At 59.7% G+C, this 57,671-nt stretch carries 42 protein-coding genes, 1 tRNA gene and 2 riboswitches (2 of these 45 only partly in view); of the genes, 18 read left to right on the forward strand and 25 right to left on the reverse strand.

Annotation, left to right across the window (positions count from 1 at the left end):
- The 6 genes from coaD to KP004_RS11240 form a co-directional block, all read left to right on the forward strand.
- On the forward strand, window positions 1-266 hold the 3' portion of the coding sequence (gene coaD, locus KP004_RS11215; RefSeq protein WP_216798633.1) for a pantetheine-phosphate adenylyltransferase. Its footprint begins 226 nt before the window's first position; only the last 266 of its 492 coding nucleotides appear in the window; the start codon falls outside the window, past its left edge; it ends in the stop codon at window positions 264-266.
- Between the two features lie 100 nt (window positions 267-366).
- A complete protein-coding gene (locus KP004_RS11220) occupies window positions 367-558 on the forward strand; it encodes a DUF1858 domain-containing protein (RefSeq protein ID WP_216798634.1) in 192 nt (63 codons plus the stop codon).
- Window positions 559-1,147: 589 nt separating this feature from the next.
- Window positions 1,148-1,711: a helix-turn-helix domain-containing protein gene (locus KP004_RS11225; RefSeq protein ID WP_216798635.1), complete on the forward strand. Its 564-nt coding sequence runs from the start codon at window positions 1,148-1,150 to the stop codon at window positions 1,709-1,711.
- 64 nt (window positions 1,712-1,775) lie between these two features.
- Window positions 1,776-4,025, forward strand: coding sequence for an NADP-dependent malic enzyme (locus KP004_RS11230; protein WP_216798636.1), 2,250 nt, complete (start codon window positions 1,776-1,778; stop codon window positions 4,023-4,025).
- 112 nt (window positions 4,026-4,137) lie between these two features.
- Window positions 4,138-4,680 (forward strand): beta-class carbonic anhydrase, encoded by a 543-nt coding sequence (locus tag KP004_RS11235; RefSeq protein WP_216798637.1) that lies wholly within the window; start codon window positions 4,138-4,140, stop codon window positions 4,678-4,680.
- 239 nt (window positions 4,681-4,919) lie between these two features.
- The gene (locus tag KP004_RS11240; RefSeq protein WP_216798638.1) at window positions 4,920-5,303 is read left to right on the forward strand and encodes a hypothetical protein; all 384 of its coding nucleotides are present in this window, start codon (window positions 4,920-4,922) and stop codon (window positions 5,301-5,303) included.
- Window positions 5,304-5,389: 86 nt separating this feature from the next.
- Here the strand turns inward: KP004_RS11240 and rocF are convergent, their stop codons facing one another.
- Together rocF and KP004_RS11250 are read right to left on the reverse strand one after the other, a co-directional pair.
- The gene (gene rocF / locus KP004_RS11245; protein WP_216798639.1) at window positions 5,390-6,280 is read right to left on the reverse strand and encodes an arginase; all 891 of its coding nucleotides are present in this window, start codon (window positions 6,278-6,280) and stop codon (window positions 5,390-5,392) included.
- A gap of 16 nt (window positions 6,281-6,296) precedes the next feature.
- Entirely contained in the window at window positions 6,297-7,406 is a 1,110-nt protein-coding gene (locus tag KP004_RS11250) for a putative NPN-dependent ornithine cyclodeaminase (RefSeq protein WP_216798640.1), read from the reverse strand.
- A gap of 212 nt (window positions 7,407-7,618) precedes the next feature.
- Here KP004_RS11250 and KP004_RS11255 point away from each other — a divergent pair, with 212 nt between their 5' ends.
- Window positions 7,619-9,262, forward strand: a complete 1,644-nt coding sequence (locus KP004_RS11255; RefSeq protein ID WP_216798641.1) for a methyl-accepting chemotaxis protein — start codon at window positions 7,619-7,621, stop codon at window positions 9,260-9,262.
- 160 nt (window positions 9,263-9,422) lie between these two features.
- Here KP004_RS11255 and KP004_RS11260 read toward each other — a convergent pair whose 3' ends face one another.
- Window positions 9,423-10,715, reverse strand: a complete 1,293-nt coding sequence (locus KP004_RS11260) for an L-cysteine desulfidase family protein (RefSeq protein ID WP_216798642.1) — start codon at window positions 10,713-10,715, stop codon at window positions 9,423-9,425.
- Between the two features lie 243 nt (window positions 10,716-10,958).
- On the opposite strand from KP004_RS11260, the gene lepA reads away from it, so the two are divergent.
- The gene (lepA, locus tag KP004_RS11265) at window positions 10,959-12,758 is read left to right on the forward strand and encodes a translation elongation factor 4 (RefSeq protein WP_216798643.1); all 1,800 of its coding nucleotides are present in this window, start codon (window positions 10,959-10,961) and stop codon (window positions 12,756-12,758) included.
- Window positions 12,759-12,813: 55 nt separating this feature from the next.
- Window positions 12,814-13,485, forward strand: a complete 672-nt coding sequence (gene lepB, locus KP004_RS11270; protein WP_216798644.1) for a signal peptidase I — start codon at window positions 12,814-12,816, stop codon at window positions 13,483-13,485.
- 338 nt (window positions 13,486-13,823) lie between these two features.
- Here the strand turns inward: lepB and KP004_RS11275 are convergent, their stop codons facing one another.
- The 7 genes from KP004_RS11275 to nadB form a co-directional block, all read right to left on the reverse strand.
- Complete coding sequence (locus KP004_RS11275) at window positions 13,824-15,128, reverse strand: aminotransferase class I/II-fold pyridoxal phosphate-dependent enzyme (RefSeq protein ID WP_216798645.1); 1,305 nt, start codon at window positions 15,126-15,128, stop codon at window positions 13,824-13,826.
- A 271-nt stretch (window positions 15,129-15,399) separates the two neighbouring features.
- Window positions 15,400-16,599 (reverse strand): cofactor-independent phosphoglycerate mutase, encoded by a 1,200-nt coding sequence (locus KP004_RS11280; RefSeq protein WP_216798646.1) that lies wholly within the window; start codon window positions 16,597-16,599, stop codon window positions 15,400-15,402.
- Between the two features lie 349 nt (window positions 16,600-16,948).
- A complete protein-coding gene (gene xerD / locus KP004_RS11285; RefSeq protein WP_216798647.1) occupies window positions 16,949-17,827 on the reverse strand; it encodes a site-specific tyrosine recombinase XerD in 879 nt (292 codons plus the stop codon).
- On the reverse strand, window positions 17,827-20,511 hold the full coding sequence (gene glnD, locus KP004_RS11290) for a [protein-PII] uridylyltransferase (RefSeq protein ID WP_216798648.1): 2,685 nt from the start codon (window positions 20,509-20,511) through the stop codon (window positions 17,827-17,829). The genes xerD and glnD overlap by 1 nt, the downstream gene beginning before the upstream one ends.
- The gene (locus KP004_RS11295) at window positions 20,511-20,720 is read right to left on the reverse strand and encodes a hypothetical protein (RefSeq protein ID WP_183346446.1); all 210 of its coding nucleotides are present in this window, start codon (window positions 20,718-20,720) and stop codon (window positions 20,511-20,513) included. Before KP004_RS11295 ends, glnD begins: the two co-directional genes overlap by 1 nt.
- A gap of 14 nt (window positions 20,721-20,734) precedes the next feature.
- On the reverse strand, window positions 20,735-21,010 hold the full coding sequence (locus KP004_RS11300) for a chorismate mutase (RefSeq protein ID WP_216798649.1): 276 nt from the start codon (window positions 21,008-21,010) through the stop codon (window positions 20,735-20,737).
- Between the two features lie 10 nt (window positions 21,011-21,020).
- Complete coding sequence (gene nadB / locus KP004_RS11305; protein WP_216798650.1) at window positions 21,021-22,616, reverse strand: L-aspartate oxidase; 1,596 nt, start codon at window positions 22,614-22,616, stop codon at window positions 21,021-21,023.
- A gap of 343 nt (window positions 22,617-22,959) precedes the next feature.
- On the opposite strand from nadB, the gene KP004_RS11310 reads away from it, so the two are divergent.
- The 3 genes from KP004_RS11310 to KP004_RS11320 all read left to right on the forward strand — a co-directional run bounded on the left by KP004_RS11310 (window position 22,960) and on the right by KP004_RS11320 (window position 24,315).
- Entirely contained in the window at window positions 22,960-23,574 is a 615-nt protein-coding gene (locus tag KP004_RS11310; protein WP_216798651.1) for a lytic transglycosylase domain-containing protein, read from the forward strand.
- Window positions 23,575-23,589: 15 nt separating this feature from the next.
- Entirely contained in the window at window positions 23,590-24,180 is a 591-nt protein-coding gene (gene pgsA / locus KP004_RS11315) for a CDP-diacylglycerol--glycerol-3-phosphate 3-phosphatidyltransferase (protein ID WP_216798652.1), read from the forward strand.
- Window positions 24,181-24,240: 60 nt separating this feature from the next.
- Window positions 24,241-24,315: transfer RNA gene (locus KP004_RS11320), tRNA-Cys, on the forward strand.
- Between the two features lie 104 nt (window positions 24,316-24,419).
- On the opposite strand, the gene KP004_RS11325 is transcribed toward KP004_RS11320, so the two are convergent.
- Window positions 24,420-26,678: a zinc-ribbon domain-containing protein gene (locus KP004_RS11325; RefSeq protein ID WP_216798653.1), complete on the reverse strand. Its 2,259-nt coding sequence runs from the start codon at window positions 26,676-26,678 to the stop codon at window positions 24,420-24,422.
- Window positions 26,679-27,228: 550 nt separating this feature from the next.
- Here KP004_RS11325 and KP004_RS11330 point away from each other — a divergent pair.
- A complete protein-coding gene (locus tag KP004_RS11330) occupies window positions 27,229-29,649 on the forward strand; it encodes a site-2 protease family protein (RefSeq protein ID WP_216798654.1) in 2,421 nt (806 codons plus the stop codon).
- Window positions 29,650-30,191: 542 nt separating this feature from the next.
- On the opposite strand, the gene KP004_RS11335 is transcribed toward KP004_RS11330, so the two are convergent.
- Window positions 30,192-32,879: a sigma factor-like helix-turn-helix DNA-binding protein gene (locus KP004_RS11335; protein ID WP_216798655.1), complete on the reverse strand. Its 2,688-nt coding sequence runs from the start codon at window positions 32,877-32,879 to the stop codon at window positions 30,192-30,194.
- A 584-nt stretch (window positions 32,880-33,463) separates the two neighbouring features.
- Between KP004_RS11335 and KP004_RS11340 the strand changes: the two genes are divergently transcribed.
- Together KP004_RS11340 and KP004_RS11345 are read left to right on the forward strand one after the other, a co-directional pair.
- Window positions 33,464-34,090, forward strand: coding sequence for a fibronectin type III domain-containing protein (locus KP004_RS11340; protein WP_216798656.1), 627 nt, complete (start codon window positions 33,464-33,466; stop codon window positions 34,088-34,090).
- 1,146 nt (window positions 34,091-35,236) lie between these two features.
- Window positions 35,237-37,489, forward strand: coding sequence for a methyl-accepting chemotaxis protein (locus KP004_RS11345; protein WP_437178152.1), 2,253 nt, complete (start codon window positions 35,237-35,239; stop codon window positions 37,487-37,489).
- A gap of 460 nt (window positions 37,490-37,949) precedes the next feature.
- On the opposite strand, the gene prsR is transcribed toward KP004_RS11345, so the two are convergent.
- Entirely contained in the window at window positions 37,950-39,308 is a 1,359-nt protein-coding gene (gene prsR / locus KP004_RS11350; protein ID WP_216798658.1) for a PEP-CTERM-box response regulator transcription factor, read from the reverse strand.
- Between the two features lie 11 nt (window positions 39,309-39,319).
- Entirely contained in the window at window positions 39,320-41,392 is a 2,073-nt protein-coding gene (prsK, locus tag KP004_RS11355; RefSeq protein ID WP_216798659.1) for an XrtA/PEP-CTERM system histidine kinase PrsK, read from the reverse strand.
- A gap of 266 nt (window positions 41,393-41,658) precedes the next feature.
- On the opposite strand from prsK, the gene KP004_RS11360 reads away from it, so the two are divergent.
- A complete protein-coding gene (locus tag KP004_RS11360) occupies window positions 41,659-42,387 on the forward strand; it encodes a Crp/Fnr family transcriptional regulator (protein ID WP_216798660.1) in 729 nt (242 codons plus the stop codon).
- 210 nt (window positions 42,388-42,597) lie between these two features.
- On the opposite strand, the gene KP004_RS11365 is transcribed toward KP004_RS11360, so the two are convergent.
- The 6 genes from KP004_RS11365 to KP004_RS11390 form a co-directional block, all read right to left on the reverse strand.
- Complete coding sequence (locus KP004_RS11365; RefSeq protein ID WP_216798661.1) at window positions 42,598-43,302, reverse strand: Ig-like domain-containing protein; 705 nt, start codon at window positions 43,300-43,302, stop codon at window positions 42,598-42,600.
- Between the two features lie 66 nt (window positions 43,303-43,368).
- Window positions 43,369-44,472, reverse strand: a complete 1,104-nt coding sequence (locus KP004_RS11370) for an Ig-like domain-containing protein (RefSeq protein ID WP_216798662.1) — start codon at window positions 44,470-44,472, stop codon at window positions 43,369-43,371.
- A 141-nt stretch (window positions 44,473-44,613) separates the two neighbouring features.
- Window positions 44,614-44,690, reverse strand: a riboswitch (cyclic di-GMP riboswitch).
- 151 nt (window positions 44,691-44,841) lie between these two features.
- On the reverse strand, window positions 44,842-45,978 hold the full coding sequence (locus KP004_RS11375; protein WP_216798663.1) for an Ig-like domain-containing protein: 1,137 nt from the start codon (window positions 45,976-45,978) through the stop codon (window positions 44,842-44,844).
- A gap of 74 nt (window positions 45,979-46,052) precedes the next feature.
- Window positions 46,053-46,129, reverse strand: a riboswitch (cyclic di-GMP riboswitch).
- A 127-nt stretch (window positions 46,130-46,256) separates the two neighbouring features.
- Window positions 46,257-46,868, reverse strand: coding sequence for a YdcF family protein (locus KP004_RS11380; RefSeq protein ID WP_216798664.1), 612 nt, complete (start codon window positions 46,866-46,868; stop codon window positions 46,257-46,259).
- Entirely contained in the window at window positions 46,865-47,995 is a 1,131-nt protein-coding gene (locus tag KP004_RS11385; protein WP_216798665.1) for a glycosyltransferase family 2 protein, read from the reverse strand. The genes KP004_RS11380 and KP004_RS11385 overlap by 4 nt, the downstream gene beginning before the upstream one ends.
- Before the next feature lie 14 nt (window positions 47,996-48,009).
- The gene (locus KP004_RS11390; RefSeq protein ID WP_216798666.1) at window positions 48,010-49,107 is read right to left on the reverse strand and encodes a glycosyltransferase family 4 protein; all 1,098 of its coding nucleotides are present in this window, start codon (window positions 49,105-49,107) and stop codon (window positions 48,010-48,012) included.
- 317 nt (window positions 49,108-49,424) lie between these two features.
- On the opposite strand from KP004_RS11390, the gene KP004_RS11395 reads away from it, so the two are divergent.
- Together KP004_RS11395 and KP004_RS11400 are read left to right on the forward strand one after the other, a co-directional pair.
- Window positions 49,425-51,497, forward strand: coding sequence for an Ig-like domain-containing protein (locus tag KP004_RS11395; RefSeq protein ID WP_216798667.1), 2,073 nt, complete (start codon window positions 49,425-49,427; stop codon window positions 51,495-51,497).
- A gap of 115 nt (window positions 51,498-51,612) precedes the next feature.
- A complete protein-coding gene (locus tag KP004_RS11400) occupies window positions 51,613-52,473 on the forward strand; it encodes a heparin lyase I family protein (protein WP_216798668.1) in 861 nt (286 codons plus the stop codon).
- 96 nt (window positions 52,474-52,569) lie between these two features.
- On the opposite strand, the gene KP004_RS11405 is transcribed toward KP004_RS11400, so the two are convergent.
- The 5 genes in view from KP004_RS11405 to KP004_RS11425 are tightly spaced (at most 16 nt apart) and all read right to left on the reverse strand, a layout consistent with a single transcriptional unit that may run on beyond the window.
- Window positions 52,570-53,988, reverse strand: a complete 1,419-nt coding sequence (locus tag KP004_RS11405) for a phenylacetate--CoA ligase family protein (protein WP_216798669.1) — start codon at window positions 53,986-53,988, stop codon at window positions 52,570-52,572.
- A 4-nt stretch (window positions 53,989-53,992) separates the two neighbouring features.
- Window positions 53,993-54,925 (reverse strand): glycosyltransferase family 2 protein, encoded by a 933-nt coding sequence (locus KP004_RS11410; protein WP_216798670.1) that lies wholly within the window; start codon window positions 54,923-54,925, stop codon window positions 53,993-53,995.
- Between the two features lie 16 nt (window positions 54,926-54,941).
- Window positions 54,942-55,973: a polysaccharide deacetylase family protein gene (locus KP004_RS11415; protein ID WP_216798671.1), complete on the reverse strand. Its 1,032-nt coding sequence runs from the start codon at window positions 55,971-55,973 to the stop codon at window positions 54,942-54,944.
- A complete protein-coding gene (locus KP004_RS11420) occupies window positions 55,970-57,088 on the reverse strand; it encodes a glycosyltransferase family 4 protein (RefSeq protein WP_216798672.1) in 1,119 nt (372 codons plus the stop codon). The genes KP004_RS11415 and KP004_RS11420 overlap by 4 nt, the downstream gene beginning before the upstream one ends.
- Window positions 57,085-57,671 carry the end of an O-antigen ligase family protein gene (locus KP004_RS11425; protein WP_216798673.1) on the reverse strand. Its footprint extends 694 nt past the window's final position, so the window shows 587 of its 1,281 coding nt (coding positions 695-1,281); its start codon lies off the right edge, out of view — the gene reads right to left on this strand; its stop codon occupies window positions 57,085-57,087. Before KP004_RS11425 ends, KP004_RS11420 begins: the two co-directional genes overlap by 4 nt.

The raw sequence follows: 57,671 nt of genomic DNA on the forward strand, positions 1-57,671 counted from the left end.
TCGACTATGTGCGCCGCGCCGGCGCCACCGTGGTCATCCGCGGTCTGCGGGCGGTTTCCGACTTCGAGTTCGAGTTCCAGCTGGCGCAGATGAACCGCAACATCACCCGCGAGGTGGAGACGCTGTTCATGATGACCTCGGTCCCCTACAGCTACCTCTCCTCCTCCATCGTGAAAGAGGTGAGTCACCTGAACGGTCCGGTGGACAAGCTGGTGCCGCCGCTGGTGCAGGGCGCCCTGGACGCGAAGTTCAGGCCGGGGCGCTGACATGCCCGGCTGCCAGGTAGATCACGTTCAATAACAGAAAAGGCGCTTGCGGACAGCAGCGCCTTTTTTTTATTCCCGCAGGACTGTCACAGGAGGCCGTATGATCAGCAAGGATATGACCATCAGCGAAATCCTCAGGCGCTACCCGCAAACCCTCCCCGTCTTCGAGCGTTACGGCCTGGACTGCTACGACTGCCAGATCGCCGACTTCGAGCAACTGGAGCACGGCGCCACCGTGCACAAGGCCGACCTCAAGGCCCTGCTCGAGGAGTTGAACAAAAGCATCTCCTGAGCTCACCCGCCTAACCTTCTTTCTCAACATTTTAGCGACCACCCTTGCCCGTCCCCTCTCCCTGCGGGAGAGGGTGCCCGAAGGGCGGTGAGGGCTCTGCCGTTCCCTTCCCCCTTGTGGTTCTCCTGGTTCCCAAGCTCCAGCGTGGGAACTCATATGGCGCAAAGCTCCAGCTTTGCATCCGAGGGAGGTTGGAGCTTCGGAGATGCTTTGCGTTCCCAAGGCGGACCTTGGGAACGAGATCAAAAGCAAATCCCCCCCTGCCCCCCCTTCGCAAAGGGGGGCACCCTGGTGCACGTTCGGCGCTTCGCAGGTGTCACTATCCATGCTCCCGGAACTCTCCGAAGAACCTTTACAGACGCGTCGGTTCGATAACAGTAAACGCGATTTTAAAACAGGGTAAAACGATTGACCCTACCCCCAAAGCACCCTTGCCTGAAGGCCGCCGGACGTGCTACCCTCAGTCACCTCGCGGCGTTATCGATAGGATTAATTTTTTCTTGTTTTCACTATTTAAATTGACTTTTTACCAAAACTGAATAATTTTAGCCGAAGTAAAACGGTGGATTATTCGCCACAGGAGCAGCGCATGTCAGAGTACAACATCGGGTCGAGACTGAAGAAACTGCGACAGGCCCGGAAACTTACCCTGCAGGCGGTGGCCAACGAGACCGGTTTCTCCCCGGCCCTGATCTCGCAGATCGAGAACGACAACGTTTCCCCCCCGATAGCCACCCTCTCGAAGATCGCCAAGTTCTTCGACATCAAGCTGGCCCAACTGTTCAGCGAGGACGAGGATGACCGCAAGTGGGAGGTGGTGCGCGCGCACGAACGGCGCATCGTGCCCCGGGTGATCTCCAAGGAGGGGACCAAGCAGGGGTACTTCTACGAATCCCTCTCCTTCTACAAGCAGAACAAGAAGATGGACGCCTTCATGGTCACCCTGACCGAGAAGGCGCCGGAGGCCAACACATACAGCCATGACGGCGAGGAGTTCATCTACGTCATGAAAGGCAACGCCGATTTTCTCCTGGACGACAAGAAGATCACCCTGCACGAAGGGGATTCCCTCTATTTCGAATCGAGCATCGGGCACCGGCTTCTGAGCCACGACGGCAAAGAGGTGAGGGTTCTGGTGGTCGTGACGAAATAAATCACAAGCAGAACAGATTCAATGGCGGGCAGCCGCTCATCCTGTGGATCAAAGGAGGACGTACATGAGCAAGAAACTGGGAGCACTCGACTACCACTCCAATGGTAGAAAAGGGAAGATAGAAGTTATTGCCACCAAACCGTGCCAGACCGCGGCAGACCTGTCGCTTGCCTACTCGCCGGGTGTCGCCGAGCCCTGCCTCGCCATCCAGGAGAACCCCGACGACGCCTACAAGTACACCGCGAAGGGGAACCTGGTCGCGGTCGTCTCCAACGGCACCGCGGTGCTGGGCCTGGGCAACCTGGGGGCGCTGGCCGGCAAACCGGTCATGGAGGGGAAAGGCGTCCTCTTCAAGCGCTTCGCCGATATCGACGTTTTCGACATCGAGCTGAACACCGAGAACCCGGACGAGATCATCAAGGCGTGCCAGCTCCTGGAGCCGACCTTCGGCGGCATCAACCTGGAGGACATCAAGGCGCCCGAGTGCTTCTACATCGAGGAAGAGCTGAAAAAGACCATGAACATCCCGGTCTTCCACGACGACCAGCACGGCACCGCCATCATCTCCTCGGCCGCCCTTCTGAACGCGCTGCAGCTTACCGGCAAGAAGATCGAGGACATCCGCATCGTGGTGAACGGCGCCGGCGCCTCGGCCAACTCCTGCGCCAAGCTCGCCATCGCCCTGGGCGTCAAACCCAACAACATGATCATGTGCGACACCAAGGGGGTCATCTACAAGGGACGCGTGGAGGGGATGAACAAGTACAAGGAACTCTTCGCCGCCGACACCACGTTCCGCACCTTGGAGGAGGCTGCCAAAGGCGCCGATGTTCTCTTCGGCCTTTCCGCCAAAGGGGCCTTCACCCCTGAGATGATCCGCAGCATGGCGCCCAACCCGATCATCTTCGCCATGGCCAACCCCGACCCGGAAATCACCCCGGAGGAAGCGCACGCGGTGCGCGGCGACGTGATCATGGCCACCGGCCGAAGCGACTATCCCAACCAGGTCAACAATGTGCTCGGCTTCCCCTTCATCTTCCGCGGTGCGCTCGACGTCCGCGCCACGGCCATCAACGAGGAGATGAAGCTGGCCGCGGTGCACGCGCTGGCGAAGCTCGCCCAGGAGGAGGTCCCCGACTCCGTCTCCAAGGCCTACGGCAACGAGAAGTTCTCCTTCGGCGTGAACTATATCATCCCGAAGCCCTTCGACCCGCGCGTCCTCCTGCACGTGGCGCCGGCCATCGCCCAGGCGGCCATGGACACCGGCGTGGCGCGCCAGCCCATTGAGGACATGTCGAAATACATCGAGCAGCTGGAGTCGACCCAGGGGCGCTCCAAGGAGATCATGCGCACCATCATCAACAAGGCGAAGAGCGACCCCAAAAAGGTGGTCTTCCCCGAGGGTGACAACGAGAAGATCCTGCGCGCCGCCCAGATCCTGGTGGAAGAAGGGATCGCCCAGCCGGTCCTGGTGGGGGACAAGAAGAAGATCCAGCAGAAGATGGACGACCTGAATCTCGATCTCGACGTCCCCATCGTCGACCCGACCGAGAGCGAGCACACCGACGAGTACGCCCAGGAACTCTATCGCCGGCGCCAGAGAAAGGGACTCACCCTCTCGGAATGCCAGCGCATCATGCGCCGCAAGTCGCGCGTGCAGTTCTCCACCATGATGGTTGCCCAAGGGCACGCCGACACCCTCCTGGGCGGCATCGACACCCACTATCCCGAGACCATCCGTCCGGCGCTCCAGGTGCTCGGCAAGCAGGCCGGCCTTTCCAGCGTGCACGGCCTCTACATGATGGTGTTCAAAAAGGAGGTCTACTTCCTCGCCGACACTACGGTGACCATCGACCCCACCGCCGAGGAACTGGCCGAAACCGCCATCCTCGCCGCCGAGAAGGTCGCCATGCTGGGGGTCGAGCCGCGCATCGCCATGCTCTCCTTCTCCAACTTCGGCTCTGTGGACCACCCGCAGACCAGGAAGGTGAAGCGCGCCGTGGAACTGGTCAAGGAGCGCGCACCCAACCTGATCGTCGAAGGGGAAATGCAGGCCGACACCGCCGTGGTCCCCGAGCTTCTGGACGGCTTCACCTTCTCCAAACTGAAGACCCCGGCCAACGTGCTCATCTTCCCGGACCTCAACTCCGGCAACATCTGCTATAAGCTTTTGCGCCGCCTGGGTGGCGCCGAGGCCATCGGCCCCATCCTCATGGGGATGAACAAGCCGGTGCACGTGCTGCAGCGCGGCGATGACGTCAACGACGTCGTCAACATGGCCGCCATCGCGGTCGTGGACGTGCAGAACGCCTAGCCAGAGCGGCCTCCGCACGTATACCGGGCGGAGGCCGCTTTTCCTTGACTTGAGCGGAGTTTCGGCTTAAAAAACCGTTTTGCACATCTAACTACCAAGGAAACGGAGAACAATGACTCTTCTCGATAAAGTCCTGACCCACAATAAAAGATTCGTCCGTCCCGGAGCCTTTCCTCCCCTTCCCAAAGATCCCAAGAAGCAGCTTGCCATCTTCACCTGCATGGACACCCGGCTGGTCGACTTCCTCGAGCCCGCCATGGGGATCAAGCGCGGCGACGCCAAGGTGATCAAGAACGCGGGCAACACGCTGGTCGATCCCAACGGCGGCGTGATCCGCAGCCTCGTGGCCGCGGTGTTCCTGCTCGGCGTCGAGGAGATCTTCGTGATCGGCCACAAGGATTGCGGCATGGGGTCCGTGGACGTGCAGCAGCTCAAGGAAAAGATGGTGGAGCGCGGTGTCGATCCGGCCGCCATCGAGGCCCTGGACCCCGATCTCGGCCAGTGGGTGGGCGCCTTCAGCTGCCCGGAGGAGAACGTGGAGCGTGTCACCGGGATCATCCGCAACAGCCCGCTGATCCCCAAGGACGTGCCGGTGCATGGCCTCATCTTCTGCCCCAACGACGGTCACCTCGAAGTGGTGGTGCCCGGGTACTAAAGCCGTGAGGCCGTGCCCTGGGCCGGATTCATAAAGCCCGTGTCTCTCAGAGGAGAACGCGGGCTTTATTTTTGCCCGCGGCGATGGGCACACAGTCACAGCAACTGAACCAGCGGTTTTACCGATTGAATCAGGCTTTTCATCTTGACAAAAATCACTAAAACTTCTTAAAGTAACCGACGTAAAACAGCGACGGGAGCCTGCCTCGCAGCACAGGCACAAAATCCAGGAGAAAGAGCGTGAATAAGGCAGTAATCATTGCGGTAGCCCTCGTCCTCGGCGTGGCACTGGCCCTGACAGTGAGCAAGGTGGGACAGGTAAAAACCGTCACCGTTGGCGAGATCGGCAACAATCCCCAGATCTTCACCGAAACCATCACGCTTGCCGGTGTCATGGCCGGCTTCTCGCAGTACGACAAAGCGGTGATCGGCGTCATGGATCTCAAAGAGGCGCTGTGCAAAAACGGATGCGAGAAAGTCTACATCCCGGTGAAGTACCCGGCGCAGCCGCCGAAAGTCGGTGACGAGATCAGGGCGACCGGAAGGTTCACCAAGTACGAAAAAGGTTACATGTTCATCGCGGACAAACTGTCGGTGGTAAAGCACCATAACCTCGGCAGCTGAAGCCGCCGCCATGGCGGCATACCTCTATATAAGAAAAGCCTGCCCCGACCGGGGCAGGCTTTTTTGTTTTCCAGCCGTATGCGCCGCTACAGGATGGAGGCCCCGAAGGCGGATGCGGCCAGCTCGACTGCGATCTTGGCGGTCCGGTTGCTGTGATCGAGGATGGGGTTGATCTCCACGATGTCCATCGAACGTAGCAGCCCGGAGTCGGCGATGATCTCCATCAACAGCTGCGCTTCCCGGTAGGTGATCCCCCCCGGCGCGGTGGTACCCACCCCCGGCACCTCGAGCGGGTCCAGCCCGTCCAGGTCGAGGCTTACGTGCAGGCGGGTGCGGTGGGCCAGGCGGCCCAGCGCTTCGTGCGCGATGGCGGCCATCCCCCGCTCGTCGATGTCGCGCATGGTGTAGGCCTTGATGCCCGAGCCGCGCAGACGCAGCTTCTCCTGGGGATCGAGCTCACGCAGCCCGATCAGGATGATGTCCGAGGCGTGCAGCTTCGCCCCGACCCGCCCCACGTTGACCAGCTCCGGGAACCCCTCTCCCAGAAGGGCCGCCAGCGCCATGCCGTGGATATTGCCGGTCAGGGTGCTCTCGGGGGTGTTGTAATCGCCATGGGCGTCCACCCAGATCACCGCCGACGGCTCCTCGTCGGTCACCCCGCCGATGGAACCGATCGCCATGGAGTGGTCCCCCCCCATGAAGATGGGCATAACCCCCTGTGTCACGGCGCTGCGCCCGGCCTGGTACACCGTATCGCAGACCTGCCGGATGGATGGGAGGTAGCGCAGCTCCCGTTCCGCACCCAGCACGTCCCGCACCGGCACGGGCAGGTTGCCGATGTCCTCCACGATGTAACCCAATTCCGACAGCCGCGCCGAAAGCCCCGCATAGCGCAGCGCGCCCGGCCCCAGATCCACGCCGCGCTGCTCCTGCCCCAGATCGACCGGTACCCCTATCATCCTGATGCCGTTTTCCATGACGTGTGCCTTTCTCTTATCCGAGCTTCTTCAAGTGGTTCCAAAGGTTCACCACGAAGTCCTGCGCGTTGGTCAAAAGCCCCACCGCCTGCGCCGATCCCCTGTTGGCGAGCTTGTCCACCGAGAACTCCGCCATATCCACCACGTAGAAATAAACCGGCCTTACCCGCCCGTCGCCCTCGACCCGGTAGCTCGGCACCATGTTGCCGAAGGCGATGGAGTGCAGTTGGGTCGCGATGGCGAGGACCGTGGTCGCCTTCCTGGCGTGCACCCGCATCGCGTCCTGGGCCTGGTAGGCATCGGGGATCACCTCCGGCAGCGGTCCGTCGTCGCGGATGGAGCCGGCCAGTACGAAGGGGATCTTCTTTTTGGTGCAGGCGTACATGATGCCGTCATCGAGCCCCAGCTTCTCGATGGTCTGCGGGATGCCGCCGGCCTGGCGCGCCTGGTTGATGATGTCCAGGTGGTTGTAGTGCCCCATGGGCATGATGGCCTGGGTGTAGATGTTCTGCCCCAGTCCGGTGCGAAAGCGCGCCGCCTCGAGGTCGTGGGTGGCCAGGGCATTGCCCGCCAGGAGCGCGTGACAGTAGCCCGCCTCGATCAGCCCCTGCATGGCGTTCCGGCAATCCATGTCGAAGGCCACCGCCGGTCCCAAGACCCAGACGATGTAGCCGTGGTCGCGATCGTGGCGCAGCACCTGGTACAGCTCGTCATAGGAGCGGGAAAACGGGGTCTCCCTGGTGCCGCGGCTTCGGAAGGAGAACTTGTCGGCAAAGGGCTCCGCGAGATTCAAAAAGCCGCCGATATGGAGATAGATCCCCTCCTCGCCGTTCTCGGTCCGCCCGATCACCACCTGGTCGCCCCGGCGCACCCGGCGCGGCTCCACCACGTCGATCTCCCTGTCACGCAGGACCATGACGCAGTCCATCCGGCTCTGCGGCGCGAGCAGCCACTCCCCTCCCCCGAGATGCACGTACTCCGGGTGGTTCGACGTGGCATGGTAGTTCTCCGGGAGCACGCCGTCGGCGGGTGCGGGCGCGGTCTTGGCCGCCGGCGCAGCCGCCAGCTTGGGGCGGCGGAAGTCTGGAGGGTTGTACGAAGGGATCACGTCGCTATGAAGAGACATACGCTGCTCCTTTTGTGTCAAGTGTGGAAAACTCGCCTTTCGTGACGACTGCAAACTTTAGCACGGGTGCATCCGCTGACAACATCGATTCCATTGTTTTCCTCTTGTATAGAAGTTTACCAATTCGTTCTCAAGTTCGCTCACAGATGAACCGATATCATTATCTATCTTTGCAGAAAGCCTGATTTGGGCAAACCAAGAAGGAGCTTGCTATGAATTATTGGATGAACCTGAAAGTAAAAACCAAGTCTCTTTGCCTCGTAGCCATCGCGGTAGTCACGCTGGTCCTCATAGCGGGAGCAAGCCTGCAGAAGATGGGGGCCCTCTCTGCGGATCAAGAGGACATGAACACATCCGTTATCCATGTTGCCATGCTCAATGATATGAAGAACGATCTTCTGGCGATCAGGCTGGACCTGGTTTACATGATGCTGCTCGAGGATCCGACCCTGATCAAGGCAAGGGCTGACGACTTAGAAGTACGAAAGCAGCGTATCGAGGAAACGCGAGCGAGGTTTCTGAAATACAATCTGGATGCCAACGAGAAGCGCCTGATCGCCGTGTTCAAACAGGGATACGACGAATACCTGGTGCAAGGAACCAAGCTGCAGCAGATGACCCAGCAAAGCGTGGGTAATGTCGAAGCACGCAAGGAAACCGTAGCCTTCGCAACCGGCTCCGTTGCGCCGCTCTACAAGAAACCGGCGGATGCGATCAGCGAACTGGTGGCGGGCAACGAGAAGGACGCCAAGGACCTGTATGAGCGCGATCTGGCGGCCTATCACTCCTCGCAGATCTTCATGGTGGTCCTTACCGCAGTTGCCGCACTGTTCATGGGACTGGTGGGTCTGCTCATTGCCAACTCCATCAGCAAGCCGCTCCAGATGGTCTTCGACACCCTGGCCCAGGTGGCGGGCGGCGACCTCACCGCCCGCTCCAGCATCACGACCCGCGATGAGATGGGGATGCTGGCAGCGGAAGTGAACGAGATGGCGCAGAAATTAAACGAGACCATGAACCAGGTGGTGGCCAACAGCCTCCAGGTCGCCTCCGCGGCCAACGACCTGCACAGCACCTCGGAGCAGATCGCCACCGGGGCCGAGGAGGTCGCGTCCCAGACCAGCACCGTGGCCACCGCCAGCGAGGAGATGGCGGCCACCTCCGCGGACATCGCGCAGAGCTGCCACCGGGCGGCCGAGGGCGGCGAGCAGGCAACCGGTCGTGCCCAGGCAGGAAGGGCCGTCGTCGAGCAGACCGTGCAGGTAATGAGCAGGATCGCGGATCAGGTGAAGACGTCGGCGGCGACCGTGGCAGGGCTGGGCGAGCGCAGCGACCAGATCGGCGCCATCATAGGGACCATCGAAGATATCGCGGACCAGACCAACCTCCTGGCGCTGAACGCCGCCATCGAGGCGGCGCGGGCCGGCGAGCAGGGACGCGGCTTTGCCGTGGTGGCGGACGAGGTGCGGGCACTGGCCGAGCGCACCACCCGCGCCACCCGCGAAATCGGCGAGATGATCAAGTCGATCCAGAGTGAAACCCGCGATGCCGTGGGAGCCATGGAGGAAGGCGTGCGCGAGGTGGAAAACGGCACCCGCGAGGCGGCCAAATCGGGTGAGTCGCTGCAGGAGATCTTGAGGCAGATCAGCGAGGTTACCGAGCAGGTGAACCAGATCGCCACGGCGGCCGAGGAGCAGACGGCGACCACGGGCGAGATCACCAACAACATCATGCAGATCACCGATGTGGTGCAGGAGACCTCTCGAGGAGCGCATACCTGCGCCAACGCCGCCAGCAACCTCGCTTCTCTCTCGCAGGACCTGCAGCGCTTGGTCGGTCAATTCAGGCTGGCCTGATTACATTACACGCTGACACGAAAGACGGCGGCCTGATGGGGAGTCAATCCTCATTCGGCCGCCGTTTTCGTTTCAAGGTTGGGAAGGCACTACCGTTGCCGGCGACCTTGGTGATGCACCTCGGACTGCGCCGATGGAGCACCAGGGGAACAGGGATGTGCTACGTGGACGAGCCACCCTGCTTTTCCAGCATGATGTGCAGCATGGTCTGGTCGGCAAGGGCCATGCCGTGGTCGGTGATCCGGCTCAGGTTGCGGATGGTCTCCTCCGCGCTCCTCCCCACGAAACCCTCTTCCTCAGTGATGCCATGGCCGGAAAGCGCCATGTAGGCGGCGCGGATGGAAGCATCGGTAGAGCTGACGACCTTCAGCGCGCACCCCCCCTTGGCGCCGTCGCAAAGCATCCCCCCGATGTCGGAGATGATGGTGTTCACGGCCAGGTTCATCTTGGCGAGGTCCTTGCCCGCCTGCTGGTACACGATAGCGACCGCGGCGCCGACCCCGGCCGCGATGGCGCAGCCGCAGATGGGTGCCAGGTCGCCGGTGTGGCACTTGATGTAGGCGTTCACCAGGTGCGAAAGCGCGATGCTCTTCAAGATGGTCTCCTCCGGGATGCGGAAGAAGAGCCCCACGTTATAGGGGACCAGGATGGCCACGATGCCCTGGTTGCCGCTGCCGCCGCTGGACATGACCGGGTAGGAGAGCCCCGCCATGCGTGCATCCGAGGCGGAGGCGGTGAGGATCTTGCTGGAAGAGACCACGTCGGAGAGGAGAAAGCCTTTGCGCACCAGTTCCTCGACGTAGTAGCCCACCTTGGTGAGCGCCTTCCCTGCCTCGGCGACCCGCAGGTTCATCTCCACGCCCCGCTTCAGGTAGGCCAGGTCCTCCTGGTCCACGTCCTCCAGCAGGTCCACCAACTGGGCCAGCGTCATCTCCTTCAGTGCTGCGCGGTACTGGTGACTGTCCTCGCCCCCCTGTTCCTGTTCGCTGCTCAAAAGAACGGTGCCGTCGCGCTCCAACCGCACCAGGTTGGTGTGACCGCCGGCCAGCACGGCCCGCGCCACTCTGCCCCCCTTCTCCACGGTGACGTCGATGTAGAAGCCTCGCTGCGCCTCGGCCAGGGATACCGAGGCCTGCCCACCGGACACCAGCAGCTTCGCCTGTTGCAACAACTCCGGCCGCGTCCCAGAGAGGATCTCCATCTTCAGCTCCGGGCGGGCGATCAGCGCCCCCAGCGCGGCCGCGATCACGTTGCCCTTCACCCCGCCGGTCTCCGGGACGGTAACGGCGAAGCCGTTCTTGAAAACGCCGGCATCGGCGCTCACCGTCACCCGCTCCAGTTCCCCGTCCAGTTGCGCCGCAGCGAGGCTCGCGGCATAGGCAACGGCGATCGGCTCGGTGCACCCCAGCGCCGGGAAAACTTCATGCTTGATCACTTCTCGATACAGCCCCATATCCTCTCCTAACGCACTGCGGGTTCAAACCGACCGCTTCAGCGAGCACAGACGTGGCTCTTTGCGGCTCCCTTTATACCTGCAAGGCGCGGGCAAAAGCAACGCATTTCCACCCAAACAAGGTGGAAATACCGCCCTCGCGACGACAGCCGGCGCTGCGGCTCAAAGCCCCAGAAATAACTTTACAATCAGAGGTCGAATCTATATATTTCATGAGTTAATCTCCGCCCGATAAAGGACAATATGGTACTCGAGCATATCCGCAATTTTTCCATCATCGCCCACATCGATCACGGCAAATCCACCCTCGCCGACCGTCTTCTCGAATTCACCGGCACCCTCTCCGCACGCGAGAAGCAGGACCAGTTCCTCGACAAGATGGACCTGGAACGGGAACGCGGCATCACCATCAAGGCCCAGACCGTCCGTCTCAACTACCGGGCCGAAGACGGCAAGGATTACGTCCTCAACCTGATCGACACCCCGGGACACGTCGACTTCACCTACGAGGTCTCCCGCTCGCTGACCGCCTGCGAAGGCGGCCTGCTGGTGGTGGACGCCTCCCAAGGGGTCGAGGCGCAGACCCTGGCCAACGTGTACCTGGCCCTGGACGCGAACCTCGAGGTCTTCGTGGTGCTGAACAAGATCGACCTCCCCGCCGCCGAACCGGAGCGGGTCAAGGCGGAGATCGAAGAGATCATCGGCCTCGACACCCATGACGCCGTGCTCGCCAGCGCGAAAGAAGGGATCGGCACCAAGGAGATCCTGGAAGAGATCGTCAAGAAGATCCCGCCGCCGCAGGGTGACCCCAACAAGCCGCTCAAGGCGCTGTTGTTCGACTCGTGGTACGACCAGTACCAGGGGGTCATCATTCTGGTGCGCATCGTGGACGGCACCGTGAAAAAGGGCGACAAGATCCAGCTCATGTCGAACCGGAAGAACTACGAGGTGCTGAAGGCCGGCGTCTTCTCTCCCGACATGCGCGAAGTGGCGGCGCTTACCGCCGGCGAGGTAGGTTTCATCATCGCCGGGATCAGGGAAGTGGCCGACGCCAAGGTAGGCGACACCGTCACCCTGGTGCACAACCCGTGCGACGCTGCGCTCCCCGGCTACAAGGAAGTGAAGCCGATGGTGTTCTCCGGGCTCTACCCGATCGACACCTCGCAGTACGAGAGCCTGCGCGACGCGCTGGCGAAACTCAAGCTGAACGACTCCTCCTTCTCCTACGACCCCGAAACCTCGCTCGCGCTCGGCTTCGGCTTCCGCTGCGGCTTTTTGGGTCTGTTGCACATGGAGATCATCCAGGAGCGCCTGGAGCGCGAGTTCAACCTCGAACTGATCACCACCGCCCCCACCGTCGTCTACCGCGTGCACGGCACCGACGGCAACATGGTCCATATCCAGAGCGCGAACCAGCTCCCGCCCACCCAGGAGATCGCCTACGTCGAGGAGCCGTTCATCCTGGCCTCGATCCACGTCCCGAACGAATTCGTGGGGGGCATCCTCGCCCTGTGCGAGGAGAAGCGCGGCGTGCAGCGCGAGATCAAGTACCTGACCCCGACCCGCGTCATGGTGGTCTACGAGCTGCCGCTCAACGAGGTGGTCCTCGACTTCTACGACCGCCTGAAATCGATCACCAAAGGGTACGCGTCGCTCGACTACGAACTGCTGGACTACCGCCAGAGTGAGCTGGTACGCCTCAACATCATGATCAACGGCGAGGTGGTCGACGCCCTGTCGCTGATCATCCACAAGGACAAGGCCTACTACAGAGGCCGTGAACTGGTCTCCAAGATGAAGGAGCTGATCCCGCGCCAGATGTTCGAGATCGCCATCCAGGCGGCGGTAGGCACCAAGGTCATCGCCCGCGAGACCGTGAAGGCGATGCGAAAGGACGTCCTCGCCAAGTGCTACGGCGGCGACATCACCAGAAAGCGCAAACTCCTGGAGAAGCAGAAGGAAGGGAAGAAGCGCATGAAGAACGTGGGCAACGTGGAACTGCCGCAAGAGGCGTTTTTGGCCATCCTTAAAGTTGAAGGTTAATCGTAATCAAGGAAGGCTTACCCCCTCCCATCCACCTAAAAGGACGCAACCGAGAATGGAAGATTACAAGAACGTTGTCGAAGATAAACCCGCCGAACCGGCCAAAGAAGTGAAGCCCGCCCAGGGCAAACATATTGTCCGCGAGTACATCGAATCGATCATAATCGCGGTGCTGCTCGCCATGGTCATTCGCACTTTCGTGGTGCAGGCATTCAAGATCCCGTCCGGCTCCATGGAAGACACCCTGGCCATCGGAGACCACCTGCTGGTCAACAAGTTCATCTACGGCACCAAGATTCCCGGCCTCGACGGTCGCATCCTCAAGATCCGCGACCCCAAACAGGGCGATGTCATCGTCTTCGAGTATCCCGAAGATCCGACCAAGGACTTCATCAAGCGCGTCATCGGCGTTCCCGGCGATGTAGTCGAGGTGAAGAACAAACGCGTCTACGTGAACGGGAAGCTCTATGCGAACCCGCACGAAGTGCACAAGGAGCCGGATACCGTTCCCAAAGAGTACAACCCGAGGGACTTCAAGGATCCCGTCACCGTTCCTCCCAACTCCTACTTCGTGATGGGCGACAACCGCGACCGTTCCTACGACAGCCGCTTCTGGGGGTTCGTGAAGAACGACAAGATCAAGGGTCTGGCCTTCATCAAATACTGGTCCTGGGACAAGGACAAGATGCGCCCCCGCTTCGGCGCCATCGGCAAGCTCATCGACTAACGGCCGTTCAACGTTCGACGTTAGACCTCTCCTCAAAAGGGGCTCCTCTGCAGCAAGAGGGGCCCTTTTCATTTTGTGCCCCATCCTATTTAAGGGGATGAAGGGGATGAAGGGGATAAAGGGGATAACGACCAAAGAACATGGCACGGGCTCCAACGGCCTGTCCTCTTTGTCTTTCTGTTTATCCCTTTCATCCCCTTTTCCCTGTTTACAGAGCCTTTCTTTGCGCTTTGCGTGAGGCAACTAACAGAAAAAGCCCCTGTCGCGCATGCGGTCAGGGGCCTTTGTTTTTCAGGGTTTTAACCTTCTAACGTTGAACGTTGAACAGGTTCTGCCGTTTACGCCAGGTCCTGCACACCCTTGTAGATGAGGTCGAACAGCTCCGGGATGTCCTGCTCGGCGATGCAGGAGAAGGCGATACGGAGGTCGGTCTTGGTGGTGGAGATGGCACCGACGCCGTACTTGTCCAAGAGATGCAGGCGCAGCTTCTCGGCATCGACGGTCTTCAGCTTGAGGCACATGAAGTAGCCGGAGTTGAACGGGTAGTAATCCCAGGCCGCGTCATACTTGCCGCTGTTGAGGACCTCCTTGGTCTTCAGCGCGCGCCCCTTCATGATCTGGAACTTCTCCTCCTTCTGCTTCAGGAACTCGGGGGAACGCAGCGCCTCGATGACGAAGGTCTGGGACGGATGCGGGCAGTTGGAGATACGGGCGCGGATGATGCCCATGGCCTTCTTCTCGAGCGCGTTCATCACCGGCGCGTTCTCGTAATCGTGGCCGTCGGCGAAGGTGACGAAGCCGGTGCGGAAGCCCCAGACGAACTCTTCCTTGGTGGCGCCGTCCAGTTTGACCGCAAGGATGCGCGGGTGGAGGTTGGCCAGCTTGCCGAAGAGGGACTCCTTCAGGCTGTCCTCGTAGAAGAGGCCGAAGTAGGCGTCATCGGTGATGGCGACCACGTTGCAGCCACCCTCGGCGACTTCCTTGATGGCGGCGACGAGCGCGTCGCCCTCGGCGACGGTCGGGGTATAGCCGCTCGGGTTGTTCGGGAAGTTCAGGAGCACGATGACCTTGCCCTTCTCCTCGGCGGAGTTCTGCAGGGTGGCCTTGAAAGCGTCCACGTCGAAGCCGCCGTTGGCGGTGAAGGTCGGGTACTTCTTCACGATGGCGCCGCTGCAGGTGCCGAAGGTGAGGTTGTAGTTGCCCCAGAGCATGTCCGGAAGGATCAGGTGGTCGCCCTTGTCGACGAACATGTCGGCAACGATGGAGAGGCCGTGGGTGAGCGCGTTGGTGACGATGGGGCTGCTGAAGTGCTTACCGACCTGGCTCGGGTTCTCGCGCAGCATCTTCTCGCGCCACAGGGCGCGCAGTTCCGGCTTGCCTGCCGGCGGTGCATACGGGTAGATATCCTTCGGATCGAAGGAGGAGAGCTTGTCCTGGATGCAGGAGAGGTACATCGGGCCGCCGTTCTCAGTGGCGATGCCGATGGTGGCGTTGTACTTGTGGGCTTTTTCCTTGGCTTCAGCCGACTGGGTAAGGATTCCCTTGGGGAAGAAGAGGTTCTTGCCGAGATCAGACAGCATCTCCAGGACATGGGGGCTGTGCTGGGCCAGAGACTCGTTTAACTCCGCGGCTAATGGATTCATCAAATTCCTCCTGAAGCTTAATGTGATATGCCCGAGGGCAGGACCGATGAGAATAGGAAGTAACAGACTGACCATTAAAACCCGAGGCCAACCAGTTGTCAACGCTTAATGTGAAGGGGAGCCGGGGTGGCGCTGATTTTGTTGAGCACCAGTTCCCTCCCCCGGAGGGGGAGGGTTAGGGAGGGGGAAACGGATGTCGAATGCAAGCTCCCCCCTCCCGACCTCCCCCCTCCGGGGGGAGGGGATGAGATCGGAGTGAGGAAAGAACTCCTTAGCGGTTCAGCAGCATCTCCATCAGCTTGTATCCTGGTTCCACCTTCAGCCCGGTCGCAGCTGCAGAAGCCTCGTCGTACCCGGCAACGCCCACCTTCTCCTTCTCCTCGCCGGCGTAGATAACGAAGGGAACCGGATCCGAGCTGTGGGTCATCAGGGCGATCGGGGTGGGATGGTCGGGCGCGCACAGGATGCGATAGTCGCCGAACTGTTTCACCCCCTGCAGCACCGCCCCCACCACCTTCTCGTCGAAGAGCTCGATGGCCTTGATCTTGTCGGCGAGCTTACCGGAGTGGGATGCCTCGTCCGGGGCCTCGACATGTACGAATACGAAATCGTGCGTCTTGAGCGCATCGATGGCGGCCTGGGCCTTGCCGTCGAAGTTGGTATCGAGGTAGCCGGTGGCGCCGGGGACGTTGATGATGTCGAGGCCGGCGTAGACGCCGATCCCCTTGATCAGGTCGACCGCCGAGATGACGGCACCGGTGAGGCCGAAGCGCGTGCCGAAGGTGTCCATGGCCGGGGCCTTGCCGTGTCCCCACAGCCAGATGGAGTTGGCCGGCACCTCGCCTGCGGCGGCGCGGCGCTTGTACTGCGGGTGGTTGTGGAAGATCATCTGCGAGGCGTTCATCAGGTAGATGAGCTTGTCGGCGCCCTCGCCGGAGGGCATGAATTCAGTGACGGACTGCCCGGAGATATCGTGGGGCGGGGTCATCTTGATCTGCGTTCTGCCGCCGTGCCAGACCATGAGGTGGCGGTAGCTGACGCCGGGGTGGAAGGAGAACTCGTCGTTACCCAGCTGGCGCTGCAGTTCCTCGACCAGTTCGCGGCCGTCCGCGCTGGAGATGTGGCCGGCGGAGTAATCCTCCATGATCAGTTTGCCGCCGCGGGCCTCCAGGTGCACCAGGTTGAGGCGGAAGGCCACGTCGTCGGGACCCAGCGACACGCCCATGCTGGCAGCCTCCAGCGGCGAGCGGCCGGTGTAGCAGTCGACCGGGTTGTAGCCGAACATGGAGAGATTGGCGACGTCCGAGCCCGGAGCGTAGCCTTGCGGCACCGTATGGGCGAGGCCCAGCGTGCCGCGCTTGGCCATGAAATCCATGTTAGGCGTCTTAGCCGCCTGCAGCGGTGTTTTCCCTTCCAAAGCCCCGACCGGCTGGTCCGACATCCCGTCACCGAGCAACACAACGTACTTCATAGCAGTATCCTTTTCCAGTTGATAGAGTTCACAAACTTCAAAAGCGAGTCAAAGTCAAAAGCAGTTACGCAAAGAACGCGAAGGGAAGCCACGCAAAGACACGAAGTAGGCTTTTGGGGTTAAACCAAATCAAGCCTTCCTAGCGTGCTTCGCGGATACTTACCGTTCTTCGCGTAACTGCTTTTGTTCCTGTTTTTAACTTCAAAAGTCAAAAGCAGTTACGCAAAGAACGCGAAGGGAAGCCACGCAAAGACACGAAGTAGGCTTTTGGTGTAAAACCAAACCAAGCCTTCCTTGCGCGCTTCGCGGATACTTTCCGTTCTTCGCGTAACTGCTTTTGTTTTTAGTTTTATCCTCTCGGATGCACCTTCTCGTGCAGCCGCTTCAGCCGCTCCCGGGTCACGTGGGTGTAGATCTGGGTCGTGGAGAGGTCGGCATGCCCGAGCATGATCTGCACGCTCCGCAAATCCGCGCCGTTCTCCAACAGGTGCGTCGCAAACGAGTGCCGTAGCGTGTGCGGCGAAATGCCGCTCCTGACTCCCGCCTGCAGCGCCCTCTTCTTGATGATGTTCCAAAAGGCCTGCCGGGTCATCCCCGCCCCCAGTCGGCTCAGGAAGAGCAGCGACGAACTCTTCTGCTTCAAAAGCTCCTGGCGCGCCTGCTCCAGGTACTCCCCCACCGCCTGGCAGGCGCTCTCCCCCATCGGAATCAGCCGTTCCTTGTCCCCCTTGCCGATGGTCATCAGGTAGCCGGCGTCGATGTTGACGTCGCCTATCTTCAGCCCCACCAGTTCGGAAACCCTGAGCCCCGTGGCATAAAGCAATTCCAGCATCGCCTTGTCGCGCAGTTCGATGGCGCCGGTATCAAGTGGCGACGCCAAAAGTGCCTCCACCTCGCGCGAACTGAGCACGTTCGGGAGTTTCTGGAGCCCCTTGGGTGCCTCCACAATCGACGTCGGGTTCACCTCGCAGTACCCCTCCCGGACCAGGAAGCGGTGCAGCATCCTGAGCGCCGAAAGGGCTCGCGCGCGGCTCCTGGGTGAGATCCCGTTCCCTTTGAGATCCCCCATGTATCCTGTCACGTCGCTGGGCCGGACCTGGTTCGGCTCCCGATCCCCCAGGTACGCGAGGTAACGGGTCAGATCCCGGCTGTAGGCGGCCACCGTGTTGGCGGCGGCCCCCTTCTCGACCACCAGGTAATTCAGAAACAGGTCGAGGTAGCGGTCCACTAGCCGTCCACTGCAGCGAGCAGTTCGGTGCGGATCTCCTCGAGCTTGGCAGGCTCGGAGATCTTCTGCCCGAAGATGTTCTTCACGTAGAACACGTCGGCGACCTGGTCCACCTTGGTGGAGATCTTGGACACGCCGATGTAGAGCCCGAGCCTGGTGAGCGTGCTCGTGATTGAGTACAAAAGCCCCACCTTGTCGTGGGCGTAGATGTCGATGACGGTGTAGTCGGAGGAGACCTCGTTGTCGATCTCCACCCGCGCCGGCACGGTCGGCTTCGCCTTCTCGGTGAGGATGCTGGGACGGTTGCGCTTGGCCACCAGTTGCCCCACCCGGACCTTGCCTTCCAGCACCTGCCTCAGGTCGGTCTCAAAACGCTTCCAACGGCTTTCCTCGGTGATCACGAAGCCCTGGGGTGAGTTCACCTGCAGGATGTCCAGCACCTTCTCGTTGGTGTTGGTGTGGATCTGCGCGCCCAGGATGTTCATGCCGTTGGCCGCCATCACACCGGTGATCATGGAGAACAGTCCCGGTATGTCATAGGTGCAGATGGTGCAATTGGTATAGCCCCGGTCCACTTCGTGGGACAACTGCAGCACCAAAAGCTTCTTCGGCATCTCGAGCAGCGTGCGCACGTGCCCGGAGAGGACCTCCGGCGTATAGGAGAGCAGGTGTCTCGTGGTGAGGGCCTGCAACTCGTCCTTGATGAGCTGCCCCGGGTAGTCGTCCACCAAGAGATCGAAGACGGTCCGCTTGACCCGGCGCACCCGGTCCCCGGACGCCTCCAGTTTGAAGTCGCCGCGCTCCAGCACGGTGAAGGCTTTGTCGTAGAGCTCCTGGAGCAGGAGCGCCTTCCACTCGGTCCACACCTCCGGCCCCACCGCCTTGATGTCGGCGTAGGTTAGGAGATAGAGCATCTTCAGGTTCTCGCTCTTCTCCATCTGACGCGCGAACTGGATGATCATCCGCTCGTCGTGCAGGTCGCGGCGCTGTGCTATGTGGGCCAATAGCAGGTGCTGGCGCACCAGGAACTGCAGCCGTTCCGAATCTTCCTTGATGAGCCCCATGCGCCGGGCGATGGTCTTGGTCAGCTCGGCGCCCACCTCGGCGTGTCCGCCCCCTCCTCCCTTGCCGATATCGTGGAACAGGACGGCGAGGAGCAGCAGCCAGCGCTTGTCGATCTCCATGGCGAGCTGGGTCAGAAGCGGCAGGGTGTCCTTGTGCTCGCCGCGCCACAGCTTGGCGATCTCCTCGACCGCGAACAGGGTGTGGGTGTCGACCGTGTAGATGTGGTAGACGTCGTGCTGCACCTTGCAGTAGATGCGCTCGAACTCCGGGATGAAGCGGATCAGAAAGCCCAGGTGGTGCATCTGCTGCAGGGTGTCGTAGACCTTCTTCTCGGACTGCAGGATGTTGATGAAGGAGGCGTTGGCCTCCTTGGAGCGGCGGAACTTGTCGTTGACCAGGTCCAGGCTGTTGCGGATCAGGGTCTTGGTGCCCAGGGCGAGTGCCACCCCCTGCTTCTGGGCGTGCTCGAAGATCTTGATGAGCCGCACCGGATCCTTGGCGATCACGCTCTCGTCCGGGACCACCAGCTCACCCTTCATGACGTAGAAACCGTCTCCCACCGGGCGGCGGGTGAAGTAGCCCAGGATCTTGCGGGTGGAGTCCTCGCGCTGGCTGCACTTGGTGATAAGGAGAGAACTGAAGTGCTCGACGCGGTTGGCGTGCAGGTAGAAGTCCTGCATGAACTGCTCGACGGCAAGGGTCTTCCCCTTGTCCTCGTAGCCGAAGAAGCGGGCGATGGAAGTCTGCGCCTCGAAGGTGAGCTGGTCGTTCTTCCTGCCGGCCAGATAGTGCAGCTCGTTGCGGATGCGCCAGAGATAGGAGAGCGAGCTGTAGTACATGCCGAGCTCCTCCTCGGAGAGGACCCCCTTCATGACCAGTTCGCGCGGCTCGTCCACCTTGTACTTGATCTTGGCGACCCACATCGCGGTGTGCAGGTCCCTCAGACACCCCTCACCTTCCTTGATGTTGGGTTCCAGGATATAGACGCTGGAGCCGTATTTCTCGCGCCGTTTCCTGAGTTCCTCGAGCTTTTCGTTGATGAAGGCATCGCTTCTCTTGGCGAGCACCTGGGTCACCATCACCTTCTTCAGCTCCCCGAAGAGGTGGTCGCTGCCGATGAGCAGGCGCGCGTCCAAAAGCGCCGTCTTGACGGTGATGTCGTTGGCCGCCATGTCAACGCAGTCGGCGATGGTGCGTACCGAATAGCCGACGTCCAGGCGCAGGTCCCACAGGAAATACAGAAGACGGTTTGCCGCCTCCTCCACCACCTTGGAGTCCTTGCCGCTGTACAGGAACAACAGGTCCAGGTCGGAATACGGGTTCAGTTCGCGCCGCCCGTAGCCGCCGACGGCGATCAGGGCGAGCTGGCCGCTCTTGTGCATCTGCAGGTCGTCCGAGAGCGCGGTGAAAAGCCTCGTCACCAGGGCGTCGGTCATGGCCGTGATGGACTGCACCACGGAGATGCCGTCCTCCCCTTCCCGGTGCGAACGCTTGGACTCCTCGCGGAAGTGCTCCAGGAATTCGCGCGCGGCGGCGAGGTAGGCGCCGCGCTTCTCCTCGAAGCTCTTGCCGTCCCCCTTCATCGCCTCGGAAAGGTATGCGTTTATGTTGAGGCGCATCACTCTTCCTTGGCGATACGCACTACCTGCAGGACGCCCGGGAAGGCCTTGATGTCGGCCTCGGGGAGGCTTTCGGTGTCGCCGATGACGCCGATGATGACCCGGTTTGCGCCGGTGGACTGGTGGATGTCGAAGCCACGCTCGATGAGGAACGACTTGATCTCTTCCTGGGCCTTTTCGTCGGCCGTCTTACGCATAACGATCAGCACCTGCAAACCTCCCTTTAGTGTTCGCCGCGGGTCATGATGCGCTCCAGGCGGCGCGATTCGTCGATCACCCTCTCGAAGAGACGCACGATGGCCTGGTCGTCCAGGGGGCCCTGGTTCTCCGACGTCATCCGGGCGAAGATCCGCTTCTCGCGGGCCGGGTCGTAGACCGGCAGGTCGAGCCCCTTCTTGATCTCCCCGATCTTCAGGGCAAGGGAGGCGCGCTCGTTGAAGATGCGCAGCAGTTCGCTGTCCAGCCGGTCGATCTCGTTCCTGATGTCGTCAATGCCCATGGCGGCGTCCTCAGAATTTCTTCTTGATGTGGGTGTCGCGTTTCCAGTTCTGGTCGTCGACGCCCGGGTAATCGATGTTGTAGTTGAGCCCGCGCGATTCCTTGCGCATCTGCGCGCAGGCGACGATCAACTGGGCCACCGTGGCGATGTTCCTGAGCTCGATGAGGTCGGAGGTGACGATGAAGTTCCAGTAGTACTCCTCGATCTCGTCCTGGATCAGCTCGATGCGGCGCATGGCGCGCGCGAGACGCTTGTCGCTTCTCACGATGCCGACGTAGTTCCACATGAAGCGACGGATCTCGTCCCAGTTCTGGGACACCACCACCATCTCGTCGGAGTTGGTCGCGGTGCCGGCATCCCACTCGGGGATCACCGGGAACGAGAACTGCCCGTCTTTGAGGACCTGCACCGCATGCTCGTAGGCGCGCCCGGCGTAGACCGCGGCCTCCAGCAGCGAGTTGCTGGCCAGACGGTTGCCGCCGTGCAGGCCGGTGAAGGCGACCTCGCCGATGGCGTAAAGGTGCTTGATGTCGGTCTCGGCGTTGAAGTCGACCTGGACCCCGCCGCACAGGTAGTGCGCGGCCGGCACCACCGGGAGCATCTCCTTGGTCATGTCGATGCCGTAGTCGAGACAGGTCTGGTAGATGTTGGGGAAACGGGAGGTGATGTACTCGGCGCCGCGGTGCCTGATGTCCAAAAAGACGCAGTCGTCGCCGTAGGTTTTCATCTCGTTGTCGATGGCGCGGGCCACGATGTCGCGCGGAGCCAGGTCCTTCAGGTGGTGATACTTCTCCATGAAGGCCGTGCCGTCGCGCCGCTTGAGAACGGCACCCTCGCCGCGCACCGCCTCGGAGATCAGGAAGGAACGTGCGTTTGGGTGGTACAGCGTGGTCGGATGGAACTGCATGAATTCCATGTTGGCGATGGTCGCCCCGGCGCGGTAGGCCATGGCGACGCCGTCGCCGGTGGCGACGTCCGGGTTGCAGGTGTAGAGATACACCTTGCCGGCGCCGCCGGAGGCGAGGAGCGTGATGCGCGCGGCGAAGGTCTTCACCACGCCCGACTCGTTGTCGAGCACGTGGGCGCCGAGGCAGCGGTTGTGCTCCAGCTTCTGCTTCAACACCTTCGACTCGGTCACCAGGTCGATGGCGATGTGGTTCTCGTAGATGGTGATGTTCTCGTGTTTCTTCGCCGCCTCGACCAGGGCGCGCTCGATCTCGCGGCCGGTGATGTCCTCGGCGTGCAGGATGCGCCGCGCGCTGTGCCCCCCCTCGCGGGTCAGGTCGTAGTCGTCACCGCTCTTGGTGAACTGCACACCCCAGTCGATCAGGTTGCGGATCACCTTGGGGCCTTCCTCAACCACCATGCGCACCACGTCCTCGTGGCAGATACCGGCGCCGGCGACCAGGGTGTCCTGCACGTGCGCGTCGAAGGTGTCCTCTTCCGAGGAGACCGTCGCGATCCCCCCCTGCGCGTAGTTCGTGGCCGACTCCGAAATATCCTGCTTGGTGACCACTGCGACCTTGCCGTGGGCCGCAGCCTGCAGCGCGAAGGAAAGCCCCGCGATACCGCTGCCGATCACCAGAAAATCAGTTTTCTCCTTCATCAAACTACCCCCCGATAAGCTGGATTAGGCGTTTCTTGAGACCGAAAGTATGGACGAAGCCGTGCGGCAGGCGCGCGTACTTCAGGAAAGGCTTAGGGGGTCATGGCGGCAACGTTGGGCCTGTGCCCTCAAAGGAGATTTCTTGGCGTGCGTCGCGGATACCTTGCGTTCTTCGCGTAACCGGCTCGGGAAAACCCGCAAATTATTGATCCCAGCGAGATTTTTGTCAAGACTTTTGACGGGTTAGAGCCCGCCAAGGTCACATTAGACCTTGAAATATCATGCTTATTGGTCTATATAATTCGAGGGCAAATTTTCTTTCCCATTAAAAAAAAGGAAGCTCATGCGCTTTTGGTCACACCGAGTTTATCTGGCAGCCATCCTGACAGTTGCCGCGGTGTCGTGGTGCCTCCCGGCACCGGCTCGCGCCGACATATATAAATACGAGGATCCCGACGGGACTGTTCACTTCACCGATGCTCCCACCGACAACCGTTTCAAGATCTTCATGCGGGACATCAAGAAGGACAAGAGGCTGAGGACCGCCTTCAAACTTTCCGGCTATGCCCGCAACCCGGCCGAGTTCGAACCCATCATCAGTTCCTGTTCGCGCGAGTTCGGCGTCGACAGTTCCCTGGTGAAGGCGGTGATCCACGCCGAGAGCGGCTACAACCCCAGCGCGGTATCTCCCAAGGGAGCCCAGGGGTTGATGCAGCTCATGCCCAAGACCGCCCAGGGGCTCAAGGTGAACGATTCCTTCAACCCGTCGGACAACATCCGGGGCGGCGTGCGCTACCTGAGGTTCCTCCTCGATACGTTCAAGGGGAACGAATCCCTGGCGGTAGCCGCCTACAACTGCGGGCTCAACGCCGTCGCCAAGTACGGCGGCATCCCCCCCTACCCCGAAACCCAGACCTACGTGTCTAAGGTACTCAGTTACCGGAACAGCTACAGATAGCATAAAAGGCCAAGCATGCCCTCCACCCAAGCCCAGATCATGAATCTCCCGAACATCCTGACCATGCTGCGCATAGCGGCCATCCCGCTTTTGTGCGTCCTTTTGCTGTCGCCCGATCGCGAGCCCGGCTTCTGGGCCGCCGCCCTGTTTGCCGCCGCCTCGGTGACCGACTGGCTGGACGGGTACCTCGCCAGGAAGATGGGCATCGTCACCGTGTTCGGCAAGTTCCTGGACCCGATCGCCGACAAACTGATCGTCATGGCCGCGCTGATCATGATCCTCCCCTTCGACCGGGTCCCGGCCTGGATGGTGCTGGTGATCCTCGGGCGCGAGATGATCATCACCGGTCTGCGCGGCATCGCCTCCACCGAAGGGATCGTCATCGCCGCCAGCAACCTGGGCAAGTTCAAGACCATCTTCCAGTTGGTCGCCATCATCGGGCTTTTGCTGCACTATGACTACCACTGGTTCTTCGGCATCGACCATCCGCTTCTGATAGTCAACATGCACAACGTCGGCATGTTCTATCTCTGGATCGCGACCGTCATAACCATCTGGAGCGGCGTCGATTACCTGAACAAATTCGTGAGAGTGATAGCCAAATAAAAAATTCGTATTGACACAGGCGCGGGAATCAGGTTATAAACGGGCTCCTTCGATGCACAAGGCGGCATGGCCAAGTGGTAAGGCAAAGGACTGCAAATCCTTCATTCATCGGTTCAAATCCGATTGCCGCCTCCAAATAGAAAAGGGCTTACAGTGACACACTGTAAGCCCTTTTTTCATTCGACCTCTGCCGCTCTTGCGTCAACAATTCCTGCCTTCGACGGTTCCCTGCACCCCCTTCATCTTCTAAGCCTGAAAAACTCCCTTGAAAAGAGCCGTCGCCCCTGCCGCCCGACGAGGTCGGCATCGGCGATGGCAATAAGGTAGAGCGAGACCGTGGTCAATACGCTGCTAAGCAATAGCGGCACGCTGTCCGGAGTGGTTTCGGCAGTACGGTCCATGATCTGGATAACAGGAATGGTCAGGCTGAGGGCGCCACAGGTGAAAAATAAGCAAAGAACGGTACCCTTCAGGATCTCGCGGTTGTAGAACTGCCCCAGCCCCGGGTATACAAGCGAGAGCAAGAGAGGTTTGTAGTTGCCTTTTCGCTCAGTGCGACAATTGGGGCAGCCGCCCGAATCGAGCGCAGTGTAGCAGGTGGCGCAGAGCTTGCTGTATCCGAGGCGGCCGCCGGGCAAACGCTGCTTGATGGCAGCGGCTACTTGCCCGACAACCGTGGCCTCATTGCTGTGCAACAGGAGTTCCTTTATGCCGGCACGCGGCTGGAGTGTCAGGAGGACACGGTGAGAATCAATCTTCACCATGCGGTTGAGTCTTGCCATCGGTGACTTCACCTGCCCCGCGTTGACGATGGAGATGTCGCCGTAGCCGAGTTGCCAATACCCCGCGGGACGAAGTGCAGCGAAATCAACAAGCAGGATGCGTTGGTCGGTGAGCAATAAAAGTGTGGGCTGGTTGAGGTAGAAGCTTCTACGCAAGCCGGTGCAGAGCATGACCCGTTCACCATTGACGAGTAACTGTGCCAGGTTAGGGGCAGCGGATCGAACCATCTTCAACACTAGCTCGCGCCGGGACGGATGCACCCTTCCGCTTTCGACAAGCAGGCGGATCATGGCAAGTGTCAAAAGGGTATTGAGCAGCATTACAGACAGCATCGCGATGCGATTATGCCCGAATCTCGGCATACCGTAGAGCATGAGCAGCAACGACAGAACGAAAACTGCTGCGGCAAGGACAAGTTTGCGGCCGTCGGTGCCGGTAACCACCAGTGCATCCGCCGGCACGACGATCCCGGCATCGACGGAGCGGATCCGCTTTTCCTCACGTCGGCGGGTCTGGTAGTAGAGGTAGAACGCTGGCAGGCAGCATACCAGGAGGGCCGTGAGCGCAAAGCTGGAGATGGCGGCATAGCGGTCTTCCAACCGACCGGTATCGCGGGCAAGATGCGAGATTGCGGTACTGAACGCGCCCTTGTACTGGAGGGTGGCAGCATCGAAGCGGTAGACCTCCCGGTGCCCCATGTCACTCACCAGTACGGTGGAACCGAAGGCCGCAACATCTCCCGCCTCCTCCAACGGGACCGGAAGCGGGAGTTTCCCCACAGCGCTGCCGTCTGCACCGTAAACCAACACCAATGCCTGGCGCAGATCGACTGTTTGCAGGAAAGCGTAGCGGTCATCCGCGCGGCACAGCAGGGTCGGAAACCGGTAGGCTCCTTCCGCCTTGGCGGTAGCAATGGTTTTCAGGAAGCGGCCATCACGGGCGAAGAGGTCGATTCGAAAACAGTTGGTGTTAGCCACCACCAGGTTGCCGTCCCGGTCCAGGAGGATGGTATTGGGGAATTTGAACTGTCCCGGCTCCTTTCCTTCCTGTCCAAAGCTCCGCAGATAGCTGCCGTCGGTCCGAAACTGGTGGATCTTGTGGTTTGCTGAGTCGGTGACGAAAATATCACCTCCGTCCACCACGAATTTATAGGCGGCACGGAAACGGTTGCCGCCGTTGACCACCGTTTCCCATCTGTTGTTACGGAGCCGGCGGATGGCGTTGCCTGTATGATCGGCGAGCCAGAGTTCATTGCCTACGTAGCTCAGCTGGGTCGGAACCGCTCCAGGAGGAAGCGGCTGACGGCCTGTCTGCGCGCCGTTCCGATCAAACAGCAGCACCTCCTCCCCCCAAGTGACCGCCACACCCGTGTCAGATGTTGCGATGAAGTTAGGAAACGGAAGTTCCCGTATCTTCCCTTCAGCCCAAATGCGGACGCCCACAAACAACAGAACCAAAAGCACGAAGAATAACAACAGCGCGCGAGCTCGTTGCCCCCCCTGTTTGACACTTTGATCTGTCAGCGCAGGTGCCGGCAGGACCGGGGCGGTTTCTGGAGCAACCTGATCGATTCCCCGATCATGACAGACGGAGTGGAGGGGAAACATACTTTTACACCGGGGGCAAGATACCTGAACTGTCCCGGCGGGAATCTTCTCGTGGGGGATGGCACGGCTGTAGCCGCAAGAGGGGCAAGTAATTGTCAGTTCGCTCACCGTGTTCTCCGGGAACTTCAGGTTGGATGGCTCTGCCGCCGTAGCAGCCAAAACTGCACTGGAATCGCAAAAAAGATGGTGAAATAAAAGGATACGACGCAGCCGCAAAACGTAGCGAGCCACTCTCACCTGCCCCCGGCGAGTGTCGGGAGCGCCGTCGTTTAATTTTTCAGTATAGAAACCTTGCGAAAGTTAGCTTAAGATTGGTTCACGTGCAAGAGTTTTATCATTATGAGACGTTAGCGCCTCAAGGAATTAGGGGGACTTATTTACGCTCCCACCAGATCCGGATTAGTAGTAATCTGCATACCAACCGTAATTCCCAGCCCCCCACATCCCCTCGCGCTTGGCCCATGCATTCTGACTTCTACATACAATTAGCTTGATACAAAGGACATCTTAATTTAAGCTGTCTCAGCTGTTTCTGCAGCACAGTCAGAACCAGGCGACGGACTGACAAGGAGAAGAAGACGAAGAAAGCAGAGATTACTTCTCCAAGTTCTGCGCTACGTCCCCGTTAACAGTAATCTTTGCCCCCTGGAGACAACTGATGTCTGAAAGTATCAAAATAACCTGTCCATCTTGCTCGTTCAGCCGCTTGGTACCTCTTGAAAAGGTGCCGCCAAGAGCGGTGACGGTCACGTGTCCCAAGTGCAATACCTCATTCCTCTTCGACGCCCACGTTGTGGCACCGCTTCCGCAGCTTGACGCCCAGGCAATAGGGGCACGACAACAATTGCCTGAAGTTGCCACGCCACCAGTCTCTAAGAAGCCCGTGATGCCTTCTCCACCTGCAAAAAGACGACTTGTTGATAACCCCTTTGCTCCCCAGGGTGTTCCTATTGCAACCGGTATTGCTCTCTATGCCATCGGAACTCCATGGTATATATGTGTCATCGTCCTGCTGATGGCACAGTACTGGTTCGGCCCAATCCTCATCTATTTCAAGAACCGAATGCCGACATCTTCGCCCTTGTCAGCCGTCCCATCCGAAAGCAATCTCCACGCAGAACTTCGCCTTTTCCTGAGCAAGACAAGACCTGTGCTGGAGGCTGCCGGCTTTGTATCCAAGGGTTGCTTTACCAACGCACCGGGTGCCGCTCCCATATCAGCCATCGTGGCGTTACTGCAGCATGAAGGTACTTCGGATGTTGCCCACCTGGTGGCAGTCGTAAAAGACGGCACGGTGGGTACAACAATAGGATTCTCCCGTCCACGTGACGACCGCAGTAAGATCAGGACATCGTGCACAAGCTTGCCATCTCCCTTTGCCCATAATCCACACGACAACGTTCTCAGGATCGCAGGAGAATTTGCCCTTGAGAGTCTTTGGCGCGTGCATCAGGCTCGTACTGCTGCCGATAGGACTGCCATCCGCGAGGAACCCATCCAGGATGGTTTGCAGTATCAGATGAATGAGGAACGACTGGGGGCGGCATTAAAGGTTGCTTCCGGACAGTGGCAACCCGCCAAAGAGCAAGGATTTATCCGTCCCACTTTGACAGGCTCCTATTCGATGTGTCTACGTATGCTGTTTCCGTGGAAACAACTGAATCGGATGTCGGCAGAAAGAAAGGTGCGCCGTCTTTTGAGTGAGTTGGGTGAAGAACCGCTGCGCGAAATAAAAACGGCAGAAGCAACCATGGATTCGACCGGCACCGAGCCGGATTTGGAACTTGAGAGCCTGGCCACCGAACTGCAGGTGATAAGTTCCGGGGAAAGTAAAACAGGATCCCTGGTGCCGCTCATCATCACGGTGATGTTCTTTTTCAGCGCCCAAATCGTTTCAACAACGTGGCAGGAGGTTCTTATCCTCGTAGGTGTCCTGTTCTTCCACGAACTGGGCCACATGGCGGCGATGAAGGTATTCAAGTACACCGACTTGAAGATGTTCTTCATCCCATTTTTCGGTGCTGCAGTTTCCGGCAAGAACAGCAATCCGACAGCGGTGAAAAGCTGCATCGTGTCGCTAATGGGGCCGCTTCCGGGAATATTTCTCAGCGTGGTGCTGTACATCCTGTTCTTTCTGACCAAAAACTACTACCTGTTCAAAACCGCACAGATAATGATGATGCTGAACGTCTTCAATCTGCTGCCGATCATGCCGTTGGACGGCGGCAGGTTTGTGGATGTGCTGTTCGTCAATCGGAGATATTTCCGCTTTATCTTTGCCTTTCTGGGGGGAGCAGCATTTCTGATCCTGGCCAGATCGGCAGGTGACTTTGTGCTAGGTTTCTTTGGCGTACTTACCATCTACGTCGCCCTGTGCAATTTGAAGCTCCACGGTATCTGCAGTGAGCTGAAAGCTGAGGGGCTAACGGCCGATTCGGTAGCGGAGCTGATAGGCAACCAGAATGCACTCAAACGGGTTGTCGATAAAATGAGGGTTCCCTTTCCGAAGCTTTTCAGTCCCAACATGAATTACAAGGGCATCTTTGACAAACTCACAGTCGTTGTCGACACCTTGAAGTTCAGGTCCGCCAATTTTTTGCCAAAAACATTATTATTGGGCACCTATATTACCTGTATATTGGCGTCCGTCGCCGGATTGTTCATGTTCTTGGGACTGAATTACAAGGAATTGTCCCGGACCGTTGAGATCGATGGAAAGAAGTATACCTATGCGGAGCATCATGGCTTTGGGAAGAAGAGAAGCGAATGCCAGATCAACAGTCAACTCTACTATGATGGCAAGGGAACTGCCTACGCAGACGACGGTTCTGTGTCGGATATCTACTACTATAAAGACGGGTATCGGACTGGCGAGTGGCTCGCCCTTGAAAAGGCAGGCAATGTGGTAGAAAAGAGGAAATACGACCATGGAAGACTGGTAACGGTTGCCACTTTGGAAAACGGTGCGTGGAAAACAACGACGGCTGAAGACAGGCCAGTGCTAAAACGGTGGTCTGAGGAAATAGAGCGGATGTCTCAACCGTTTAAGTCAAACCACGAACACTTCTATGGGAACTAGGGAGCAGGAAGAGCCACGAAATTAAGCACCATCCTTCTTTCCTTGACACGGGGACGTAGGTAGCTAATGTAGCTTAGTGAGCACTGCGGAGGGGGCATAAGGTACATAAGCTGCCAGCGTCCCCTCCACCTCCTGAGCTAGGAAGATGAGAAGTTGTTGAGGATGTGGGTTGGTAACTGAAGTTGGCACGGGGACCATGGGAGGCAAACGTCCCGTTCTTCAAAAAACGTTGTGGTTAAAAGACAGCAGCACCGTTAATTTTTGTTTACATTAGAAAAATCTTGTGTTACACAAAAGCCTCCTTGGTTTGTGTAGTAGAAGCCCCCTATCGAAGTTCGGTAGGGGGCTTTACTTTCTGCCCCCCAATCTCCACGCAGAGAAACCAACTCCGCCAATCCCACAAAAACTGCTCAGCTTAAGTCGGATGAGGGCACGCACGCGCATTTAACCGACTCCGACAGCTCCGACTGCAGGGCATGCCCACGATGATTAACTCTGGCTGGTTGACTCGTGCTTCAGGGCAACGTCAGGGAAAATGAGGGTTACACATCAGAAACCGCGGCTCGTACGATGTCCCCCTCGACGATGATGCGGCTATCGTGACCCTTTAGGCACTGCGGTATTTTTACACTGGAAAGCCCTCTCTCGCGCACGGCCGCAATGAAGGCTGTTCTCGGTGCGGTGCCGCCATAGTCGACTTTCAGGACATGATGGATGAGGTCATCTAGCGTGGAAAGCCCGTGTGGGTTGTTCTTGGCAACAAAGACGTCTCTTTGCCTGCCAAGGGCGTGAAACTTGATACCGGCCCCCAGCAGGTCGTGCAGCAGCACCGGAGTCCAATGAAGGGGTGAAGGGAGTGCAGGCAACTCTGCGCCAATATCCCGGAAAAGCTCCGAGCACAAGCCATAGGGGTTGCCGAAGCGCCCCCTTTTTTCGAGGTGCCGCAGAGCTAGCTCTTCGATGGCCGCCTGTTGCTCTTCATTCCACTTCAAGCAGCTGCGCGCGATGAGCGCGTCCTTGCTGTGCCACAAAGCCCATGTCCTTCCCTTCAAAACTGCCAAAAGTCCGTTGCTCCCAAACCGCGCCAGTTCTTTGGTCCGGCATGGTTTCCCCTGTTCTTCGAGGTAATTCAGCAGCAGATTTCCTTGCGACCGAGGACGAGGCTGCGAGGGCCGGGATGCCGGTCGTGGCTGGCGCTTTGGGGCTGCGGACTGCGGCTGCGGCACCGGCTCCCACTCGATCCTCCCCGGGAAAAAATGGTCGATGAGACAAACGAGATGGCGCGGTTTCATTACTCCCATTGCTTCGCAGACTGCACGATTTCTTGCATATAGCCGCTGCTCCAGTGACCGTCCCCGCCGATGCAATTTCGGCAGCGAGTCGGCGATGGCATCCAACTTCTGGTAGAGCGCAGGGACGTTGCTTAGGTGCATTCGGAGGGCACCGACCCGTAGATGTTTCGGAATGTTCGACAGATTATTGCTTAAGATTTGCTGGCCGGGTAGGCCCAGCTTTAAGACGGCGAAATCCCAAAGCTGTTCACGGGTTACGACGACGCGCTGGAAGAGGAATTGCTCCAGGACACTCAAGATCGATGGTCTCGGCCTGGGAGCGTCCTTCATCGAGACGAAAGGGTACTTCTCGAAGCTCAGGGTGTCACTGCCGACAATTCTCATACAGGAATACAAGGCAAAGGGGGTGGGCACGCCCTTCGTCAGCAGCTGCGGCGCGTAATGTTCAAAGATCTTACCGCTCATGCAGAGGAAGGGGATTTCGTCGGAACAGAGTCTCTCGATGACATCACGCTGGATTTCATTGACCAGCTCATGGGGGATCTGAAGGAGATCCCTGTGTTTGAATATCCCACGCCCCCAAAGGACAGCCCCCGGCAGATGACTGAGCCAATAATAAACGAGTTGTGGGCTTGCCGGTTCGTCGGGAACCATCAGGCTCAGCCGCCGTTGTACCTTCTTGAAGTGAATGCCGGCGTCACCGGCGTCGTGCAGAATCTTGTCCAGGATTTCATTCTTCGATGGAACCCGTTCTTCCCGACGCCATTCCAGGTAGTTGTCAGCAACACTAAAGCCCAGGTCCGCCGACGAATCCGCCAGGAAGTGAAGCATGGCGGGGGTGAAACTCGATATTTTCTGTAGTTTCGGGCAGCGCTCCTCGCGGCAGGCAATCAGCAAAGCCTGCAGGGCTGCATCGGGTGGCAGCTTCCGCCCCTCCGCTGTTTCCGTAGCCCTGGAAAGGCCCCCAGCTCCGATCGCACAGTTTACGCAGCAAGATGTGGACAGGGCGACCCGGATGGGAGGGGACCACTCCACCCGATAACGCGGGGAAAACTCCATGACGGAGGCGAGTGCCTCATCAGCAGGGGGGCTGTTCCAGTCGTGCACCCGCTGCATGGCGAGCGCAAGGTCGTGGATGTAAGCAGCACCACCTCGACACTCCAGCAGACGGTCCAGCAAGTGCCAGAAGTAATTGAGATGTTGCAGCGTCGCCGGTTTCTTCAGCTTTGCCAGCAGCATACTCTCCATTTGTCGGACCCGTTCCCTGCTGACACCCAGCCCCTCCCCCACTTTTGTCAGTGTCCATTTGCAGCCGTCGAACAGTCTAAGACGCCCCAAAAGCACGCGCCGACAGCGCTCAATCTCCTTCGGGTCCTTTCCGACGACGGCAAAGTGCAGGTAGCGGTCCAGCACATCCTGGAAGGCACCGTACGCCGTAGTCGGCAAGCCGGCATCGGCCGACTTCGCAATCCACTCAGCTCGCTCTCTCAGTTGCCATAGGTAGTTGATCGCGCGAAAGGCGGTTGGGCACAGCCCGAATTTTGCAAAGACTTTGCGTTCGGTGATCTTTGCGATGTCCCCCCAGGGAACGCCCTCCCCCCTGCCAGTAGGCTCATCGAGCAGATCCGGAAAGGGAAACTCCAGTACGACCAGCGGATCCAGCAAACCGGAAGGAAGGCCGGTATACAGGGAACTGTCGGTTGCATTGCAGACAGACGTGACGGGCCAGGCGCCTCCCGGATACCCCAGGGCGCGAATCATGCTGGAAAGGGCCGAGTCGCTGAGACCTGCCTGGAGGAGATATCCGATGGAGCATGACAAAAGCAGGTACGAGGAGTCCTCCTGGAAGATGGCCACGGCACGAAGGCGCTCGACGTCGGCGCCAGAAAGGCACAACGAGCCAGGACCGGTCCAGGTAAAAGGAGCGTCCCGGTCCATTAGCTGGGTAAGTGGGCGGTGCAGAACGCTCCATGAGGCAGGGTCCGATGCCGGTTCTCCTGTGGACGTATCCGCAAACGGGGGTTCGCCAAGAGCCTCTGTGGGTGGGGCAGGCAGAGGCTTTTCAACCTCGACAGGAAGCAATTCCGGGTGTATTTGCAGGATGCGTTCCTGCGCGGACATTATCTCCGATATCGTCTTTGAACCGCATCCCCGTAAGCGTCGAAGGTCCGTTCGCCCCAACGCCAAAACGTCCTGACATGACTCAACTTGTTCGCGCATCAGGACATTATGAGTTCGTGTCGAGAATTCATTGCGGAGGTGCTGTGGTATGGGGATGGGGGTGGTCATCGGTTACCGGTCCGTGGTGTCATAATGACGTGCGGTGTTATTATATTAGAAAAATATAATAACGCAACCTACGGAGTTGCTTTCAAGAACGGATGAGGGCCGCTCAAGCCCTTTGCCGTCCACTGCTGCCGCCTATATTTCGAGAAAGTCATGCTTCCGTTATGCGTCTTGCAATGCGCCTTGCAACCGCTAATGTATTGGAACAGTCCAATCTACCAAGAGAGGCCGACAACATGGGAAGAAAACGTAAAGGCGGGGAAAAGGACGAGGTAGTTATCCGTGCAAACGGCGAGCTCATCACCCTCTTGAGTAAGGATCCGTCCATCCTGGAAAAGATCTACACCCTGTTGCCCAACCTGGAGAAGATACAGGCAACCCATAATCGGCACCGCAGCATCTACCATGAGTTTTTGGATGGCGCCCGCGACAAGGAAGGGGAACTGGAGACGGCCCGTTATGAATCCATCTCCCAAATGAGGATGATCCGCGGCATAGCGAACCTTGTCGGCAAACATGACCCGACCATTCCAGAAAAGCTGGGCATGGCAGCAACGCCGTCGGCATCCAAACGCACGCCCTCGCCCCCAATAACACCAATGAACTTGAAGGTGGTGTACCACAAGAACGAAGTTGTGGCGAGAGCAAGTGGCGTTAAAGGTGTAAAGAGCTACGAGATGTCTGTCTGCGAAAGCGATCCGCTTGTCGAGAGCAACTGGAGGCACCTGACCACTTCGACCCATGCGAAAAGGATAGTGTTGAGCGGCCTGACGCCTGGAAAGATGTATTATTTCCGGATCAGGGCACTCACTACACAGGGTGAAGGGCCTTGGTCGAACTTCGTCTGCATAATGGCCATATGAGATGGCTCATGGCTCGACGGCCACCATACCTGATCAGTTTTGAATCCGGATATTGGTGGCCGCTTTTACCTGATTTTCCCCCATTCCTTCTTCTTAACACCAAGTTCTCTACCCTCCTCCATCGTAACCGTAGAGTTGTTCGAGACAAATACCTAGTTTGCGGATGCAACTGCACAGTTGCAGCAGACAACTATATACTTCGCAAAGGCAATTGCACGGTTGCAGACGGCAACTAGGCACTTCGCGGATGCAACTGCGTATTTGCAGAATACAAATATAGACTTCCCTGAGACGACTATGCACTTTATAGATGCAACTCGCTAACTGGTAGAACAACCTATAGTTTGCAGATGGAACGGCCTAGTTGTTGCTGAAAAAGAGGTAGGCGAGTTTTCAAATGATGCGCGAGGTAAAGAGGATACGGCTGACTTGGCATTATTGAGCTTTGCAACTTGGACACCGAATACAGGAGGAAGCTAACCGCGAAAGAGATGTACAAAGCCTGTGCCCTTCTGGGCCTGAAGGTACTTAATACAAAAATAATGTATTACAATTTGCATTGTGTATACTTTTTTTCTGAATTTATTCCCTTACTTATAAGCGGCCACTCGGCTCTTCGCTGTTCCCTCAACCCCATTCCTAATTCTACCTAACCGTTTTCTCCTTCATTTCTTCACTCCACCCGCCGAAAGCAACTGCAACTCGGAGATGCGGACGCATAACTTCACGCGCTATGCACTAACACAGGACGTCGGCTGTCTTTTACCTGCCGCCCCCTATCCGCAGTGGCGGCCTAGGTCACGATTCACGCGTCGCGGTGACGCCAAAACTAAACCGGAAACAAGGAAGAAAGGTATGGAAACGATGAAACTGAAGGTAAAAGTAATGGTTGCTTTCATCGCCGCGGCGATACTCGGTGTTGCGGGTCCTCTCGTCGCGGTGCGAGGTTCCACGTCTGCCGCTTTGGGCGCCTGCGCTGTTGCGTTCACGCTTACCCTCGCCCTGGGCTGGTTCCTGGCGCGCGCAGTGGAAGCGGAACGGGCCCGACTCGTCGAGGACAAAACACGGACGGTCGAGACGCTGACCGGTGAGCTCGAAGGGGAGCGTGATCGGCTCCAAGAAACCAACAACCGCACGGTCGAGGCGATGACGAGGGAATTCGAAGCGGAGCGCGACCGCCTGGTCGAGAAGAACGACTGGTTCCGGGCCATCATCGATGCGGTTCCCTTCCCGGTGCACGTCACCGACAACGACATGAACTGGACCTTCATGAACAAGCCGTTCGAGACACTCCTGGTGCGCGAGGGGCGCATCAAGGACCGCGATTCCGCAGTCGGACTTGCCTGCAGCAACGCGGCCGCCAATATCTGTAATAACGAGGGGTGCGGCATTAGGCAGCTTCATAAGGGGGTGAACGAGAGCTTCTTCACCTGGTGCGGTTCCGAATGCAAACAGGACACAGCGTTCCTGTTGAACAGCAAAGGGGAAAAGATCGGTTTCGTCGAAACCGTGACCGATCTCACGGCCATCATCCGAAACCGCGACTATACCCAGGCCGAGGTGGAGCGCATGGCGGGGAACCTGACCAGGCTCGCACTGGGGAACCTCGATCTCGACCTCGCGGTGGCGGAGGCGGACCAGCACACCGCGGTGGCCCGCGAAAACTTCCTCAAGATCAACGACAGCCTCGCCAAGGTGAAGGACGCCGTCGGTGCCATGATCGTAGACACCGAGACGCTGGTCAACTCGGCACTTGCCGGCGACTTCCAGACCCGCTCGGACGCGTCCAGGCACCAGGGCGAGTTCCGCGCCATCGTGGACGGGGTGAATCGGACCCTGGACGTGGTGGTGGAGAAGAACGATTGGTACGAGGCCATTATCGACGCGGTCCCCTTCCCGATCCACGTCACCGACAACGACATGAACTGGACCTTCCTCAACAAACCCTTCGAGACCCTGCTGGTCAAGGAAGGACGCATCAGGGACCGGCGCACCGCCCTGGGGCTTCCCTGCAGCAACGCGGCCGCCAACATCTGCAACACCGAGGGGTGCGGCATCAAGCAGCTGCACAGGGGCGTGCCCGAGAGCTACTTCGACTGGTGCGGCTCCGGGTGCAAGCAGGACACCTCGTATCTCCTGAACCGTAAGGGAGAGAAGATAGGCTACGTCGAGGTGGTCCAGGACCTGACGGCCATCATCAGGAACCGCGACTACACCAAGGCCGAGATCGAGCGCATGGCGGCCAACCTCCACCTCCTCTCGCAGGGGGACCTGGATCTCGACTTCGCCCTCGCACAGCCGGACCAGCATACCAAGGACGCCCACTCCGACTTCACGCGCATCAACGACAGCCTGAAGAGCGTGAAGCTCGCCATGGATCGCGTCATCACCATCACCAAGGAGATCGCCGACGGCAACCTGAGCGTCGAGGTCACCCCGCGCTCGGAGAAGGACGAACTGCTCAAGGATCTGGCGGCGATGGTGCAGAAGCTCTCGGACGTGGTACTCGACGTGAAGCAGGCGGCGGACAACGTAAGCCTTGGGAGCAAGGAACTCGCCGAGAACGCCGAGAACACCTCGCAGGGGGCTACCGAGCAGGCGGCCTCGGCGGAGCAGGCTTCCTGCTCCATGGAGGAGATGAGCGCCAACATCAGGCAGACGGCGGACAACGCGATCCAGACGGAGAAGATTGCGGTGAAGTCGGCGGCCGATGCACAGGAAGGGGGCAAGGCCGTCGCCGAGACGCTCGCCGCCATGAAGGAGATCGCAGGGAAGATCTCGATCGTTGAGGAGATCGCACGGCAGACCAACATGCTGGCGCTAAACGCGGCCATCGAGGCGGCGCGTGCCGGGGAACACGGCAAGGGGTTCGCGGTGGTCGCGGCCGAGGTGCGAAAGCTTGCCGAGCGGAGCCAGAAGGCGGCGGGCGAGATCTCTACCCTCTCCACCTCCAGTGTCGAGATCGCGGAAAAGGCTGAGACTCTTCTGGGAGAGATCCTGCCCAACATCCAGAGAACCGCGGAACTGGTCCAGGAGATCAGCGCCGCGAGCAAGGAGCAGGACGGCGGCGCCCAGCAGATCAACCAGGCGATACAGGTGCTGGACCAGGTGATCCAGAAGAACGCGACGGTTGCCGAAGAGATGTCTTCGACCGCCGAAGAGCTCTCCTCGCAGGCCGCCCAGTTGCAGAGCACCGTCTCCTTCTTCCAGGTCAGGGACAACGAGGTACTTGCCGGCCGTGCCATGGAGGGAGCGAAGCGGCAAAGCGGCCGCAATGCAGCGGCGATGACCTATTCGGCACCGGCTACCAAGACTACGAACAGGGCGCGCACCAGGCAGGCCGCCAACGACAACGGAGTGGCGCTGGACCTCGACCATAACGACTTCGAACGCTTCTAGACTGACCAACCCGAAGCAGCGCAGGCCGGTGATCCGACCTGCGCTGCCGCATGAATATTTATTATTTTTAATTGACACAAGCAAATCTTATTCTATACTGCACAACTCCTGCTCAACAAGACATCACGTGCCGCAGCACGAAAGGAGTTATGCGATGGCAATCTGTAACGACTGCAGAGGTAAAAAGATGGTTACCTGTCCGGAGTGCGGCGGCACCGGCAACCGGTACTATGTCCCGGTGCTCGACATCTGGGAATCCGATTGCAGTGTCTGTTTCGGCAGCGGTACGATCAGTTGCCCGGCTTGCGAGATCAGCCCCCTCGGCAGCAGAATTCCAAGGCCCCCTGCAGCCTGGACTCCGCCCCCCGCCCCTCCCGGGCTGTAGAGAGACCATCTTGAATAAACGCACAAAGGGCCGGCAATTTGCCGGCCCTTTGTGTTGGTGCTGTAGAGAACCCCTTTACTGGTGGATGGACAGCTTCTTCATCAGGTCGTACAGCGTGGGACGACTGACGCCCAATTCCTCCGCGGCTTTCAGTATGTTGCCGGACTGTCGATCGATCGCGGTCAGGATCATCTCCCGCTCCATCCGCTCGCGCGCTTCCCGCAGCGACAGGGTGTCGCCGACCGGAACCGCCATCGGCGGAGGCTCCACGTCGCAGCCAAGATCGAGCGGACCGATGCTGGAGCCGTCGCACATGATGACGGCCCTCTGGATGCGGTTGCGCAGCTCGCGCACGTTGCCGGGCCAATCGTGCCTTTTCAGGAAGGCGATGGCGGCGGGCGACAGCCGAACCTTCTTCTTGTTCTCCTTGCAGTAGAACTTCAGGAAGCTTTCCGCCAGCAGGAGCACGTCGTCGCCACGGTCCCGCAGAGGGGGAAGCTTGATGGTGACCACGCCGATCCGGTAGTAGAGGTCTTCGCGGAAGCGCCCCTCCTCTATCGCCTTCTGAATGTCGATGTTGGTGGCACAGGTGGTACGGGCATCGATGGGGATTTCCTCCCTGCCTCCGACCCGCTGGATGGTCCCTTCCTGCAAGAAGCGGAGCAGCTTCACCTGCAGGTTCACGGGGAGCTCGCCGATCTCGTCGAGAAAGAGGGTCCCCTTGTGGGCGTACTGAAGCTTGCCCCGCACCGCGGTATGGGCTCCGGTAAACGCACCTTTTTCGTGTCCGAAAAGCTCGCTCTCCAGCAGATTCTCCGGGATGGCACCGCAGTTGATCGCCACCAGCGGCCCTTTGCGGCGCTGGCTTGCCTCGTGGATCGCGGCCGCCACCAGTTCCTTGCCGGTACCGCTCTCACCGACGATTAGGATGGGAGCATTCGAGGCGGCAACCTTGCGGATTGTGGTGAACACCGCCTGCATCTCCGCACACTTGCCGATCATGCCCCATTGTTCTTCAGCTTCTCCATGCAAGGAGAGCGCGCTGTTTTGTTCCTCGATGTTGGCGATGTGAAAGGCGCGCCCGATCATGACCTTCAGTTCGGACAGGACCGGGGGCTTGGCGTAGAAGTCGAAAGCGCCCATGCGCATCGCTTTCAACGCATTTTCACGCTCGTTGTTGCCGGTCAGCATGATCACCTTGGTCACCGGGTCCAACCCCAGCATCTCGTCCAGGCAGCGGAACCCCTCTACCGAACTGTCCGGGTACGGGGGAAGCCCCAGATCGAGCACCACCACCGCAGGACGCTCGCTCTTGAAAAGGGAGAGCGCCTCCCGGGCATCGGCCGCCAGGAGCACGTGGTATTCCTGGTTCAATCCCCATTTCAGCTGCTGCCTGATATCGTCATTGTCGTCGACAATCAAAAGCTTTCTCACCAACTCCTCCTTCATGCTGCCTCGATGACGCCGCCGGCAGCATCCTCCTCGGCGACCGGGAGATGGACGGTGAACACGGTCCCCTCCCCTTCGACGCTGGAAACGTCGATCGTGCCGCCGTGAGCCGTCACGATCTGGCGCGACTGGTACAACCCGATGCCGAGACCGGTCCGCTTGGAACTGCGAAACGGCACGAACAGGTCATTCCTGATAAAGCGCGGCGACATGCCGCATCCCTGGTCGGTCACCTTCACGAACGGGGTGCCGTTGCAGCCGACTTCCACGGCGATGGGCGCCTCGGGGGGCGACGCCTCCACCGCGTTCAGGAACAGGTTCAGCAAAACCTTCTGCAACTCCTCCCGGTCGCCCAATACGACCTGCTGGCTTCCCTGCACCGAGATCGTCCGCCCCTGCATCATCCCGGCGCAACTCCTGGTGAGGGCCAAAAGATCCACGGGGCGCCTCTGCAACAGTTCGCTCTCGCCCAGGTTGCGCAGGCGACCGATCAGGTGATGCATCTTCTTGGTGGTGTTGCCGAGACTGCCAAGCATGTCCCGCTGGAATTCCGGGTTGTCGATGTGTTCACGCGCGTTCTCCAGTACCAGCGAGATGGTCGCTGCCAGGTTTTTCAGGTCATGAACCACGAAGGTGGCCAGGCTCCCCACAGCCTCCATCGCCTTGGCCTGGGTGAGCTGCTCGGTGAGGCGCTGATGCTGCATGGCCACCGACACCTGGCGGGCGATCGTCTTCATCAGGTCGAAGTCTTCGTAGCGGTACTGCTCGTCGGGCACGACCTGGGCGCCGAGCACGATAAAACCGGAAAGGATCTCCCCTTCGAACAGGGGCACCACGAACGAGATGCCGTAGCGCGCCAGGAAGTCCCACTCGCTCCGGGTGAGCTCACGGTTGGGGTCGCTACTGGAAAAGACCCACTGCCGCTCCCGCAGTGAAGTGAGGATCGGGTTGTCGTCGCTGATGGTCTCCCGAAGCGGTTCCAGTTCCAGCGTCGAGGCGACGCAGTACCAGCCGCACCCTTGCTGGTGCTGGTACAGGGCGGCTCCCCGGACTCCGAAGATCTCGCAGTATGCCAGAAGCACCCTTTTGACCAGGTCATCTCCATCCTCGAAGGTGGACAGCCTCTCGGTCAGCCCCAACCACTGTGCCCGGTAGTCGTACTTGCTCTGGTAGAAGTGCTTGTGGAGCAGCACCTTCAGCTCACGCTTGGCGCGGTCCGAGAGGAGCAGCAGCAGCAACAGGATCCCGGCGATGAACCCCAGGGACAGGGTGAGCAGCCGCGGGAACAGCGGCCCGAAATACTTCATTCCCTCCCCGAGCAGACCGAGCATGATCAGGTAGGCGGAGACGATCGCCATCACCACCGATTTCAGCACGACCGCCTGCGAGATCTTGACGCGCGCACTGCCGCGCCAGTGGGAACGGGTATAGAGCATCATCACCGAAGCGATCGTGAAAAGCAGGGACCGCAGCGGCGCAAGCTCCAGGTTGAGAGAGCGGTACAGCAGGGCGTTGGAATAGTAGAAAGCGAGGACGGCCAGCATCGAGCCGAGCGCCACGATATCGAGCTTCACCCGCCACAGGGCCTCCGAGGAGGCATTCGCCAGGGTGGCCTCGAAGTTGATCAGGGCCACCACCAGCAGCACCAGGATGGCGACGTAGAAGTAATAGCCGACGTTGGCCAGGAACAGCACCGGCTCGGCGGGGAAATCAGGCGCGTAGTAGAAGGAACTCTCAGGCACGAACGCGGGGACCAGCACCAGCAGAAGACTCGCGCCGACCAGCACGCGGTTTTTCCACGAAAGCCCCCGCTCCGGGATCTCCCGGGCATAGGTGACGCTCAGCAGGAGCCAAAGAGACGGCAACAGCGCCTCGATGAAGAGGGCGCACCGTTTCCAGTCCGTTTCCGGCCACAAATCGTTCAGGGCGAAGAAGTCGAGCAGTTCCAGGACCGCTACGGCCAAAAAGGGAGCGGCTACATAGCTGAACGCTCCGCTTCGTCTCTCCAGCATCACGATGCGCAGCGCGGATACCAGCAGGAGCAAGACTGAAATCAGCATAAGCGCCATCGTTACCTCTTGGGCAGAGCCAACAGCAGCATCTAATTTCACCAGGCCCGAGATCTCGGTAGCCCTGCGAGGGATGAAGTCAAAGCCGGTGCCGATGCGTCTGGCACCAGGCAGTTGCAAACATTGTCAACCGCCGACAGCACAGGCACAAAAGACAGGCGAGTGACTGCTATACCTATACAGCCTAAGGCATAAATTGACAAGTGCTAATTGTTTATGGTAAACACTCGAATGGCTGAGGTAAAATGAGAGCCGGAGGCACTCTGATGACTGCTCCAATATCGCAAAGACATAGGCACGAATCGAATATCATCAGCAGCATTCCCTTCTTCTCATCCCTGACCCCTGACGAGGTCGATCAGGTTGAGAAACTGTTCAGGAAAAAGAACTACGAGAAGGAACAGATAGTCCTGTACGAGGAGGACACCTCCAGCTACATGTACCTGATCTACTCGGGTAAGGTCCGGGTCGTGAAGATGAACGACGAGGGGAAGGAGCAGATCATCACCATCCACAAGAAGAACGACTTCTTCGGGGAGATGTCGCTGCTGGACAACAAGACCTCCCCGGCCACCATCATAGCCCACGAGGATTCGGTGATCGGGCTCTTGCACAAGAGCGATTTCGAGCAGCACCTGATTCGCAACGAGGAGATCCGCAGAAAGATCATCGAGCTGCTGTGCAGCCGTCTGCGCGAATCATGGGAGATGATCAAGATCTTGAGCTTCAATGCCGAAAACGCACAGGACAGGGTGCTGTCGCTACTGGACCGGCTCGGGGAACTGTACGGGGTCCGCGACGACCGCGGCGTGATCATCGACGTGAAGATGACCCACCAGCAGATGGCCAGCTACGCCTCGGTCACCCGCGAAACCATGAGCCGTGTGCTGCGCAGCCTCGAGAAGTCAGAGGTGATCAGCATCCTGGACAGCAAGGCGATCCTGCTCAACAAGAACTTCTTCGGTACACGCAGCAACAGCAGCAAAAGACATTAAAAACTGAAAGACGTTCTACGTTCTACGTTCAACGTTCAACGTTTTCAGCCTCAATCGTCGACTCCGAGGTTTTCCAAGCCTTTCCTTCCCAGTGCGGCGGCAGCCGAGGCGCGGATTCGGTCGGAACCACACACACTCTTCCTGCCCCCCTGTTTCTTCCCCCCCTGCTTCTTCGTCCTGCTGTCCCCCTGCCTCTCCCCCCGCTCGATGTTACTGGATCTGGTTGCCGTTACCGTCATACACCGCCGACACCGAGACGCCGAGGTCGCTCGCCTGCGTGCCCACGGGCAGGTTGGCAAAGCTTACGGTCATGATCTCACCGGTCGCTATGTTGCTGCTGGCAAGGATGAGACTGTTGCCCCCCGCGATGCTGGCAAGACCGCTGCCCGCATAAGGCCCCGAGGTGCTGACCGCCGACAGGGTGGCGCCGGCAGGCATGGTCACCACGAAGTTCAGGCCGTAAGGGGCTGCAACCGGGAGCCCGGCCAACGTTACGGTGCCGACCGCAGCGCTGCCGCTCACGACGGTACTCATGGTGGCATAAACCGGGACCGTGACCGTGACAGCCGCGGATTGCCGCTCGTTGTTGGCGGCATCGTAGGCTTTGGCCGTCCAGTTGTAGGTTCCCCTGGCAAGAGTGGACGGATCCCAGGAGTAGGTATAGGGAGCTGTACTGTCACTCCCTTGCTTCACACCGTTTAAGTAGAAATCAACCCGCGCCACAGCTACGTCGTCGCTTGCATCCGCGGTGACAACGGTGACCCCGGTCACGGTCGAGCCGTTTGCCGGAGCGGAGAGGGCGACGGTGGGGGCGGTGCTGTCTCCATTTCCGGAGGATGTCCCCCCTCCCCCGCCTCCGCACGCCGTGATCATAAGCATGACTACGCCCAGCAGCGATCTCTTCATAATCTCCATTGCTCCTCCTTAAGTTCCTGATCGAAGCGGTGGCCGCCTTGGAATCGGGAACTGCAGGTAGTCACCTCACAGCTTTCCCGTCAGCTTGGCAAGGATGACCACGACATCGCCGGTATCGACCTTGCCGTTGGGCTGTGACTGGCCGTTCAGATAGGGCGCCAGGTCCAGACGCAGAGTCTGCTCGATAGTGGGAGTGAGCTGGCCCGAGGCGATCTGCAGGGCGAGCTGCGCGTCTGCCAGCGTAAGCGGAGCGGGCCCCGAGGTTGAGGTTGAAGGAGTTGAGGTCGAGGGAGTTGAGCTCGAAGCGGTCTGGGTGGTGCCGTTATCTATGACGACGGTAGCCGAAGCGACGCCGCTGTTGCCGGCTGCATCATATGCCCGGGCGCTGATGAGGTGGCTGCCGTTGGCAAAGTTGGTGGTATTCAGTATGTAACTAACCGGACTTTGGTTGCTGCTCAACAACACGGCACTGTCGATGGAAAGCTCGAGCTTGGCAACACCGACGTTGTCACTGGCGTTTGCCGATATGTTGATGGTCCCGGCTACCGTGGCATCGGCGGGAGGCACAGCCAGGGAAACTGTGGGCAAGATCACGTCCCCAGCCACGGAAACATTTACAGCTTTGGAGAGCGCCTCGTTTCCAGAGATGTCGACGGCTTTTGCCGCGATTGCGTAACTCCCGGCCGGCAGGGAGGCCGCATTCCAGATGTAGGTGTAGGGAGCGGCGGTCGCCTCGTAGACGGGAGAGCCGTTGACCAGGAACTGTACCTTGGCGATGCCGGCGTTGTCTGTTGCGGCGGCGCTGATGGCGACGGTTCCTCCCACCGTGGTGTTGTCGGTGGGCGAGGTCACGCTGACAACGGGCGGCAGTGTCTCGGGAACCTGCACAATATTGGAGTAGACGCTCTCCTGGCCGGTGGAGTCGTAAGCTGTCACGGCAAAGTAATAAGCATTGGCGGGGTCGAGACCAGTGATACTCGCCGTGGTGACGTTGCCGCCATCCACCGGGGCGCTTCCTTGGACTGCCCCGGTCCCTTGGAACGGGAGGTTGGCACTGTTGGCCTGGTAGTAGATCCGGTAGCCGGCCAGGTCGGTGTCAGGGCTCGGGTCCCAAGCCAGTGTGACGCTGGTGGCAAGACAAGTGCCGGGGAAGGATAACAGCAGGAACAAAAACAGCGGTGCAACGGAGAACAACCCAGCTCTTCCGGATACTTCCATCATTGGCTCCCAAGGATCGGCCTGTGCCCTGGGCGTTTTCTCGTGAAGGGGGAGAAAAAGAAAAGCCGGGACCGCAGCACCAGTACTTGGCATTTCGGCGACCCGGCTGTCTCAGAGAGACCCTGTAGGCTTTCCGTCCCACCCTCGCGGATGGTTTAGTATTGTCGTGTACCTGTAATCGTTTGGATGAGTGGGGGCGCCCCACTATCGGGTGCGCATAGTATTTGATTTATAAAAGAAAAGCAACTTATTTGTTCCAATAAACGAGGGCACGGATTACCCTCCCGTGCCCTTATCCGCACCCGAGCCAACGCCCCAGACCTACCTCGATACCGAGACCGCCTTGCTCCCCTTGTTGCCGGCCGCATCGTAGGCGCAGACGGTCACGGTGTGGGTGCCGGCACCGACCTTTGCCGAAGCACTGATTGACCCGGAGTTGGTCCCCAATAGCAGCACTCCGTCGACGTAGGCCTCCATCCTGACTACGGCCACGTTGTCCTGGGCCGTAGCGGCGATCTTCAGGTTGGCGTTGTTGAGTATGGGGGACGTGGGGGAAACGATGTTGACACTCGGGGGGACAAGGTCGTTGGCTACGGTCACGGTGACGCTGGCGGAGCCTGCGTTCCCGGCGGCATCGGAGGCTATGGCGACCAGGGTATGGGAACCGTTCCCGGCGTTGGCGGTGTTCCAGTTGTAGTTGAGCGTTCCCTGGTTGGCGGCGTAGATGAGAGAGGAGTTGTCGTACAGGGCGAAACCGGTGACTCCGACGTTGTCGGTTGCGCTGGCGGTGACGGCCACGGTGCCGCTGACCTGCTTGTTGTTCCCCGGCGCCATGATGGTGACGGTCGGAACGGCCGTATCGCCGGCAACGAAGACCACTTCCTCGGCGCTCCCCACGTTGCCGGCCGCGTCGTACGCCTTGGCGGTGAGGGTGTACTGGCCGGGGGCGAGCGAGGCGGTGGGCCAGTTGAAGGTGTAGGGGGCGGAGTTGCCGCTGGCCTGAAGGCTCCCGTTCACGTAGAGCTCCACGTTGCTCACCCCGACATTGTCGGCGGCGCTGACCTGGACCGCGACCGAGCCGTTGACGGTCGTACTGGCAGAGGGGGACGTGATTGCCACGACCGGGGGGACCATCTCCTTCACCTGTACGACATTGGAGTAGACGCTTTCCGCACCCTTGGTGTCGTAGGCGGTAACCGCGAAGTAGTAGGAGCTGCCGGGATCGAGGCCGCTTATGGAAGCGGTGGTGCTTGTGGAAACGTCGACCGGGGCCGCCCCCTCCGCCGCACCGGTGCCGGCAAACGGCAGGGTCGAGTTGTTGGCCTGATAATAGACCCGGTACCCGGCGAGAGCGGGATCGGTGGAAGGATCCCATTGAAGGTTTACGGTCGAGGGGAAAGCTGCGACAGGAACAAGAACAAAGGCGAGCAGGAACTGCAGAATACACTGAGCTTTCAACACTGACCTCCACGAGAGGCGGAGCCCGTGCGCAAGACGCAAAAAAACCGGGTACCGACCTGTAGTGCAGGTATTTCGGCGACCCGGCTGTCTCAGGGAGACCCTATAGGCTTTCCGTCCCACCCTCGCGGATGGTTTAGTATTATCGTGTACCTCTAGATTTTGCTCCTTTTGTAGCTGAACAAACTCACGAGCGCTGTAATTCAAATCACATTAAACGAACACAAGACACGGATCCGATCTTTTTTCGGACGAATTTCGGGCCGCCTCACCACTCTTCACCACAACGCGTAATATACCGCGAGCTTCGCGTATTCGATCCAGAGGGGATAGTGCAGTTCCTGGCTGTTTTCTACGTCGGTGGCGGCGTAGGGGATGACGGCTACCTGAACGGGGAGAGCGCGTCGGAAGGCGAGGAGCGCCCGCCGCATGTGCGGTGCTGAGCTTACAATCACCAACCGGCGCACCCCGGCATCAAGATGAGAGGCAAGGTTCCGGGCCTCGGTGCGGGTGCCGAAGAATCCATCGGCGCTGGATATCACCCTGATCCGCTGCGCCGGCACCCCACGCCAGACCAGGTAATCGACGTACCACCGCCCCCTGCTCCAGGACCGCCCTGCCCTCACGTTGTACTGATCACGGGCGGGATTATCCATCAAGTAGATGCACGGCACCCTCCCCAGGTGCACGAGGTCGGCGGCGGCGTTCAGGCGCTCCCAGATGGTCTCCCCGCCGGCCAGCACGTAACATGCGTCGCCGCGCGCCCCGCTCTCGGTGACGAACAGGGGGGCGGCGAGGACGGCGCGTACCCGCGGGAAGGAAGGGATTACCACGAAGGCGACGAAACCGCACAAAAGCGCGGCAGCGAGTCTGAGGCGCGCCGGCTTCATCGCTCGGAAGGGGTCCACATCACCAGGCGGTTACCGCGCAGGTAGCGCACCCAGGCGACGGCAATGGCGAGATTGACCGTGGCGAAATAAAGCGGAAGCTTCACCGCAAGGGTCCGGGTCAGAGAGGGGCTTTTCCAGCCGGCAAGGGCCAAAAGGTAGAAGACGGCTTGCAGCAGGAAGAGGGACAGGTACAAATAGCAACCGCCGGCCAGCACAGCATTGATGAGCAGGGCCGCGGCCAGGAAGAACGGCACCAGCCAGCGCAGCAGCTTGTGGCAGAAGAACTGGTAGGCGAAAAGACCGTAGCGAAAGGGGTTCAGGAACTCGAGGTTCTTGAAAAAGACCGTGAGCCCCCTGAGCACGGTCCTCACCTTGCGGTCGAACTCGCGGCTGCTGTCGGTGACGTCCTGGTACAGACCGATCACCTCCGGGTCCCCCACGCCGCGCAGGCCGAGTCGCATGCTGTTCAAGAGGGTCCTGAAATCGCTCTGCATCTCCGGCGAGAAGTCGCGGCAGACCTCCTTCCTGGCGGCGAAGAAAGAGCCGCTCAGGCCGACCAGGGAGTTCACCCTCCCCTCCAGATCCCTGAGCCACATCTCGTAGCGGACGTAGGCCCCCTCCCCGCACGGCTTTCCGTCCCGTCCGACCACCCGGTCGACGCTGCTCACGCACCCGATGGAGGGGTCCGCGAAGTTGGCCATCATCCGGTGCAGGCTGGCCGGTTCGATCATGGTAGCGGCATCCGAAAAAACGAGAATCTCTCCGCCGGCGATGGCGACCGCCTCCTTCTGGGCGTTTTCCTTACCGCCGCGGGTCTGCACCTCCAGGAGCTGCACGCCGCGGTCTGCATACCCGCGCACGATGTCGTTGGTGCCGTCGGTCGAGCCGTCCGAGGCCACCACGACCTGGAGCAGATCCGCGGGATACTGGAGCGCCACTGTATTCTCGAGCTTCTCTTTGATCCGCTTCTCCTCGTTGAATGCGGTGATTATGAAGGTGACGGCAGGGGTGACCGGTGCCTTCGCCACCTCGCGGCGGCGGAACAGCGAGAGCAGGCACAGCGAGAGCGGGTAGCCGAAGTAGGCGTAAAAGATCAGGAACAGAAAGAAAAACAGGAGAAACCCCATAGTGCGCTCCGGTGTCAGTCAGCCAGGAGATCCCGGTAGACCCGTTGGTAGTCCTGCGCCATCTTCGTCGCGGAAAATCTTGTGAAAGCCGCATGGTGGGCGGCCCTGGACATGGTCGAGCGGAGTTCGGCGTCGTCGATCAGTTCGATGCAACGCCGGGCGAAGGCGGCGGGATCGCGTCCGCCGATGAGGTATCCGTCCACGCCGTCGGTAACTATCTCACCGATCCCCCCCACGGCGGGGGCGACAACCGGTACACCGCATGCCATGGCCTCCAGGATCGTCATCGGGAGACCCTCGTGCAGCGAGGTGTTGAGGTAGAGATCGAGCCCCCGGTAGAAAGGCTCCATCTGATCGAGATGTCCCGTCAGCGTGAACCGCTTCTGCAGCCCATGCCGCTGGACGGCCTCGACTATGGCGCCGCGGCAAGGCCCCTCCCCCGCCAGCTGAAAGCAGGCGTCGCGCTCCTGGCAGACCAGATGCGCCACCTCAACCATGAAGGGGTAGTCCTTGACCTGGAACAGTCTGCCGGAGGAGCCGATGCTGAAGGATGGGGAAGATTTGCATCGGGCCGCGCCACCTGCAGGAGAAACCGGTATGCCGTTGTGCACGACGGCCACCCGATCGGAGGGGAAGCCGAGCGAGCCGACCAGGCGTCCCCGGATGTCGTCCGAGACGGCGACGGTCCTGCCGAAGAAGTGGCGCAGGATGAAGAAGTTCATGCGCACCTTGAGGGAGCGCCGCACGGCTCCCCTTCCCGCGGGCTCCGGGAGTCCGTGCTGGGTGGCCACCAGGCGCGCACCGCTGCCGGCACTAGCGAGGAGCGCGAGGAGGTTCTCCTTGTAGCGGTGCGAGTGCACCACGTCGGGACGAAATTTCTCAAGATGGCCGCGCACCAGCCCGAGAAGGGGCACGACGGAGTGCCGGCACTCGTCGAGAACCGTGACGGCGAGGTTCGCCTCCCTCAGTTCCGTGGCGAGCCGCCCCTCGTTGAGCACCACAACGGAGAGTACGAGATCCGTATCCTTGGCTAGCTCCCTGAGCAGGTGGCAGGCCATGACCTCGGCACCGGCCCAGAGGTCTCCGGAGATGATGTGGCATACTTTAATCATTGCGGGAATATAAAATGATCATAATAATTATGCAATCCGAATCGGGTCACGACGCCTGGCGCGGCTCACACGGCGCGGGAGGCGCCGGCCGTACAGACATCAGCTAATCATTTGACAAATCGAAAGAAAATATGAATCATATTGACATTGCCATACCGGCAAGTTGCATTTAGACTAAGAGTATCCCCCGGCCATTGCAGCCAATAGCCGCTGTCCCTACCACCTGAAATCGGCGATCTAGCACTCTTAGGGCGTAAATGTCAGACATACGCCACTGCAGAGAGACGGCTCCCCTCTCCTGCAGAAAGGAGCTGATCATGCAGAGCCCAAACCTATTCCAACGCATCTCCAGACGCGCGCTCGGCCAAATACTGCTCGACGGTAAATTCGTGTCGAAGCGGGCCCTCAATCAAGCCATCAGGGAACAAAAGACCACCCACGAACTCTTGGGAGGCGCCCTGGTCAGGATGGGGGTACTCAAGCCTGAGGACCTCGCCGCCCCGCTGCTGATTCAGCAGCACTTAAGCCACATCGAAGACGCCGTCAAGCTGGCTGCCGGCGACCGGCAGCTTCTGGGCGCCCTGCTGGTGCAGTCCGGGAAGATCACGATGCAGCAGCTCGACGAGGCGATCGCCGAGCAGAAGCGAACCGGGGAGCGCCTGGGCGAGGTATTCACGCGCCTCGGCATGCTGAGCGAACAGCAGCTGAAGGGGCTCCTTGACTGGCAGCAGAACCAGGGTAGCCCCACCAGCACGCCCCTCAGACTGGGCGAATTGCTCATCGCCACCGGGCACATCACCCGCAGCCAGTTGGAACGGGCACTCGCCAGGCAGAGCCAGACCGGCAAGAAGCTCGGTGATGTCCTGGTCGCCGAGGGGTATCTGCGCAGGAGCGAGGTCAACCGTGCGGTACGCCTGCAGAAGATGTGCGTCAACGCCGTCGTCGCCGCCATTATGGCCATGGGGATGAGCAGCGCGGCCTCCGCAGCCTCCGTCTCCCTGCAGTGGGACCCCTCCACGGACGCCACCGTCGTCGGTTACAAGGTATATTACGAGACCGACTCCACGGCGGTACCGTTTCAGGGTGCGATACCGGTGGACGTCCAGAACATCACCTCCGCCACCATCGCCAATCTCGACCCGTCCCATTCCTACAGCTTCGCCATCACCGCTTATAATGCCGCAGGGGAAGAGAGTTCTTACTCGAACGTGCTGACCGTAGCCGAGATGCAGGCGCCTACCACCGCCATTACCTATCCGTCCAACTCGTCGACCGTAGCGGGGACAGTATCGGTCACGGCCGATGCCACTGACAACGTAGGGGTGACCAAGGTGGAGTTTTACGTGAACGGGGCGCTCGCCGCGACGGTCCCCACCTCGCCGTACGTCTATTCATGGAACACGGGCGCCCTTGCTCCCGGCAGTTACACCCTGACGACCAAGGCGTACGACGCAGCAGGAAACATCGGCCAGTCCCAGGGAGTAACAGTCAACGTTGCCAACGATCTGAGTGCCCCATCGGTATCCCTCACATCTCCTGCAAACAACATGACGGTGAGCGGGTCGGTGAGCATCGCCGCCAACGCCACCGATAACGTCGGAGTGAGCAGAGTCGAGTTCTATCTGAACAACTCCCTCCTGACAGCCACCAACATGGCGCCCTACACCTACGCCTGGGACAGCAGGACCGTCCCCAACGGGGTCTATACGGTAACGGCAAAGGCGTACGACGCGGCCGGCAACCTCGGCCAGTCCCAAGTCCTGACCATCAACGTATCAAACGACCTCATCGCCCCAAGCGTCAGCCTGACCTCTCCGCTTTCCGGAGCCACGCTGACCGGCACCGTCACAGTCTCTGCCAGTGCAAGCGACAACGTGGGCGTGAGCAAGGTCGAGTTCTATCGGAACAACGTACTGCAGGCGACAGTCGCCACGGCACCCTACAGCTACAGCTGGACAACCACGAGCGTCGCCAACGGCAGCTACACGTTGACGGCCAAGGCCTACGATGCCGCAGGAAACGTGGCACAATCTCAAAACTCTACCGTCACGGTTTCCAATGACACTACCGCACCGACCGTCGCCATAACCTCACCGGCAACAGGAGCCGTGGTCAGTGGCACGATCAACGTAACCGTTAACGCAACGGACAATGTCGGCGTAAGCAAAGTGGAGTATTACCTGAGCGGCAAACTTATCGCGACCTCGTCGGTCGCCCCCTTCAGCAGCAGCTGGAACACGACGACGGTCACCGATGGAGGCTATACGCTTACAGCCAAGGCCTATGACGCGGCCGGCAACGTCGCTCAATCAAGCAACACATCCGTTACCGTCAGCAACGGAACTACAGCGACGACTGCCGGCAAATCAGGGACCGTGAAGAAAAAGTGAATTCGCGTCGGCGCTTCTCATGCCCACCGATCCGGGAGATGCACTACACGCCTCACATCGTGGTATCAGGGCATCCAGGCAGACAGGCGAGCTACCCGACACAAGGAGGAAGCCAATGAAAAACGTTATTTTTTCTTTTGTGCTGTGTTTGATGGCGCAACTTATATTTCTAAGCAGCACCTCACATGCGGGCGTATTTTTCAAAGATGGGTTTGAATCCGGTGATAAAGCTCATACCGAGAATGGGGCGAAGTGGCTCTCATCGAGTTCAACCGTCACCATTTCAAGCGACATCGCACGGACAGGAAACAAGTCCATGAAGTTCCATTTCGCCGGTGTACCTCTGGGGCAGGATGACGATGCCGAGCAGCGATTCTCACTAGGGAGCGCCAGACCGGATGTGTACATCCAGTACTATGTTTTCTTCCCCTTAAATTACGTCCACAGAAACGATTCCCCTACCAACAATAAAGCGATCATGCTATGGGACGAGGAGGCCAACTACACGTGGGCACGCGCCAAAATGGGAGCCCATCTCTGGTACAACTCCGCAGGCGACGCTTTGTCCCCATTCACCGGTCTGGACTTCAATTACTCTCCTCCGCAACTGACGTGCAAGACGGGGAGCGGTTCCAACACCTCCATTGACAGCATAAGCCTGGCAATATCCAATTTCGGCAAATGGACACTGGACAAGACATTCCTGGGAAGATGGCTCTGCTTCGAGTGGCACTTCAAACTGGATTCCGGAGCCGGCGACGGTGCTCTGGAGTTTTGGGTAGACGGCGTGAAGCAGTTCGGCCAGACCAACATGAAATGGAATGGCGCCCCCTGCTCTCCCGGCTATTTCAAGACGGGATACCTTTTCGGGTGGGCCAATTCCGGCTTTGACGTAGATACTGACATCTATGTCGATGACGTGACGTTCTCCGACATGTACATTCCCGTCGCCCCCAGAAACGTAATCAGACAATAAACGAAAGCCGCTTCAAGGCCCGCTGCGGTAGGGCCTTGAAGCGGTGCCCCGCCGTATGCCCCCGCCCTTGCCCCTGTCAGGCAGCTGATCTACCCGCTAGTCCTGCGGTTTCGACTGATCCAAGGTCATGCCGCTGCCACGGTAACATTTGACCCACTTGAACTTTCCGCTGGGCTCTCGCTCGATGTCCTCGACGAATTCGACCCGAATCGTCATCTCGCCCCCCAGGCGCTCATCGAGGCCGCTGAGAAGCTGCCGAGTGTCACCATCCTCGTACTTGCCGCCTTTCACTATCTTCACCAGGAGCTCGCTGCTGCTTTGCTGTACCAGTTGGGACATCAGCACGTTTTTCAGCGGCTTGAACGGGTGGGTCAGCACGGATGCCGAGACGTAGCGCCCGGAGGGAGTGATGATGATGTCCTCCTGCTTGGTCTGAATCTCTCCCAATAACGGCATCGCTGAGCCGCAGGCACACTGCGACTCGTTGAGACTGGAGATGTCTCCTACCTGGTACCGCAGAAACGGCATTCCCATATTAACCAGGCTCGTGCCGATAAGCCGGCCGGTAGTGCCGGCCGGGACCGGAACGCCTGCCGCGTCGACCACCTCGGTTATGCCGTAATCCGGGTTGGCATGTTTGCCGTTGTGCTCACCGCACTCCGTCCCCCAGATGACCCTCTCCGCCTGTCCATAGTAATCGAACACCTCGCAGGAGAAGACCCTCTCCAAAAGAGCACGTTGCGCCGCGAGCAACGGCTCTGAGGAAGTGAAGACCGCCCTTACCTTCAGCGTAAGGCCCGCCTCGTCCAACAATTTGGCAAGGACGAAGAGCGTGGAGGGATACCCTTCCAGAAACGCAGGCCTGAACGCGGCCAACTTTTCGGAAATCGCCGGCAGGAACCGGCGACTGAGATGGAACGAAGACACCCACAGCTGATTCTCATGTTTGTTGAACTGCCAGAAGGGGGGCGTCTGCCTGCGGGGGGAGACGATGGTCCTGCCCAGCAACAAGGCGTACGGCTCGCCCTGCCGCATCCCCCCCCATCTCTTCTGGCGCCAGTCAAAGACGTTGTTCAGAAACCACGCATCGCGGTCCCAGAAGAAGTCGAGAGGAGTCCCCGTGGTCCCACTGGTGTGCCCGTGCACCAGATCCTTTTCAGTGAAAGCGGAAGAGATCATCTCATTGCCGAACTTGCGCACGTCGGCCTTGGTGAGTATCGGGAGTTTGACGAGATCGGCCATGCTCCTGAAATCGGCGGGAACCAGTTTCATCTGCTCCATGATGCGCCGGTAGTAGGGAACCGTCTGGTAGCAGTGCCGGACCAGTTCGCGCAGCTTTTCCTCCTGGTACCCGACCATGTCGGCGCGCGGCAGCCTTTCAAAGGCTTCCAGGGCGCGGGAAGCCTCCTCGAATCGATCGCCGTACCTCTTCGAGTAGAGGCGCCTGCAGTACGCGTCGAAAGCGACGCTCTGCAGGGGGTACGGCAACTTGTCGTACAGGCGCGCAAAGGACATATCGTTATCCCCACGTTCTCTTCGACTTCAGCATGACCAGGTCCCAGACCGAAAGAAAGCGCCCGAGCATGTAGCACGCCGAAATCGGCAGGAACTGAAACAGTTTGACCAAGTTGAACGATTGCGCCGTCCTGCAAAAGCCAAGCGAAACAACGACCAGCAGCGCAAAAAGCAGGGCCAGGAGGACCGCCAGGTATTCCCGGGCAAATAACAGCGACAGCGCTGTCCCGGCGCAAAGCAGGACAAAGGCGAATGAACTGATGAGCGGCTTCGAGGTGAAGACGTTGCCCGCAAACATGCCCAGGCCGTACCACCGCTCCTTTCGGACGATGTCCCTGAGCATCTTCACGTTGCCAAGGTGCTTGACGGCAACGGACGGCGCGCTGAACACCAGCTTGTCACAGCTACGGACACGCCGACAGAATTCGTAATCCTCGCCGGTCACGAGGGTGGTGGAAAAGCCGCCCAACGCGTCGAACAGGTCCTTGCGGACGAACATGTTGCCGGCGGGCAGAAACGCGACACCCCCCTCGATGCCCCCCTTCCTGTCGCACCACAGCTCCTCTACCCAGGTCGGATCGTCCCCTACCCCGTAGAAGCTCCCGACCACGCCGATCCGGTCGTCGCTTGCCATGACCTCCAGGGCTTTGACGAGCCAGTCCCGCCGCACCAGACAGTCGCTGTCGACAAAGCCTACGAAGGGGCCCACGGCGTAGCCGGCGCCGATGTTGCGCAACTGTGAAACGGTCACGCCGCGATGCACGGTACAGAAGACACCGAGCTCCTTGAGCAGCTCCACGGTCCCGTCGCTGGAACCGTTGTCGACCACGATGATATCGACCACATGGCCGCAGGTATCCATCTGCCGCAAGCTTACGACACATTGGCCGATGTACTTGATGCCGTTCAAAACCGGTATGACGATGGTGATCTTCATGTCCCTTGCCCCGCGGTCAACGCCGCATAATCAACGGGTACAGCAACCGGTAGACCAAAAGCCCGTCGGAGCGCGCCACGTCCTGGTGCAGCCCGACCCGGTTCAGCCGGTACCGGTCCGCTGTCACCGGATTCCACCCGTACCTGGTGGTGAAAGCACAGGCGTAGCCTTCCTCGCTCAGCAAGGCAACGCCTGTATCGTCATAGTTGCCGTTTGGGAAACAAAAAGCGACTTCGTCTCCCACCACCCCGTGTGCCCTCAGCTGGTCCCTCGAGTCGGACAGCTCGCTCCGCACCTCTCCGGCGCCAAGTGAGGTGAGCATCCGGTGCGAGCAGGAATGCGAGCCGAAGGAAACCAGGCCGGAAGCCCGCATCTCGTGGACCTGCTCCCAGGTGAGGAAGTCCGGCGGCGGGGTGGCCGGCACCGCGACCCCCTCCAGCGAGCGCAGCAGCGAAGCGGTTTCTTCTGCACTGCAACTCTTGAGATGTACCGTCAAGGCTTCCAGCACGGCCGCAACGTCCTCTCCCAGCGGCAGTCCCGGGAACCGCCGCTTGACCATAGCGACCAGTTCCGCCTGTCTCCCCGCGGTGACGGCCCCCTCGAAGAGACGCCTGAGGGACTCGCTCCAAAAACGTCGTCCGGTGCCGATGTAGTCGGTCGGCAGGAAGACAAGCGCAGGCACCTCGTGCCTTTGCAGCAGCGGATAGGCATAGTCGTAAAAATCGGACCAGCCGTCATCAAAGGTCAGGATGCACAGAGGCCTTTGGCGCTCCGGGGCCGGATTCTCCACACCGACGAGGTCCTGCACGCTCCCCAGCCGGAAGTGGCGTTTCAGGAACTCAAGATGCCTTTCGAAGGTATCCGTCGTGACGTACATCCCTTCCTGGTGCAGCCGGCCTTGCTCCGAGGCAGGGAGGATGCGGTGGTACATGAGCACCAGGTATCGGGTGCTCCCGATACGCTTCAGGACCAGGTCGAAGAAACGGGCATGGTAGAGAAGCGACCCGGCCAGGGATTTTATCCCCGCTTTGAGGCTGCCGGTTTTCATGCCGCCCCCAGGATGCTGTCATAGAGTTCCTGGTAGGAATGAATCATCCCCTGCAGCGTGAAGCGCTCACCCGCGTCACGCTGCGCGGCGGCGGCAACGCGGCGCCCATGGGCCGGGTCGTTGCGGTAGGAGAGGATTGCGCCAGCCATCTGCGCCGGTTCGGCGACGTCAACGAGCAGGCCGGTCGTGCCGTCTACCACGATCTCTTCGGGCCCGCCGCTGCGGGTGGCGACGACGGGTACGCCGGCCGCCATGGCCTCCACCACCGTGAGCGAAAAGCCTTCGCTTAGAGAGCATGAGAGATAGACATCCGAAGCGGCAAAGAGGTCTGCAACGTCGTCCCGGTAACCGAGGAACCTTACGCACTCCCGGATTTTCAGTTCGTCACAAAGAGCAAGCAGCTCCGGGTAAAGCTCCGTTTTCGTACCGGCTATCACCAAAAGCGCCTCGGGAACCGTCGCCCGTATGACAGCGGTCGCCTCCAGGGCGTCACGGTAACCTTTGGCTGGCCTCAGGTCACCGACACACAAGATGACGTAGGCTCCATCCCCGATCCCGAGACGACCTCTGGCCTCACCCTTTGGCGGCAGGGTCTGGAACCTGGAAAAGTCGACGCCGTTGTAAATCACCACCGACTTTCGTGAAGACGCGAGACCGGCTCGGACGAATTCCCGCTGCAATCCTTCCGAGACGAAGACCACACTGGAGGAAAACCCGTTGATCACCAGCCACTTCAGCCTGCTGCAACGGTCATCCGGGCTGACGTCGACGACCCCGTGGAACGTGGAGATCACCGGGACTCCGGTCAGGGAACGGAGCGCGCTGGCGTACACGTTGGTCGTGAACAGGTGCGAATGCACCAGCTGGATGTCAAGCCTGCGCACCAGCCTGAATATCCCCAGCAACAACCGGCAGTCGAGGGCGCCGGGGCGGGTGTCGACAAGCACCGGGCTCCACCCGTCGGCGACGAGCCGGTCGTACAACGGGCCGGGATACAAGAGCGCCACGTGGGGGGTATACCTGCGCCTGTCGACGCCGTTCACCAACTGGGCGAAGATGTTTTCCGCGCCTCCTGTTTCAGACGACTCTATGAGATAAAGGATGTTTCGTTTCATGCCTTGATTTTTTTTCGCGCCGCGCTGTTGAGCGCAACGGTCATACCCAGGTTCACCCAGAAGTACGGGTAGTACATGACGGTGACGAAAAAGCCGGTCACCAGGTAGCCGACCAGGGCGCAGTCCAGGCCGTGAGCCATACCGGTGATGAAAGCGGAATCTTCCGTGCCTTTCACCATCTTCCTGGTGTCATGGTTGTTCTTGAAGGTGATGAATACCAGGGAGAGAAAGGCGGCCAGACCCAGGTAGCCGAGCTCGGAGGCACACTCGATGAAGATGTTGTGGCAGAGGTCGCCGTTGCCTCCGAAAAAGCGCATGTCGGCCGCAGCCCAGTTGGCATACCCCACCCCCAGGAACGGGTACATCTTTACCATCTCCAGCCCCTTGTCCCAGCGGGCCATGCGGTTGATGGAGGTGGCGTCGGTGCCGACCGCGGAAAACCTGCCGAGCTGCTCGGCAGGTACCACGGAGTAGGCGACAACCACCAACAGGGCCACCAGGAAAAGCGCGCGCCATTTGCGGCTGCTCTGGAAGAGCATCAAGCAGACCACGGACAGCGCGCCCAAAACGGCGCCCCTTGAAG

The sequence above is a fragment of the Geomonas oryzisoli genome, assembly GCF_018986915.1.
Taxonomy (GTDB): domain Bacteria; phylum Desulfobacterota; class Desulfuromonadia; order Geobacterales; family Geobacteraceae; genus Geomonas; species Geomonas oryzisoli.

Bases quoted from the DNA above. Each gene is read 5' to 3' on its own strand.
- KP004_RS11250 (WP_216798640.1), bottom strand. From the start codon at position 7,406: ATGTCTCTTCATAGCGACGTGATCCCTTCGTACAACCCTCCAGACTTC.
- KP004_RS11395 (WP_216798667.1), top strand. From the start codon at position 49,425: ATGCAGAGCCCAAACCTATTCCAACGCATCTCCAGACGCGCGCTCGGC.
- KP004_RS11390 (WP_216798666.1), bottom strand. From the start codon at position 49,107: ATGATTAAAGTATGCCACATCATCTCCGGAGACCTCTGGGCCGGTGCC.
- prsK (WP_216798659.1), bottom strand. From the start codon at position 41,392: ATGGCGCTTATGCTGATTTCAGTCTTGCTCCTGCTGGTATCCGCGCTG.
- KP004_RS11230 (WP_216798636.1), top strand. From the start codon at position 1,776: ATGAGCAAGAAACTGGGAGCACTCGACTACCACTCCAATGGTAGAAAA.
- glnD (WP_216798648.1), bottom strand. From the start codon at position 20,511: ATGCGCCTCAACATAAACGCATACCTTTCCGAGGCGATGAAGGGGGAC.
- KP004_RS11400 (WP_216798668.1), top strand. From the start codon at position 51,613: ATGAAAAACGTTATTTTTTCTTTTGTGCTGTGTTTGATGGCGCAACTT.
- KP004_RS11340 (WP_216798656.1), top strand. From the start codon at position 33,464: ATGGGAAGAAAACGTAAAGGCGGGGAAAAGGACGAGGTAGTTATCCGT.
- lepB (WP_216798644.1), top strand. From the start codon at position 12,814: ATGGAAGATTACAAGAACGTTGTCGAAGATAAACCCGCCGAACCGGCC.
- KP004_RS11330 (WP_216798654.1), top strand. From the start codon at position 27,229: ATGTCTGAAAGTATCAAAATAACCTGTCCATCTTGCTCGTTCAGCCGC.
- KP004_RS11275 (WP_216798645.1), bottom strand. From the start codon at position 15,128: ATGAATCCATTAGCCGCGGAGTTAAACGAGTCTCTGGCCCAGCACAGC.
- nadB (WP_216798650.1), bottom strand. From the start codon at position 22,616: ATGAAGGAGAAAACTGATTTTCTGGTGATCGGCAGCGGTATCGCGGGG.
- KP004_RS11385 (WP_216798665.1), bottom strand. From the start codon at position 47,995: ATGGGGTTTCTCCTGTTTTTCTTTCTGTTCCTGATCTTTTACGCCTAC.
- KP004_RS11405 (WP_216798669.1), bottom strand. From the start codon at position 53,988: ATGTCCTTTGCGCGCCTGTACGACAAGTTGCCGTACCCCCTGCAGAGC.
- pgsA (WP_216798652.1), top strand. From the start codon at position 23,590: ATGCCCTCCACCCAAGCCCAGATCATGAATCTCCCGAACATCCTGACC.
- KP004_RS11380 (WP_216798664.1), bottom strand. From the start codon at position 46,868: ATGAAGCCGGCGCGCCTCAGACTCGCTGCCGCGCTTTTGTGCGGTTTC.
- KP004_RS11255 (WP_216798641.1), top strand. From the start codon at position 7,619: ATGAATTATTGGATGAACCTGAAAGTAAAAACCAAGTCTCTTTGCCTC.
- KP004_RS11280 (WP_216798646.1), bottom strand. From the start codon at position 16,599: ATGAAGTACGTTGTGTTGCTCGGTGACGGGATGTCGGACCAGCCGGTC.
- KP004_RS11345 (WP_437178152.1), top strand. From the start codon at position 35,237: ATGACGAGGGAATTCGAAGCGGAGCGCGACCGCCTGGTCGAGAAGAAC.
- KP004_RS11235 (WP_216798637.1), top strand. From the start codon at position 4,138: ATGACTCTTCTCGATAAAGTCCTGACCCACAATAAAAGATTCGTCCGT.
- KP004_RS11410 (WP_216798670.1), bottom strand. From the start codon at position 54,925: ATGAAGATCACCATCGTCATACCGGTTTTGAACGGCATCAAGTACATC.
- KP004_RS11335 (WP_216798655.1), bottom strand. From the start codon at position 32,879: ATGGACCGGGACGCTCCTTTTACCTGGACCGGTCCTGGCTCGTTGTGC.
- rocF (WP_216798639.1), bottom strand. From the start codon at position 6,280: ATGGAAAACGGCATCAGGATGATAGGGGTACCGGTCGATCTGGGGCAG.
- KP004_RS11415 (WP_216798671.1), bottom strand. From the start codon at position 55,973: ATGAAAACCGGCAGCCTCAAAGCGGGGATAAAATCCCTGGCCGGGTCG.
- KP004_RS11420 (WP_216798672.1), bottom strand. From the start codon at position 57,088: ATGAAACGAAACATCCTTTATCTCATAGAGTCGTCTGAAACAGGAGGC.
- KP004_RS11300 (WP_216798649.1), bottom strand. From the start codon at position 21,010: ATGGGCATTGACGACATCAGGAACGAGATCGACCGGCTGGACAGCGAA.
- KP004_RS11360 (WP_216798660.1), top strand. From the start codon at position 41,659: ATGACTGCTCCAATATCGCAAAGACATAGGCACGAATCGAATATCATC.
- KP004_RS11365 (WP_216798661.1), bottom strand. From the start codon at position 43,302: ATGGAGATTATGAAGAGATCGCTGCTGGGCGTAGTCATGCTTATGATC.
- KP004_RS11220 (WP_216798634.1), top strand. From the start codon at position 367: ATGATCAGCAAGGATATGACCATCAGCGAAATCCTCAGGCGCTACCCG.
- KP004_RS11225 (WP_216798635.1), top strand. From the start codon at position 1,148: ATGTCAGAGTACAACATCGGGTCGAGACTGAAGAAACTGCGACAGGCC.
- KP004_RS11260 (WP_216798642.1), bottom strand. From the start codon at position 10,715: ATGGGGCTGTATCGAGAAGTGATCAAGCATGAAGTTTTCCCGGCGCTG.
- KP004_RS11310 (WP_216798651.1), top strand. From the start codon at position 22,960: ATGCGCTTTTGGTCACACCGAGTTTATCTGGCAGCCATCCTGACAGTT.
- lepA (WP_216798643.1), top strand. From the start codon at position 10,959: ATGGTACTCGAGCATATCCGCAATTTTTCCATCATCGCCCACATCGAT.